Source organism: Oligosphaera ethanolica, assembly GCF_030814695.1.
In the GTDB taxonomy this organism is placed as follows: domain Bacteria; phylum Verrucomicrobiota; class Lentisphaeria; order Oligosphaerales; family Oligosphaeraceae; genus Oligosphaera; species Oligosphaera ethanolica.
Genome location: NZ_JAUSVL010000001.1, coordinates 1,325,549 through 1,383,219 on the forward strand (window position 1 = coordinate 1,325,549; position 57,671 = coordinate 1,383,219).

A 57,671-nucleotide genomic window follows, 5' to 3' on the forward strand; every position below is an offset into this window, starting at 1 on the left:
GTCTCTTCCTGCGCCCGCTGAAATGCGTCATCCAGCATGCCGCCGAGGCCGCCCAGATCATTGCCGGTGTTGCTGTGCAACGCTGCCAGCGAGGTCGGGATCTCAGAACCCTCGGTCGCGTCTTTCATGCTCAGGCCAATGCGACGCTCGTCCGTGTTGATGTTCTTAACCCGCGCCTTGACCGTGTCGCCAACCTGCACCACGTCCTTCACACGGTTCACGCGCTCATCACTGAGCTCGGAAATGTGAATCAAACCATCAATGCCGCCTTCAAGTTCCACAAAGGCGCCAAAGGAGGCCAGTTTGGTGATCTTGCCCTCGACAACATCGCCGACCTGGTACTTGTTCTGAATCGTCTGCCACGGATCGTCCGTCAGCTTCTTCATGCTCAGGGAGATGCGCTGATGATCGGCATCGACATCCAAAATCACCGCTTCGACTTCCATGCCCTTCTGCAGCACTTCGCTCGGATGGTTGATCTTGCGGATCCAGGACATGTCGGACACATGGATCATGCCGTCGATGTCGTCCTGAATCTGCACAAAGGCGCCATAGCCGGTCATGTTCCGCACTTTGCCCTTGATACGGGTGCCCTTGGGATAACGCTCTTTGATCACTTCCCAGGGATTGGACTGGGTTTGACGCAGACCGAGAGAGATCTTGCGATCCTCTTTGTTCACGTCCAACACCACCGCCTCGACTTCATCACCTTCGTGCAGAATGTCGCTCGCGCGGTTGACCTTCTTCGTCCACGACATCTCAGACACATGAATCAGGCCCTCAATGCCCTCTTCCAGCTCCACAAAGGCGCCGTAAGGCATGACATTGACCACCCGGCCCTTGATACGGGAGTCCTTGGGATATTTGACGTCGACAGTGTCCCAGGGATTCCCCTCTTTCTGCTTGAGGCCCAAGGAAACCCGCTGACGCTCGCGGTCGACTTCCAAAATCATCACTTCGATCTCTTCACCGACTTTGACCACTTCGCTCGGATGCGAAACGCGGCCCCAGCTCATGTCAGTGATGTGCAGCAAGCCATCCATCCCGTTGAGGTCCACAAAGGCACCGAACTCGGTGATGTTCTTGACCACGCCACGACGGATCTGCTTGGGAATTAACTCGTCCATCAACTTCGTCCGCTGCTCGGCACGAGCGGCCTCAAGCAATTCGCGACGAGACAACACGATGTTGCGACGCTCGGCATTGATCTTCAAAATCTTGAAATCTTCCTGCTTGCCGACGTAATCGTCCAAATTGCGGGCAGGCCCCAGATCAACCTGCGAACCCGGCAGGAACGCCTCGACGCCAACATCAACAATCAAGCCGCCCTTGACGCGATTGCGGATCGTGCCCTTAATGAGCCCGCCTTCCTCGTAGTTGGCAACAATGCTATCCCAGGCCTTCTGCAGCTCGGCCTTATGAATGCTTACCACCGGAATGTTCTCTTCGTCTTCGATCTGCTCAAGATAGACTTCCAGCTCGTCACCAACCTGGATCGTGTCCCAGTTCTTGATCTCCTGACGGTCCACCAGCGCCTCGGCTTTGTAACCAATGTCTAACAGGACACCTTTGTCAGTCTTTTCGGCAACCCGGCCCTTGACCAGGGTGTTCTCCTGAAAATTCACGTTTGTCTGCCCGCCAAGGAGTTCTTCCATGGACGGCATGTCTTCCAGATTGATGTTGTTCTTGCTCATAATTGCTGTTGTTTGGGGGTTACTACTACGTGTTGCTACCTGCTCTCACTGAACTCGGCTGGACACAAACGGGTGCCCACCGACAGATAAAAAGCCGAACTGTAAAATATATGCAATAGACGTCACGATGCAACCCACAAGATGAAATTTTCCTACCGTGCTGGTAATCCCTCACCCATTGAGAACGAACGCCCAGACATGTCGCGACGTCAACCCCGGGTAAGTAAGTGAGTTCCATTGCCTCTTTGGCCCCAGTCAGCTGCGCCGACTGGGGCCAAAGAGGCCGAGGAATACGGACGTAGTCGCCGTTGTACCCAGGGCGGCGCGCGCTTTCAGCGCTGCTTGCCCTGGGCTGGTATGTTTCGCGCTTTCAGCGCTTCTGCCGCTTCGCGGCCAGGGAAACGGGCGCGTTTGACTCAGCCAGAAGCTCTGTGGCTTAATTCTCAATGGGTGACCGATTACCCGTGCTGGTAATCCCTCACCCATTGATACCTGCCATATTCTTGCGGCCTTTGTTTTCAGCGCCGAAGGCGCGGTCTAAGATAGCCCAGGGCGCGTCGCCCTGGGTAAAAGTCCCACCCGAAAAGAGCCCTGAAGGGCGGCCTAAAAGACCTGCGACGAAGGGTCACAGCGCAAAATTGCCGCAGCAATCAATGAGTTCCATTGCCTCTTTGGCTCCAGTCAGCTGCGCCGACTGGGGCCAAAGAGGCCGAGGAACACGAGCAAAAATGGCGCTCCACCCAGGGCGGCGCTCCGCCTTCGGCGTCGCTTGCCCTAGGCTGGTATGCTTCGCGCTTTCAGCGCTCAAATGCCGCCGGGACGGCGGCGCTCCCAGGAGTCGAATCAGTCCCTAATCAGTCCAAGGCGTCGGGAGTCAATCCCCACGGTCCAATTCGTCCCCACGGTCCAATCCATGGGATCATGCCTCATGAGTCCGTGAGTCCTCGCCCCAGTGCGCCGCGCCAATTAGTCCGCACGGTCCCTGGCGTTCCTTGGAACCGCCAGTATCAATGGGTGAGGCATTGCCCGTGCTGCCTAATCTGCATGCGTGACCGCATAGTATCCGGTCATGGTCAGAAATACTCGCATCAGCTTAATACGCCATGCTGCCCTTTTGGGCTTCGACTCGTATAGTAATAGGCCATCCACAGTATGCGTATCGCCCCCGACCACTTAACCTTGGGAACTCACCATGCACAGCAGCACGCCCTCTGCACAAATCCGCCAAACCCGCCGTATTATGCTCGGTCGGGTGCCCATTGGCGGTGGCGCCCCCGTGAGCATTCAGTCCATGACCAACACCCCCACTGGCGATGCCGACGCCACCCTCGCCCAAATCGGGCGCCTGGGGGCGCTCGGCTGTGACATCGTGCGCTGCGCCGTGCCCAACGCAGCAGTCATGGACGCCTTTGCGCGCATCTGCGCCGAAAGCCCCCTGCCCGTCGTCGCCGACATCCATTTTGACCACGAACTGGCCATCGCCGCCATGGCCGCCGGCGCACACGGCATCAGGGTCAATCCCGGCAATATGAAAAATGCCGACAAGGTCCGTTGTGTCGCGCGCGAGGCGGCCCGCCGCGGCTGTGCCGTGCGCATCGGCGTCAACGGCGGCAGTCTCGCGCCTGAAGTCCGTCGACGTCTGGGGAATGGCCCCGAAGCCTTCGTCGCCAGCGCCAAGCACTACGTCGAACTCTTCGCGAGCGAAGGCTGTGAGGCATTGAAAGTCAGCCTGAAATCCTCCGATGTGCGCACCACGGTGTCGGCCTGTCGCCTTTTCGCGGGACAATCTGACCTGCCCCAGCATCTCGGCGTCACCGAAGCCGGCCCAATGTCCACCGGCCTGGTCAAGTCCGCCATGGGCATCGGCGCCTTGCTGCTCGACGGCATCGGTGACACCATCCGCGTCAGTCTCACTGCCCCGCCCGAAGCCGAGATTACTGCCGCCAAGCGCATCCTGGAAGCGGCTGGCCTGCGCATCGCCGCGCCGGAAATCATCGCCTGCCCCACCTGCGGCCGCACCAGCATCGACCTACTGCCCCTGGTCACGGCCGTCGAAGAGGCCATCATCGCCATCCAGGCCGACGGCTACGACATCAATCTCCGCAAAGTCGCCATCATGGGCTGCGAAGTGAATGGCCCCGGCGAAGCCCGGGACGCCGATATCGGCATCGCCGGCAACATGGGCCAGGGCATCCTCTTCAAAAAGGGTGAGAAAGTGCGAACCCTGCCGGCCGATCAACTGCTGGACGCACTGATCGCTGAGATCAAAGCCGCCGCCGTCCGCAGAACGCCGTAAACCGACCGGCGAACGCGTCGGACGCATAACACGCAGCACTGCGGAGTTTCGCTCCGGAACAGAACGGGAGAGTGCTTGCGGTCACGAAAGCGGCTGCGTTATTTGCCCGCCCCATGCAAGCCGTATTTCCTCAGCAAGTACTCTTTGCCGGGCTGCGCCGCTACGGCCAGGGCGGCATAGCGGCGGCTATCCTCCGCAAAGCCATACCAGTCACAGAGCAGCGCAAGCCGCAGATAGTCGTCAAAGACGTCCACTGCCGCAGCTCGTTCCTGGCGCTTATTGCTCGCCATATCCTGGCGTTTTTCGGCATAGAAAGCAAAGATGTCCCAAAGCTGGGGCCAGGCCAAGTCCTCAAACCCGACCTGCATGGAATTATCCCCGTCCCCGGCGGCGTGGTCACGACGGCGGACGGTCAGTCCCTTCTCGTTGGCGCGAGGAATGGCCCCCAGATATGAACGGCCATTCCGCAGAACAATCCGCCCACTCTCGCCGCGATCATAACCGATATAGCGCATCGTCTGCTGCAAATAGTCCCGCGCCGAGCCGACAATGCGCAGGCGTTCGCGTTCCGTCTCCTGCAGCGCTTCTGGCACAGCATGCAAATAGCGTTTGTTCTCCTCGCGCGTAGTCGTAAAATCAAGGTCCGGCGGTTGGGGACGAGACGCCCACACGGCCGGCGCAATCGTCGCCGCCGTGCCAATCGTCACCGTAACGCCGCTACCCGCAGCCGGGGTCCCGCCTGCAGCTTCCTGCAGTTCTGCCGTGGCAGTAGCCGCCTCCAGCGCCGTCGGCAACGCCGTCGGCAACGTCAATGACGGGGTGTCGGTTATCGGCATGGTATCGCTTCGCCGCTGGCGCAGGCGATACGCCAGAAACAGGGCGCAAAGGGCCACTAATCCACCAAGCAAGAGGACGTTGACTATCGTCGCGCCGCGGCCTGACTTACGTCGCGGCGCGGTCATGGCCGCATGCGCAGCCGCGTCCTCAGGCCGCAACCCGCCCGTAGCCAGGTCGCCACCGCCCCGGAGGACCTTAGCTGGACGCTGCTTCGCCCGGCTCTTCTCTTCCAGCACCTTGAGAACGTCGTTGTAACTGCCTGGGCGATCCTCCGGACGTTTGGAAAGCATGCGGCCCAAACACTCCCCAAAGGCTTGCGAATAGCCCGGGTGAGCCACGTGCAAAGGCTCCGTTTTGCCGGTAGTGGCCCCGACTTCTGCTGGTCGCCGCCCCGTCGCCAACTCATAGAGAACTACCGCGAGGCTGTACATGTCGCTGGCACGGGTGGCGGTGGCGCCGTCGCGCACTTCCGGACTGGCGTAAGGATCAGCGCCAGCGTCTTTGCCCAAGGCGCGCGCCACGCCAAAATCTGTCACCTTGACAAAGCAGTCCTCATCAAAGAGGATGTTGCCCGGGGCGAGCCCACCATGACAGATACCGGCCGCATCGGCTTCCATCAAGGCGCCAATGATGCCGGCCGCACAACGCTGTAGCAGCGCAGGCTCCATCCGTTCCCTGGCCGATGCATAGGACAGGGCGCGGACATATTGCTGCACCGCGTAAGCACCCCCTTCGTCACTGCGACCACAGGCATAAACAGACACCACCTGCGGATGGCCTATCGTCGCCATTCGCCGAGTCACCGCCAGAAAAGCCTCCAGCTGCTCCCCACTAAAACGGCCACCGCCGGTTATCACCTTGACGCAAACCTCACGGTCCAAAGTCGTATCCAAGGCCCGGTACACATGAAGAGCCGCCGCCTCATGTAAAATGTCTTCCAGGAGTATGGACTGAAACCACTTCGGCACCCGAAATTCCACTCCGCAATGCGGACAGGGAAACAAACTCAACGGTGATAGCTCACTGACGTCGAGCTTCCGCTGGCAGCCGGGGCAGCGTATTTTCATGGCAGATTGGCTGGAATGCTCGGTCATTTCCTCAGTCTCGATAGTGCTTCAGTGGAGTGACAATGCCACGACAAAAATGTTCAGCAGCCGCACAACCCCAAGCAGCCACGCGGTGAACTGTACCACCGACCTTGAACACGTATGGTGCAGCGCCCATTATAGCAAAATTGTCCTGCGAGCTCAAGAGCGGCAGCAGCGTTTTCCCACCATGCGTGCGGGCCAGAACCACCTGGACAAGCCGAACTATGGTATGCCGCCGGCAAGCGCCGAGCTGCGGAAAAGCGGCACAAAAAAAAGGCATGGCCGAATAAACAACCATGCCCGCACAAAACCATCAGCTACGCTTAGCGCGCCGCTTTGGCCTGTTCAACCAGCTGCGTGAACGCCGCCGGATCAGTGACCGCCAAATCCGCCAGGACCTTGCGGTTAATCTCAACACCGGCCTTGTTCAGACCATCAATCAGCCAGCTGTACTTGAAGTCGGCAGCGCGGCAGGCAGCGTTGATGCGCTGCGTCCACAAACTGCGATACTGGCGCTTTTTCTGCTTGCGGCCCACAAAGGCGTTTGCCATCGCGTGGTCCACCGCACCGTATGCCATACGGATCAGCTTGCTGCGATTGCCACGAAAACCCTTGGCCTGACGTAATACCCGCTTGCGCCGCTTGCGCGAAGGAACTGCATATGTCGTTCTCATCTTATCTCTCCAATGTGCCTTTGCCTTGCTACATGGCACCAGGATGGCACGTCCTGTTTGATCACATCTCTATCAGCACACTCACCACTAAACTCACAGGCCATAAGGCAAAGAAGCCTTCACGCGAGCCATCTCGCTCGACCGCACCGCCGCGTCACGGCCCAAACGGCGCTTGCGGCTAGAGCTTTTCTTCGTCAAAATGTGACGGCCATTGGCACAATTGTGGAGAAACTTACCCGTCCCCGTTTGCTTGAAGCGCTTGGCGGCGGCCTTCCTGGTCTTCATCTTTGGCATTGCTTGTCCCGTCCTATGAACACTGATCCATTACGCTCAAAAAAAAAACGTACATTCACTTTATAGGATATCCGCCCGCAAAAAACAGGAACAGCGCCGGGGCCGCTGTTCCCTTGCTCTTCGTTTACCGACAGGTCTGGTGCGCAGCCCCGGTCATTTCTGAGGCTTCGGAGCCAACACCATAATCACATTTCGGCCAAACTGTTTCGCAGGTGAATCCACCACAGCAACTTCACCAACCGTCGTTACCAGCCGCGCAAGAACCTGCATGCCCAAGTCGACATGGGCCATTTCACGACCGCGGAAGGCGAGAAGAACTTTTACTTTATCACCCTTCTCCAAAAAAGCAATCGTGTGGCGGGCTTTTGTCTGGAAATCATTGTCATCGATATTCGGATGCATCTTGACTTCCTTGACCTTCTGCTGGATCTGCTTGCGTTTCGCTTCCCGCTGACGCTTGCACTCCTGATACTGGAACTTGCCAAAGTCCATGATGCGGCAGACCGGCGGATCAATCTTGCCGGCGATTTCCACCAGGTCCAGTCCAGCGGCATGCGCGCGCTCCAAGGCGGCCTCGAAGCTTAGCAAGCCGAGCTGCTCATTGTCTTCCGAGATGAGGCGGACAGTCTTGCCCCTGAAAAAACGATCACCGGTTTTTAGCTGACGTGCGATGGGAGGATCCTCCTATACTAGGGTTACTAATCAGACAGCGCCGTCCCCTTTGGACAAGCGCTGCGGCGGCCGGCCCAACCCTGCCGCCATGAAACATCGTCTCAAAAAGCTGTATACACTAACGCTATGCCTGGCATCTAGCAAATTCACCATAGCAGGGTCACGGCGTCACTTACTCTACTGCATGTCGTCATTTTCCTTGCGCGCGCGCTCCAAGAAAGCTGCGAAAGGCATGGCGCCCTCTTCGCCCTGGGCACGACTACGCACGGACACTTCCTGCTGCTCGGCTTCGCGCTCGCCGACAATCAGCAGATACGGCAGGCGCTGATTGCGCCCGCGACGGATCTTGCCGCCAATGGGATCGGCCTCCACATCCACGCTCACGCGCAAATGCGCCGCCTTCAGCTGCGCCGCCAAACCCTGCGCGTAGCCCTCAAACTTCTCGCTAATGGGCAGAATGCGGATCTGTTCCGGCGCCAGCCACAGCGGAAATGCGCCGGCGTAATGCTCGACCAAAATGCCAAAGAAACGCTCTATGGACCCCAGCAGCGCCCGGTGCACCATGTAGGGCCGGTGCTTCTGGCCGTCCTGGCCGACATAGGTCATATCGAAGCGCTCCGGCAGATTGAAGTCGAACTGGATGGTGCTGGTCTGCCATTCGCGCCCCAGCGCGTCCTTGATCTTCAAGTCGATCTTCGGGCCGTAGAAGGCGCCGCCGCCTTCATCCCGCTCGCAACTGACGCCCTCGGCGTGCACGGCTTTCTCCAGCGACACCAGCGCCTGCTCCCACATCGAGTCATCGCCGACGGCTTTGGCCGGCCGGGTCGCCAGGTAGGCCTTGATCTCCTTGAAACCAAATTTCTTCCACATGAACAGACTGAAGCGGAGCACCTCGCGAATTTCGTCCTCAATTTGTTCCGGCGTGCAGATGATGTGGGCGTCGTCCTGGGTAAAGCCGCGCACCCGCAGCAGCCCATGCAGCACCCCGGCCTTCTCGTAGCGGTAGACCGTGCCCAGCTCGGCCCAGCGTAGTGGCAGTTCGCGATAGGAGCGCGGGCGGTCCTTGTACACCTCGATATGGAAGGGGCAGTTCATCGGCTTGACGTAGTAGGGATCGCCATCCACATCCATGGACGAGTACATGCCCTCACGATAAAAATCCAAGTGGCCACTGGTTTCCCACAGCAGCGCCCGGCCCACGTGCGGCGTGTACAGCAGTTCGTAGCCGTGGTCGTAATGAGCCTGCTTCCAGAAGGTCTCAATCACATGCCGCACCCGCGCGCCGTTGGGATGCCAGCAGATCAGCCCTGGGCCAATCTCCTCGTGCGTGCTGTAAAGGTCCATCTCGGTGCCAATGCGGCGATGATCGCGCTTCTTGGCTTCCTCAATGCGGTCGAGATACGCCTGCAGCTCCTCTTTCGTCGCAAAGGCCGTGCCGTACACCCGCTGTAGCATCGGATTCTTCTCGTTGCCACGGAAATACGATCCGGCAATCGATAGCAGCTTCACCGCGCCAATCTCAGTGCTTACCGCGACATGCGGCCCGCGACATAGATCAACGAAGTCTGCGCATTGGTAGAGACTGACCGCCTCGCCCTCGGGAATATCGTCCAGGCGGGACAGCTTGAAGGTCTGATTGCGCTCCGCAAAGTACTGCCGTGCTTCCTCGCGGCTCACTTCCCGGCGCTCAAACTGCAGCTGCCGGCCAAGCATCTTGCGCATCTCTTTCTCAATCGTCTTGAGGTCTTCCGGAACCAGCCGGTGACTCATGTCAAAGTCGTAGTAAAAGCCCTCGTCCGTCGCCGGACCGATGTCAAACTTGACATCCGGATATAACTTCTGCACCACGGCGGCCATGATGTGCGCCGCGCTGTGACGAATCATGTGCAAATCTGAATTCGACATTGGCTCAACTCTCCTCAGCCCGCCGCTCCAGACACTTTCGGGCCTGGACAAACGAGCACTTGCTATGGGGTAAAATCAGCAAAAAAACACGGCGGGCAGCGACCAAATCAAGCCCCCTAGCCGCCATGGCACTTACTCCAGGACGCCCTTGGTGGACGGCACGGCCGTGCTGCCGGCTTGGCGGGCGACAGCCTGCGCCAACGCCCGACCGAAGGCCTTGAAAATCGCCTCCATGCCGTGGTGGGACTCCTCACAGACCAGCAAGTCGACATGCAGCGTCAACCCGGAGCTGTTGACCAGGGCCTGGAAGAACTCGCGGAAAAGACGACCGCTCACGCCGCCGACAATCGTCTCCGGCAAGCTCACTCGCCAAGATAGATGCGGCCGGCCGCTGAGGTCCAGAACCACCCGCGCCAGCGACTCATCCATCGGCACAAAAGACGACCCGAAGCGAGTTATCCCGCGCTTGTCGCCCAACGCATCTTTCAGCGTCTGGCCAAGCGCAAGGCCAATGTCCTCCATGGTATGATGAGCATCGACGTCGAGGTCGCCCTTGACAGCCAGCTGCAGGCCAAAGCCGCCATGGCAGGAAAAAGCGTGCAGCATATGGTCAAAAAATGGCACGCCGCTTTGGATCTCCAGCTCGCCGGCAGCGCCATCAAGCAGCAACTCGATGCGGATATCCGTCTCCCGAGTCGTGCGTTTCACTGTCGCCTGACGTTTGTTCGCCAATGTCTGTCCTCGTTCATTAAGGTGTCGCTACGGCAAATTCCGTAAACAAGTAATATATAACGCCATGGCCAATTGCAAAATCATCCCGCGCACGGCAACAAGGGGAAATGACCCGGAGCGCATAAAAAAATAGCCGGCGGCGGTACTTACACACCGCCACCGGATGCCACCGCGAGGAATCTGCCCAGCGTCACCGACGCGTCTTAGTCCTTAACCAGGTCGCAGACGCCCGGCCCGAAATGCCTGAGCATCACGATGGGGTCAACGGGCGACTCATTGACGATGGTGACGCCGGCCTGCGCGGCCTTTTCGGAGACGAAATACTCGTCGTAGGTCAGCTGGCCGAAGCGGATCATGGTCGGCGTTTCAATGCGCTGGCCGTTGATCGTGCCGTGGCCCTGCATCATGATGAAGCCGTAGGCGCCCTTGTCCTTGATGACGGCCGTGCGGCCGGGCAGCACCGTCAGCGACTTGGCACTGACTGCGGGCGACTTATAGCAGATCCAGCTGTCTTCGTAACCGCCGTCGTGCATCGCGGCCAACTCGCCAGCCAGTTTCGGCCGCATATGCCGATGCTCACCCATCAGCGGGTCGACATTCAGCTCCCAGTCCATCACCTCCAGCAAGTAGTCAATGCTGCCGATCTTGTCCGCCGGACAATTCTTCCACAACAGCTCTTCAGGAATAATCTGGTCATCCACCAGCGACTGGTACATGGCGAAGACGTCAGACGCGGCCTGCGGCTCGTAGGTGCACAGGCTGCCCGGCGCATGCAACAGCCCCGGCGGGACGTCCCAGCCCGTGCCGGGCTCCAAACGATACGCACGGGACAAATTCGTCAGCTTGTTGTCGCCTTTGGTGAAATTTTCCAGGCATTTGCGGACCTGTTCTTTGGTGGTGCCGGGTTCGAGCCCGAAGAAGGTGAAGGGAAAATGGCCGCCGTGGTTGTTGACCTGTGCCGGGAAGTAATAGCACTCGGGCTTGCCGCGTTGGCCGACCAGCGCCGCGTGATCATCGCGATGGTGGATGTGATGCGGCAGCGGACCGAAATTGTCAAAAAATTTCGAGTAGATGGGCCAGGCGTGGAAACGCTCCCACAGGCTCTTACCGATGAGTTCGCCCTGGAGTTCGCTGACCGCGTCCCGCAGGGTTACCTGCGAACCGTCGTTGCAGATGATTTGGCTCAGGCCCTCGTTCTTGCCAGTCAATGGGCCGTTGTCCGCCGGCGTGGTCGATGCAAACCAGCGTTCATCAATGCCGCCGCGCTCGCCACCAAGGGCGTAATAATCGTCGGGATGCAGCTTGATCCGCCGCCCCGGAATGCAGAACGACCGCGGCACCCAGTTGGGCGCCAAACGCAGAATACCACCATTGGCATCAAATGTCTTCTTGAGCTGTCCCATCGTCGCACTCCTTCTGCAGTTAACTTCTTGACACACAGCCATAAGTCACTGAATGACGTAAATCCTGCACGGCTGCAATACGCCACAGACATGCCGAGACGCCGCCAAAATTCGTCAGAAATCCTTCAGCCCCAGCACGTCTTGCATATCGTAGAGACCCGCCTTGGCCGTTGCCAGGAATTTGACCGCGCGCAATGCGCCCTTGGCGAAGGTCTCGCGACTCGACGCCTTGTGCGTCAATTCCACCCGCTCGCCTTCTGCGGCGAAAATCACTGTGTGGTCGCCGACCACATCGCCGCCACGCAGGGCGTGCATGCCGATTTCGCCCTTGCTGCGGGCGCCGACCATGCCAACGCGGCCATGACGCGTGTCGTGACCGTAGTCCAGCCCGCGCGCTTTCGCCAAAATCTCGCCCAAGCGCTCGGCCGTGCCCGATGGCGCGTCCTTCTTCTTGTTGTGGTGCATTTCCACCACTTCGATGTCATAGTCCTCACCCAACAACGGCGCGACTTTTGCGCACAAGGCGAACAGCAAATTCACACCAATGCTCATGTTCGGCGCTTGCACAATCTTCGCGCCGGCCGCCGTCAACGACCGCAGTGCGGCCTTGTCGCCGTCCGTCAGCCCCGTCGTGCCAATGGCGATATTCACCCCAGCGGCCGCCAGGCGTGGCGCCAACTCCATGGTCGATGCCTGCGACGAAAAATCAATCACGGCGTCCGTATTGGCGATAAAGTCTTCAATTTTGTCCGTGATGCGTACGCCCGCGGCACTTTGCCCGGCGACCACGCCAGCGTCCTGCCCCAGCAACGGGCAGCCCGAATACTCCAAAGCACCCGACAGGGCCAACTCTGGATCAAGCATGACGCCCGTTACCAACATCCGGCCCATGCGGCCCGCCGCGCCAACTATCGCTACCCGAATCATAGTCATTATCTCCTTATTATGTCCTTATTATGTCCTTGTTACTTCTTGTTGCCTCAAATGTGGCCCGAACAGACGTAATATAGACGCGACAAGCTGCCCCGTAGACCTTCTTGTCAATTTTCACGCCGGGCTATTCGTCTCCATAACTATCTACTGCGCCAAACCGCCGCCAAAGCGCGGCCATGTACCCCCGCCCAACCAACCACGACGGTGACAGCAACATGTGTATCATTCTCGCCATACTCATCCTCGCCAGCGGCATCCTCCACGCCCAGGACTTCGTCAGCGATGCACTCGCCGCGCGCACCCGCTACCAGCAGCAGAAACCATTGGTCGAAGCTGAGTGGGACGCCGAAAAGGCCAAAATCACCGACCACAAGGCGCGCGGACGCCTGACTGGCAAGTATCAGACAAAATTGATCGCGCCAATCAAGGACCTCTACGCAAAATATCCCGTCGAATGCGACTGGCTCCTGCAAGACCTGCCCGGCACCGACTGGCTCGCGCAAAACAGCGAAACGGAACTCATTCGCCAGGCCATCGCCAAGGCCGCCGCCGAAATAGGCCGCAGCGCCGAAGCCGTTAACGCCGCCGAGCTGCTCGCCGTCGCCGGCAAAGACGGCACCGACCACGCCTGGCTCACGCTCTACTGCGACTACGCCAGGGAGCGCCGCCGACAGCGCCTCGCCGTGCTCGGCGACCACGCGCCGCTCTTCGCCTACATCAAGCGCGCGCCAGTCACGCCGTCTTTCTTCGCCTACACCGAAGGCCAGTCCGATGCTCAGCACGAACGCTTTTTCCGCCCTGGCAGTGAACTGTGTCTCCTCACCATCACGCGCGATGGCAGCTGCAGCGAAGAAACCATCATCCGCGATGAGCAAGGCATGATGCGCGATCCCGATGTCGCCTTTGACGCCAGCCGGATCCTCTTCTCCTGGAAAAAATCGGACCGGGATGACGACTATCACCTGTACGAAATCAACCTGGCGGACCGCCAGGTCCGCCAAATCACCCACGGCCTCGGCGTGGCCGATTTCGAGGGCATTTACGTCCCCGGCGACCACATCGTATTCAGCTCTTCGCGCTGCGTGCAGACCGTCGATTGCTGGTGGACCGAAGTGAGCAATCTCTACACCTGCGATCTCCAGGGGCGCTACCTGCGCCGCCTCGGTTTCGACCAGGTCCACACCGTCTATCCGCAACTCATGGACGACGGCTCGGTCGTCTACACCCGATGGGATTACAATGACCGCGGCCAGATGTTCACTCAGGCGCTCTTCCGTATGAACACCGACGGCAGCGCCCAAACTGAACTCTATGGCAACAACTCGTGGTTCCCCACCACACCCTGCCACGCCAGACAAATCCCCGGCACCAGAAAACTCCTCGCCGTCGCCATGGGCCACCACACCTGGCAGGCCGGGAAACTCATCAGCATCGACCCACTCAAAGGCCGCCAGGAAGCCGAAGGCATCACCATGCTCGCGCCACGCGCAAAGGCCAAAGCCGTCCGCATCGACGCCTACGGCCAGAGCGGCGACCTCTTCCGGCACCCATACCCCGCCAGCGAAAACGATGTCGTCACCGCATTCATTCCAGCGCTACTCAATACCAGTCGTGGCGCCCAGAACTTCGGCATTTACTACGTCCATACCGACGGCCGCCGCGAAGTCCTCGCCTGGAACGCCTGGCGCTCCGGCAACCACCCGGTCGCCGTGCAGCCCCGCGCCGTCCCGCCAACGCGGCCGTCGCTGGTCGACTACCGCAAGCAAGACGGCACGTTCTACCTCCAGGACATCTACTACGGGCCGGGGCTGACCGGCGTGGCGCGCGGCGAAGTCAAAAGCCTCCGTGTCGTCGCCCTGGATTTCCGCGCCGCCGGCATCCGCAGCAACAGCAGCCACGGCCCGGGCGGCAGCGCCCTGGTCTGCACACCGGTGGCCATCAACAACGGCTCCTGGGACGTCAAGCGCGTGCTGGGGACAACGCCCGTCTACGAAGACGGCTCGGCATTCTTCAAAGTCCCGGCGCGCACGCCGGTGTTCTTCCAGGCACTGGACGCCCAGGGCCAGGTTGTTCAGACCATGCGCAGCTGGTCCACCCTCCAGCCCAACGAGGTATTCGCCTGCATCGGCTGCCATGAAAACAAAAACGAGTCCATGCTCCCGACCCGCCCGCGCAGCATCGCCGGTGGCAAAGGCCCGCAGGCACTCACGCCATTCTCCCCGGAACCGCGCGGTTTTTCCTACCTCAAGGACATCCAGCCCATCTGGGACAAGCACTGCGTGTCCTGCCACCAGGCGGTCACAACCCAGCCGCCCCCACGACCCACGCCCTCAGCATCCTACTGCTACCATGGCGACACCGTCAACGCCCTCTGCGACGACATGCTGCCGGATCATTCCTGCGACCATTCCATCCGCCGCATGACCTGGCACCCCCACCGCAACCGCCGCGAATGGGTGCAGTATGACTTCCCTGAATCGCGCAGCATTGACAAAACCCGCGTCTACTGGTTTGACGACGAGCCCATCAAGGGCGCCTGCCGCCCCCCGACGTCATGGCAGCTGCTCTACCTGGACAACGCCGACGGCCAGTGGCGCCCCGTCGTCACCAGCGAGCCCTTCACTGTCCATAAAGACCGCTTCAACGCCGTCACCTTCGCCGCAGTCACCACCCGCGCCCTGCGCATCGACGTGCAACTGCAGGAGCGCTTCTCGTCCGGCGTCCTCGAATGGCAAGTGGCCGCCCCGGGCGAAAAATACCCCGATCACACACGAATCGACCTCAGTGCCACGCCCATCGACGATCCCCAGGCCGGCCGCCGCTGGACGGCGTCCTACGCGTCGCTAACCCGCAAGGGCCGCAGCAGCAAGATCGTGAACTGGATTTCCTCGCAGTCCGCGCCGCCCATGCTGCCGCCCCGCTCCGGCGGCTCCACCCAAAGCAACTTGCTGACGCTGCTCCGCGCCGGCCATCGCGGCGTCACGCTCTCCGCGCGTGAACTCGAAACCATCGCCCTGTGGATTGACCTGGCCGTGCCCTTCTGCGGCGACTACCGCGAAGCCAATCTCTGGAACGATCAGGAAATGGCCAAATACAACCATTACGAACGAAAACGACATCGCCTCGCCGCCCTCGAACGGACCCATCTTGAGGCCTTTATCCGCCGGCAAACCGGCGCCACCTATCGCCTCCCCACCGGCTACAGCAACCTCGCCGTCAATCCCTACGCCAAATCTGACCCCAAAACATTCCCACAGGCCAGCAGCAACAGCTGCTGCCGCAATGACGATGCCTTCCACCCCGCCAACGCCATCGACGGCCGCAGCGAAAACAAAGGCCACGGCCACGCCTTTCCCTCATGGGGCCCCGAGCAAATCGCCGATCCCTGGCTCAAAATCGACTTCGGCGAAGAGGTCGAAATCGACTGCGTCGATATCTGGCTCCGAGCAGATTTTCCCCACGATGACACCTGGTCCGCAGCTGTCATCGAATGCTCCGACGGCTCAACGCTGCCCATCGCATTCAGCAAAACCGCCGACCGCCAGTCCTTCCCTTTCCCTGCGCGACGCCTGACCTGGCTGCGCCTCCGTGACTTTACCCCCAGTGTGCCCAAAGCATGGCGCGCCATCAGCGAAATCGAAGCGTGGGGCCGACGCCTGCAAGACAGCCGCAACACCGCCAACACCAACCCGCCAGCAACATCAGCCCCCGCCGGCGCACACTAATGCGAACAAGAACACTACCCACCTCCGCTCAAGCGCGGTCGCGCGGCCTCGCCGACCCCATGGCCAGACAGTAGGGGCACCCAGCGTCGTCGTAATTGACCCTCGCGTCAATCTCAAAGACCGCCCGCAGATTCTGGACGGTCAGGACGTTCCGCGGAGCGCCGGCGCAATACACCTTGCGCTCTTTCATCATGATCATCTGGTCCGAGCAGGCCGCCGCCAGATTGAGGTCGTGCAGCACCATCAGCACCGTCGTGCCACCGCGCGCATTGAGTTCCTTGATCAGCTCGATGATCTCGAACTGACAGCAGATGTCGAGAAAGCTCGTCGGCTCGTCCAACAACAACAGCCGAGGCGTCTGCGCCAGCGTCATGGCAATCCAGGCGCGCTGGCGCTCGCCGCCGGATAGCGTGCTCAGATGCCGAGAACGCAGCGCCGTCAGGCGAGTCATGGCCAGCACCTCATCAACAATCCGACGATCATCGTCGTTCAGCAACCCAAGCGCATGCCGATGTGGAAACCGGCCGTAGGCAACCAACTCACCAACACTCAGCCCCGCCGGCTCATGGCGGTGCTGCGGCAACATCGCCAGGCAACGCGCACAATCGCCTCCTCGAAAAGCCGACAAGGACCGCCCATCCAACAAAATATCACCGGCGCGCGGACGCAATACCCGGCCTATCAGCTTCAACAAGGTCGATTTGCCGCAGCCGTTGGGACCGACTAGTGACACGATGGCACCGCTTGGAACCGAAAATTCCACGCCGTCAAGAACCAGCTCGGCACCGTAGCCACCCGTCAATTTGTTCACCTCAAGCTTCATAGGACACTTTCCGCAAGAGCCATAGGAAAAAAGGCGGCCCGACCATCGCCATGATGATCCCCACCGGCAATTCCGATGGCGGCATCACCACCCGGCCAACGCTATCACAGGCCATCACCAGCGTTGCACCCAACAAAGCCGCCGCCGGCAGCAAAAAACGATTGTCAGAACCTATCACCATCCGCGCCAGGTGCGGAGCAATCAAGCCAACAAACCCCAGCAACCCCACCGCGCTCACGGCCGCGGCCGCTAGCAACGCCGCCGTCGCCAACAACGCCACCCGCACCCGCTCCACCTGCAAACCCAGCCCCACAGCAACGTCGTCGCCCAGCGCAAGGATATTCAACCGACCACACAGTGCCTGCGCCATCAACAGCCCCAGCGCCATGTACGGCCACACCTGCTCAACATGACGCCAGGAACGGGTGGACAGGGACCCTATGGTGAAATCCAGAACCCCGCCGGCTTTCTCCGCATTGAACAACAGTACCGCACTGGACAACGCCCCGAGCATCGCCGATACCGCCACCCCCGCCAGTATCAGCCGAATGGTGCTCACTCCGCGCTTCCACGACAACACGTATACCAGCAACGCAGCCAGCAGCGACCCCGCAAACGCCGCCGGGACCATCGCGCCGCCGTGTCGCGGCAACAACACCATCACAACAATGCCAGCCAAGCCGCCCCCCGCCGATACGCCGATGATCCCCGGCGACGCTAACGGATTGCGTAATACGCCTTGGAGTATCACGCCCGATACCGCAAAGCTCGCGCCGACCAACGCGCCCAACAGCACGCGTGGCAGACGGATGTACCACAGGATCTGATAGTCCAAACCGCCGTCGCGGCGCCACAGCGTCGTCACAATCTCCGGTAGCCCCAACCGCAGCTCGCCAAAACGAACGCTGAACATGAATGCCAGCACGCACAACGCCAATAACGCCAGGAACGCCATCACCCGCCACGACCTGCTATGGACTGAATAAACCGTTTTCACTGGTCGAAATCCACCCCTGGATAAAGCAATGCCGCCAAGTGTCGCAGCGCCTGCGGGTAATCCGGCCCGGCCTGAAACAAAAACCACTCCGCCGGCAGAAAATGCACGCGGGACGCCTTCGCGGCCGCCAGATTACCCCAGGCGGGCTGCGTCAATAGCTCCTGGCGAAATTTGCTCTGCAAGCCCGCCAGGTCGCCCATCGGCACGATCACAATCACGTCGGGGTTATCCAGCAGGAAACGCTCGTAGGAGAACTGCACTTTACGCTGTTCAGTGTTGGCGACGACATTCGTGGCGCCAAGCATGCGCGCCATGTAGCCCGTGTTGGACACCGGTGTCTCCAGGGCAAAGCCCGAGCTGGTGCAAAGGATGATCGCCACCCGCGGCGATGGCTGCTGCCGCGCCTTGGCGCACAGCGCGGCAATATCATCTGCACCGGCATGGCCCCCGGCCGGCATCGCCTGCCCATTGAGCTTGGCAAAGAGCTCCACGAGCTCAGCGTAATCAGCGTAATTGTCGTACTCACAACACAAGGCGTCCACGCCCATGCCGCGTAGCAGCGTCGCCAGTTCCCGGTGCCGGGGAAAATCGTGGTTGAGCAAGACCAGATCGGGTTTCTGCAACAGCACCTGCTCGGCATTGATCATGTTGATCTTGCCAATCTCCGGCAGTGCGTGTGTCGCCGCCGGTAGCGCCGCCTTGCTTTTCACCGTCGGCACCGCGACCGCCTCGCCACCAGCCGCATACCATACTTTCGTTAACGACGCGTAGGCAATGACCGTTCGCAACGGCCGTTTGCGCAAGGTAACCACCAAGCCGTCGCGTTGGCGATACACCAGCGTCGCCGCGTCCTCACGCACAATCTGCGCGCGCAAGCTGCTCAGGCCAGCCAATAGGCAACAGACTATCACTGTTCTTATCACTGCACTTACCTAACTCCTGGGACGCAAGCGACTCCCCCTCGGCGCATATTAGTCCGCGAGCTAATCGCTTAGCCGCGTCGGGTTATACCAATCTTCATCAGCGGCGCCCACGTAGCCCACGGCGGCTGCGGCGGCCGACGCGTGGGCGCTGTTGATCGTCCCCACTGGCTCTGCTGACACGTGGCCATCGGCCCACGCAGTATTACAACGACGCAGATGGCGAAAATGATTGCTGCCACTCCGGCTCAAATCATACCTGCTGCCGTCAGGCTTGACCTTGCAGTAGAGAAAGGACACCGTCCGCACCACGTCGTATTCCTTGCTGCCAACGCCCGAACGCGCGCCATCAGCAAACAACAGGGTCTTCGCTGGAAAACGCGTGCCGAAGCGTGATACCGCCACCGACAGGCCGTTGATCGCAAAACCACCAAACCACACGCCATTGTAGGCGTAGCCGCCGCCACCCACTACCTCGCCGAAATCACCCGCCGGCTGCGCTGGCGCAAAACTCTTGAGCAGCACGACGGCCGGACACCTCAGCACCGCCGGGTCCTGCCCATAATAAGGCCCGAGTAGCGGGCTGTGCCGCATGTCCCAGACCTTGTTGGCGACTTCGATGCCAAACCAAGTGACCGTGCCCCCGTCCGTCTCGTAGGGACAAAAGAAATCCTCGTTCGCATCAGCATAGAGATGGTTGGCTAACGCCAGCTGCCGGAGATTGCTCGCGCACAACGCCGACCCAGCGCGCCGACGCGCCTTGCTCAACGCCGGCAGCAGCAGCCCCGCCAAAATAACGATCACCGCTATGACCACCAGCAGTTCCAATAGCGTAAAAACACGCCGGCGCGTCACACCCATGGCCAGATGCGTCAACTTAGCGCTTTGGCCTCGGCAATCACCGGCCATCACTCGGCAACACGATATCCTCCACCGAGGCATCAATTCCCCGCCAAAGCCGCTTTGAGTTCCGTCAAACGCCGCAAATGCTGTTCTTCCTGGCCTTTGATGCGCCCAACCATGGCAGCATGACGCTCGCCAGTCATCTTGCCAAAGGTCTCCACAAAAAGAATGGAGTCTTGCTCCAGCCGCATGGCCAGGTCAATCACCGCAGCCGCCGTCTCGCACTGGGCCGCCGCCGATGGATCAAGATGGAATTTGCGCTCAATGATGTCCCGCAGGTAGGCGCTGGAGTCGTCGTCCAACGGCGCCTCGCCAGCGATGTTGTCCCGCAGCTGCTCGTATACCGCCTGGTGCTTCTTCTCCTGCTCCGCCAAATCCTGAAACAGCGCGACCAGCAAGGGCTGCTGCCGGCTGCCGGCCTGGCCGGAATAAAAGGCCGCACCCGTGATTTCTAACTCGATCATGTTGTTGACGAGGTCATTCAGGTCGTAATTGATGCTCATGGGCCTCCTCTTCAGCGCTAAGGCTGCTTGAGATTGATGTCGCGTCGATAGGACGTGCCGCCGAAGTCAATCCACGCGGCCACGCGAGTCTTGGGATGAAGCGTGATCCCGGCCAGCACGGCGTCGCGAAAGGCCGGGTAGCCCACGCGATCCACAATGTAGCCAATGTGCTCCTTGTCCAAACCGCGGTCGATATGCTTCTCCACAAATGGCACGGTGTTCTTGATCACCTGCACCACGGCGTCTTCTTCGGCCCAGTCCAAAAAGGTCTGCGCCAAACGAGGCTGTTTCTTGCCCGTGCGCCCCATGATCACCAGGCGATAAAATCGCGTCGTACTGCGCGTCATCGCGCCCGTCGGGCATTTCAGCACGCACTCACCACAACCAATGCACAAGTCGTCACTGCGGCGAATAGCAAAATTCTCTTCGGACAACGCACCGGTCACCCGCCGCTTGCAGTTCTTAACACAGGCCAGACAGCTGATGCAGCGACTTTCGTCGTACTGCGGTTCGGTCATACCGATAACCCCGAAGTCCTGCAGATGCGCTTTGGCGCAGTCGTTGGGACAACCCGTCACCGCTACCTTGAAATGGAGGTCATTCGGGTAGAGCTCGCGCTCAATGCGCTGCGCCAAGGCCGTGGTGTCATAGTTCGCAAAAGGACAGACACGATTGCCAATGCAAGCCGAGATATTGCGAGCCCCGGCCGCCGGATAACCACCATCCGGATTATCCAGCGGAATGCCGAGCATCTCCAGCAAAGGCCGGATCTTCCGGTTGATCTCCGGCATGGCCGCAAAAGCAATACCGGGCACTTCGAAACCCTGCCGCGCCGTGAGATGTACCGTGCCGTTGCCATAGGTGTCGGCAAGTTCCTGAATCAACGACAGATAAGAACTCGCCAAATGACCACCCGGAACGCGGATCCGCAAGGCCGTGATGCCCCGATGCCGCGTGATCCGAAAGGCGTTCTTCTTCACTTTTTTGGTGTTGATATCCATGATCGCCCTTCCTTAATCAAGCAGCAGCCGCGCCTTGGCGTAGTTGAACACCGGCCCCTCCAGACACACGTAGGTCTCGTCAATCTTGCAATGACCGCATTTGCCCAGGCCACAACTCATCTTCCGCTCAAAGGAGACCGTGATCGCTTCTGCTGACACACCACGCTGGAGTAAACCCAACGTGGAAAATTTCATCATCGGCGGCGGGCCGACGACGATCGCCTCCGTCGGCCCGTCATGGAACGCGTACTGGTCAATGTGCTGGGTGACCAGGCCAGTCTGACCGCGCCACTGCTCATCGCCGCGATCAACGGTCAGAATGACGTCCGCCCCCCTTCGCCACTCCTCTATCTCAGCGGCAAAAAGCACATCCGCCGGCGATTTGAAACCGAGGATGAGCGCAAAGGCCTTGAGGTCATCACGGTGGGCAAGAAAATGGCGAATGAGGCTCTTCACCGGCGCCAGGCCGGTGCCACCAGTAACCATCAGCAGGTTCTTACCACAATACTGCTTCGGGTCAAAACCCCGCCCATAGGGCCCTCGCGCATACACGACATCCCCCGGCCGCAGCACAAAGACACCACGCGTGACCCGGCCAACACTGCGAATGGTCAAATCAAGCCACCCGGGACCAAAATCACTGATGGATATGGGCGCCTCGCCAAGCCCAGGCAAAGACAGCTCCAGAAACTGCCCGAAACCCGGCGCCATATCGGACTCAAGCCGAAATGTCCAGTCAATCGCAGTCTGCTGCGTCACCGATAAAATGCGCTGCGGGCGGGGTAAGTAGGGATTATTCATGCGTCATCTCCCGGCTTATGCGCCCCAGGCGCTCGATGCAGGTTGGAAAGGATATGTACTCCGGACACACGTCGTCACAGCGACCACAGCCCACGCACATGTGAAAGCCGAAGCGACGCTTGAAGTCATTGATCTTGTGCATAGTCTTGAAACGCATGCGGTCGCCGTTCTTTGCCCGAAAGCTGTGGCCGCCGGCCATGTCAGTGAAACCGTCAATATGACAGCCGGCCCATACCCGCCGGCGCTCACCCAACGCCTGGTTGCGGCCGTAACTGACGTCTTGCATGGTGAAACAACTGCAGGTCACACAGGACGTGTTGCATCGACCACAGGCGATGCAGCGGCTGCTGTATTCCTGCCATATCTCATGCTGAAACAAGGCACCGAGATCAACTCTTGACAAATCCGGCACCTGCACACTTGTCTTGTTCGCCGTCACAAATGCCAAAAACGCCGCCGCGTCCTCACCACCCGCAAAAAACGGCGCGAAACTCCCGTCTTTAATCTCCACCCGGACGCCATCGCCCTCAAAACGACAGGCGCAGGCGTAGTCGTCACTGCGATTCGCATCCATTGATACGCAAAAACAACTGTCGAAACCCTCACGACATTCGATCAGGAAAAATTTCACCCGCTCACGCCGCCGGGCGTAATAGGGGTCCGGCTCCGAACCATTGTGCAGAAATATAGTGTCGAGCCGCTTGATGCCGTTGATATCGCAAGGCCGCAGGAAGATTATCGTCGGCCGGTCGTCAAATGCCGCCGGCGTGATGTCCTTGTCGCGGAAATAAAACAGGGTCTCCCGCACGGGAAAGAGACATTCTTTCGGGCTGAAATAGGTCTTGCCCTCCAGATACAGATCGCTGAGGCTGCCAATCTCACCGTAGCCCGTGACGTCTGCACCCGAATGAGCGCCTTTGCCGGGAAAACGCCGCGGGCCCAGCAGCCGGTACTCACGCCCAAGCTCGCAAAGCACGCGATCAAAGGCGTCATTACTAAGATGTTTATTGGTGGACAAGATGGACTCCTTTGCTGGCGACGTTCTTCACTCCTGATCATCCGGCTGTTCCTCCGGCACGAGCTCAAAGATATTGAGCACGTCCGGATCCGGGCAGGAAAACAAAATGCGGCCATCACGCACACGAGGCGCCTCTCCGCCATAGCGAATGATGTCGATATACGGAAAGGCGACATGCATGGCCAGGGGACAGAGTTTGCCGCGCTCACTCGCGTAATCAAAACGATCGCCAACCTGATGCCCACGATGGCAGGCACAGGCACCACGACGCTCACGCAAGATGATGGTGACGTTCTTTTTCTTCATGACTACCCTTGGAAAACAACAAAAGGAAATGGTTCACAACCACTGGCGCCTCATGTGCAAAAAAGTTAACCGCCCCACGCTATTTTACGACGCCACCGGCAAATAAAACGCGCCGACATTGGCAAAACTTGTCGACACCATGAACGCCCCGGGCCGGATGGACCGCCTTTTCAGGCAACTGCCCTTCGGTGCGCGGTCTGCGCCTCTGGCACGACCGCGCAAGCGGCATTATGCTTAATCCCCAGTACGCACACACACGCATCCTCACCACGGAACCCGCAACCGGAGATCATCACATGGACAGCATTCTCTGCATCGGCTTGGACTTCGGCACCGACAGCGTCCGCGCGGTGCTTGCCCGCACCGACAACGGCGACATCATCGCCACCAGCGTTCACGAGTATGCGCGCTGGTCACGTGGCGACTACTGCGATCCCGCCGCCATGCAGTTCCGTCAACACCCGCTGGACTACCTCGAAGGCACCGAGGCGGTCGTCCGCGGCGTCATGGCCGGCATTGACCCGGCGCGCGTCGTCGGCATCGGCATCGATACCACGGGCTCAACGCCCTGCGCCGTAAACCGCGATGGCACGCCGCTGGCCCTCACCCCCGAATTCGCCGATGACCCCGACGCCATGTTCATTCTCTGGAAAGACCACACGGCCATCGCCGAAGCCGAGCGCATCAATGACTACGCCCACTCCTGGGGTGGACCCGACTACACGCTCTACGAAGGCGGCACTTACTCCAGCGAGTGGTTTTGGTCAAAACTCCTCCATGTCCTCCGGCGTAATCCGCAGCTCCGGCGGGCCGCCTGCAGCTTCGTGGAGCACTGCGACTGGCTCTGCGCCGAACTCGCCGGCCAACGCGACCCGCTGACCATCAGCCGCAGTCGCTGCGCCGCCGGCCACAAGGCCATGTGGCATGAATCGTGGGGCGGCCTGCCGGCAGATGAATTCCTCGCCGGCGTCGACCCGCTGCTCGCCGGCTGGCGCTGTCGCATCTCGCCGCAGAGCCAGACAGCCGACCTGCCCGTCGGCACGCTCTGCCCGCAATGGGCCGCCAGACTCGGCCTCGGCAAACACGTGGTCATCGCCGGCGGTATGATCGACTGCCATGCCGGCGCCGTCGGCGCTGGCATCCGCGCCAACGAGCTGGTCAAAGTCTTCGGCACCTCGACCTGCGACATCCTGGTCAGCAAAAACGTACCCACCTGCGTCCGTGGCATCTGCGGCCAAGTGGACGGCTCGGTCGTCCCCGGCATGATCGGCCTGGAAGCAGGCCAGGCGGCCTTCGGCGATGTTTACGCGTGGTTCCGCCGCCTGCTCTCCTACGAAGCGCCGACATCTCTGTCCAAGCTTGACAAAGAGGCTGCCGCGCTGCCCATCAATCCCCAGGGCCCCCTGGCCATGGACTGGTTCAACGGCCGCCGCAGCCCCGACGCCAATCCCCATCTCAGCGGTGCCATCATCGGCCTGAATCTCGGCACCACCCCCGCCATGATCTTCCGCGCGCTGGTGGAAGCCACCTGCTGCGGCGCGCGCGCCATCATTGAACGCTTTATCAGCGAGGGCATCGCTGTCAATGCGCTGTTGGCCACAGGCGGCATTGCGCGCAAATCGCCCTTCGTCATGCAGACCTGCGCCGACATCCTCAACCGGCCCATCCGCGTGGCGGCTTCCGACCAGGTCTGCGCCCTCGGCGGCGCCATGTTCGCCGCCGTCGCCGCCGGCGTCTACCCCGACACCGAAACAGCCATGGCGCACATGAGCCCGGGCTTCGACATCACCTACACGCCCCGGCCAGAATTCGTCGCCCAGTACGACCAGCTCTACCAACGCTACCAACGCTACGCGGAAATCCTGGAAAACGCCGCCATGGCCGACCGCTGAGGGGCCGTCGCTCAGGCAATGCCGTTGAAGATGCCCAGGACTTTGTCGCAAAAGGCGTTCATCGCGCCGACATCCGACCCGCAGTTGAGAAAGTCGTAGCCCATGGCAAAATACTCGGCCATGGTGTCAGGGCCGGTGGTCGTACCAGCGAACTTGCCGTATTTGTGGGCCGTGTCAACAACGAGCTTGCGCACCCGGCACACCTCGGGGTGATTCAGCTCGCCGGGGCAGCCCAGCGCGTGACTGTAGTCACCGGGGCCAAAGAAGATGAGGTCAATGCCGGGCACCTGACAGATTTCGTCCAGCTCGGCCAACGGCTCGGGGTCCTCAATCTGGATCATGACAATGCGGTTGGCATTGGCAAACTCCACGTAGTCCTTGGTGGGCATGCGGCAGTAACGGCCGTCGGCGTTGCCGCCGTCCACCGGCCGACGACCAATGGGATGAAAGCGCGTCCAGTGCGCAATCTCGCGCGCCTCGGCAGCACTCATCACGTGGGGCACCATGATGCCCGTCGCATCGGCCTCCAGGGGCAGGATGTAGTCGCTGTAGCAGCCCTTCGACACCCGCACAATGCAGTCGGCGCCATGGGCCTTCGCCGCCAGTATCTGCTTCTCCATGGTGTGAAAATCCGTGGGGACGTGCTCACGACACAACCAAATACAGTCAAAACCCGCCATGGCGGGCATCTCGGTCGCGCGACTGCAGGCAAAGTTGTTCTTGAAGGACAGGGCTTTCTTGCCGGCGCGCATTTTATCCAACACCACACTTCGACGGGGTTCGCTGCTCATGTGACCGCACTCCTTGCCGCCGACACTTATCCGGCGCCGGCAGACCAAATTGGTTGTTTACAGATCAAGACCCATCACATAGTCGTCCATGTAGAAGCTGTTACCAATGGCGTTCTTGACGTCGGCCTGCACCGCGAAGCCATTGCGCTTGTACGCCTTGATCGCCCGGCTATTCTGCTTGTTGACATTGAGAACCAGCCGTTTGGCGCCTTTTGCCCGCGCCGCCGCAATGGCATGCTGCAGCATCTGCGAACCAACGCCTCGTCCATGATAGCTCGGTAGCAGGTACAGCTTGTGCAACTTCATCACGCCATCGCCATGCGGCCCAAAAGACACAATGCCAATCCGCTTCTCACCATCAAGAGCAAACTCGTAAACGATGCCCTCGCGAATCTCCCGGGCAATCACCGCCGGGGCGTACATCATGGGCAACATATAGTCGATCTGCTCCTGCGAGATAATGCCCTTATAGGCGTCCTGCCAGATTTCCGTCGCCAACGCATAGGCCTGCTGATATTCCTCTTCACTCGCCATGGGCGCGTACTTCAGCTCGTTCATTGTCGCCATCCTTCCATTATTCGGCTTTCGGCAGCGTCACTGCCGACCGCGATATTTCTGCCGCCATGACGAGTCGTATAACATACGCAGAAAGACCCCGCCGACAACCGACCGGGCCTGGAAACCGACTTTGCGTGCATTGGTCGTCTCATACCAGTCGGTGAGAGGCACACGGTCCGGCGTGTCACGCATAAAGGCCATGACTGGTGCCAGCAACGCCGCAAAATCGCCGTCGTCACCCGTGAGAGTCGCACTCCACAAAATCCAGTCGAGCTTGGTGTAGCTGCGGCGATTGTCCAGTGGCAGGCCGTACTGGCCTTGTATGCGCCGGTAATGCGCCAGCTCACGTTGGGCGACTGCTGCCGGGAAAAGCTCCAGCCCCAATAGTTTGTCCCACACTAAATTGTACTTCTGACTCCACGTGCCGGGCTGATCAAAAGCCAGGCGGTAGCAGCCGCTGTCATCAAGCGCATCGACCTGCCAGCGTTGCGCCGCCGCCTCGGCGGCCCGGCGGAAACGCTTGGCGCCGGCATCGTCGCCCATGGCCGCAGCCATTTGACTGAAAGCGCCCAACGCCATGATCGCCTTCAGGGACAGGTTGGTATTGTGGGCCAAATGGCCGGCAAAATCGTCCGTGCACAGCTGATTATCGGGATCATAGCCCTTCTCCAGCAGATAATCCGCCCAGGTACTCAACGTCGACCAGTACTTGCGCACAAAATCAAGCTCGCCTTCAAAACGCAACAGCGCCCCGGCCAGAATGAGCATGTTGCCACATTCCTCAACCGGCATCTGATTCTCCACGCCGTGCTCGCCGCCGCCATAGACCTGGCCATTGGCCAACGGATACGTGCCGAGGTCGTGCGGCGCAAAGGGAAAACGCCAGCGCGGCAACCCGGCGTACTCCAAAATCGGGATGAGCATGCCTTTCAACAACGCCGGCTGCAACAACAGATACATCGGCGCTGACGGATAGGTCACGTCAACCGTGCAAATACAGCCGTTGGAAAAATTCTCCTTCGAAAAGAAATAAGGCGTGCCATCCACTGCGGCGACCAGCTTGTGCGCCGCCAACGACTGCCGGTAGCTGATCGCACAAAGCGCGGCAAAATCGGCGCCGCCGACAGCCGCGGCATCCGCCAGCAACTCCTCGTCAAAGGCCCGGCAATCTGCGGCCAGCACCGAGAAGTCCCGCTCGGCCTCCTGGAGCATCGTCGCGAAGCTCTTGCCATCCTTCCGCCAATACGCCGGCAGGCGCTGACGCAAAAATTCCACGGCATAGATGTCGTCATAAGCCACCAGGACATGCGTCCGAGCCGCCGGCTTGACTGCCGTCACCGTCATGGGTAGCAGCACTGCTGCCGCCATGCAGGGGTGGCGCAGCTGCGAGCTGTCCTCAAGACTGTCCCCAGCAGGCAACGCGCCGTCTTTCATGAATACCTGGCGACTAACCCTACTGCGCGCCAAGATACTCGTTGCGCCAGCGGCGACGGCCGTTTCCGGCACGGCGAGGTAAAAGTGCCCCCATTCTATGCGCAGGTCGTCCCCAACCCGCGCCAGCATCTTCTGATTGGCGGCGCTGAGTTTGAGCAGCTCCAGGCCCGGTATCCGGTAACGCGCCCACGTTACTGGCTCGGAACTGTCATTCACCGCAATCTCGCCACCGAAATCAAGATACAATGCGACGTCATGCGCCGCGCCATCCTCACTAGTCACGGTAAAATCCAAGTAGGTCACCGGTCTGGACAGTATCTCCAGCCGCTGCGGCAGCGCCGGCGTCATAAAGCACAAGTCAATAACCACGCCAGCGCTAACAAAACGGTACTCGGTACGGGTCGGCGTCACCTTCACGCCCTGCTGTGCCATCTTGGCCACGCCACGGACATCGCCCATCAGGCAATAGGACGCGCCGTCAATGCGCGCCAACAAGGCCACGCCATAATTGCGCCCCGTCCAATGCCGCGGCCAGCTGCCATGGAGCTCGTCACTGCCGGACCACAATGAAAAGTAGGGATCGTGCGTAATCAATGGATAGGCTGGAGCACGAAAGGTTTGATCGGGTGTCGTCATGGCAAGCCTTATTTTGTCACTGCAGTTTTTTGGGCTCTCAGTAGTCCAGAGACTATACTATGGAGTCGCTCAAGATACCCCGCGAACGACAATTTCCAAGAGGCGCCCCCGCGCGAATGCACTTCCGGGGCGCTCCTATCGCCAGCCAGGCACGCCGCCACCTACGGCAAGCCCGAACTGACCGCCGTCACAACATTGTTTCAGAGGCCATCTTTCCATGAGCCCCACCCCACACGTCATTATCTCCCCCGGCCGCCTTTGCGGCAAAGTCGCCATACCGCCCAGTAAAAGCGCCGCGCACCGCGCCATCATCGCCGCAGCCCTCAGCAACGGCCCCTGCCGCATCACCCCCATCGCCGCCTCCGACGATATCATCGCCACCAGCAACGCCATGGCCGCACTCGGCGCCAATATCCGCACCGACGGCGACGCCCTGGTCGTTCGCGGGCTGCACGACAACGCCACTGCCACCGCCGCAGCCGCAGCGACTACACTCGTCGACTGCGCCGAAAGCGGCAGCACCCTGCGTTTTCTCATCCCCATCGCCGCCGCCCTCGGCCGCAATGCCACTTTCACTGGCCGTGGCCGCTTGGCCGAGCGCCCCATGGCCGAATACCTCCATTGCCTCGCCCAGCACGGAGTGGCCTTCAGCAGCGACCGCGGCCTTCCCCTCAGCATCAGCGGCCAACTCCAGCCCGGCACCTACGTCCTCCCTGGCAACATCTCCAGTCAATTCATCACCGGCCTGCTCTTCGCCTTGCCCATGCTGAACGGCGACAGCGTCATCGTCCTCAGCTCAGATCTGCAGAGCGCCGGCTACGTTGACCTCACCATCGCCGTCCTCGCCGATGCCGGCATCCGCATCGACGCCACCGCCAATGGCTGGGCTATTCCCGGCAAACAGCGCTACCAGGCGCGAAATTACAGCGTCGAAGGCGACTGGAGCCAGGCCGCATTCTTCCTCGCCGCCGCCACTATCGGCAGCGACATCAGCATCACCGGCCTGAAACGCGACTCCAAACAGGGCGACCGCGCCGCCGAAGACCTCTTCCGCCAATTCGGCGCCACGATCACCTGGGACGCCGCCGGCGCCCTCCACGCCCGCTGCAATCAGGCACGCGGCATCGCCATCGACGCGGCACAAATACCCGATCTCGTCCCAGCCCTCGCCGCCGCCGCCGCCCTCTGCCCAGGCCAGACCCGCATCTTCAACGCCGAACGACTCCGCGCCAAGGAAAGCGACCGCCTCGCCGCCATGCAGAAAGCCCTCGGCGCTCTCGGCGCCACGATCAGCGAAAGCGCCGACGGCCTCATCATCGACGGTGTCGAGCGCCTGCACGGCGGCAACGTCGACGGCGCCAACGACCACCGCATCGTCATGGCCAGCGCGATCGCCGCACTCCGCGCCGACAGCCCCGTCGCCATCAGCCACCCACAAAGCATCAACAAGAGCTACCCGGATTTCTTTGCGCATTTCCGGAGCATCGGAGGATCTGCCAATGTCAACCTGGGGTGACGCCATCAATGTGTCCATCTTCGGCGAAAGCCATGGCCAGGCTATCGGCGTGGTCATCGCCGGCCTGCCCGCCGGCGAAGTCATTAGCTGGCCCGCAGTCCTTAGCCAAATGGCCCGCCGCGCTCCCGGCCAAGACCCTACCGCCACGCCGCGCCGCGAGGCCGATACGCCGCAACTGCTCGCCGGCAGCATTCCACAAGGCGACGATGCCTTTGTCACCACTGGCGCGCCACTGGCCATGGCCATCCACAACACCAACACCCGCTCGCAAGACTACGGCGAGAAAATGACCGTGCCCCGCCCCGGCCACGCCGACTATCCGGCTTTCGTCAAACACCACGGCGCCAGCGACCATCGCGGCGGCGGGCATTTCTCCGGCCGCCTCACGGCTCCGGTGGTCTTCGCCGGCGCCGTCTGCCGACAGATTCTCGCCCGCAAGGACATCGCCATCGCGGCCCACGCGCTGCAAATCGGCCAGGCCAAAGACCAGCCCTTCCCGCGCTGCGCCATCGACGCCGCGCTCATGCAGGACCTCAGTAGCCGCTATTTCGCCACCATCGACCCGCAGGCGCAGAACGCCATGCGACAGGAAATCGCCGTCGCCCACGAACAGCTCGACAGCATTGGCGGCATCATCGAATGCGCCTGCACCGGCCTGCCCCCAGGCATCGCGGGCGAGGGCATCTTCGGCGGCATCGAATCCGCCCTGGCGCCCATGATCTTCGCCATCCCCGCCTGCAAGGGCCTGGATTTTGGCGCCGGCTTCGACGTCGCCACCCTCCGCGGCAGCCAGAACAACGACGCGTACTTCTACGACGGCGACCAGGTCAAATCCCGCACGAATCACGCCGGCGGCAGCCTCGGCGGTATCAGCACCGGCATGCCCCTGCTCTTCCGCGCCGCCTTCAAGCCGACGCCGTCCATCGCCCGCGAACAACACAGCGTCGATCTCCAGCAGCATGTCGATACCACCCTCAATCTGCGCGGACGGCACGACCCATGCATCATCCCTCGCGCTATTCCCGTGGTCGAGGCGATGACCGCCATCGCCATCCTCAATCTCCTGCACGTCAGCAATGCCTGAGTGCGCACAGCGCCAAGGCTACAACCGGCACACTATTCTCTGCACCGGCCATTACGGCAGCCACCTGCTAAGTCCCCCAACCACAATCGCAAAGGACCAGCCATGCCCAGCCAACGCCGCTTCCTCTTCTTTGGCGCGCATCCCGACGACTCCGACCTGCTCTTCGGTGGAACCGCCATCAAACTCGCCCGCGCCGGCCACGCCGTCAAATTCGTCTCGGCCTGCAACGGCGATTGCGGCCACCAGTCAATGTCCTCGCCCGACCTGGCCAAACGGCGCTTCCTGGAAGCCCAGGCATCGGCAAAAATCGCCGGCCTCGTCGAGTACGAAGTCCTGCCTATTCCCGATTGCCGTCTGGAATGCAACCTGTCCAATCGCGAGACCTTCATCCGCATCATCCGCCGCTTCCAGCCCGACGTGGTCATCTCACATCGCTCCTGCGATTACCACGCCGACCACCGCAACACCGGCCAGCTCGTCATGGACGCAGCATACCTCGTGAAAGTGCCACTCTATTGCGCCGACACGCCCATCGTCGCCAAAAACCCCGTCTTCGCCTACAGCTACGACCGCTTCGTTGACCCACGGCCTCTCCGCCCCGACGCCGCCGTCGAAATCGATTCGGTCATGGATACCAAACTGGCCATGCTCCAATGCCACCAATCGCAATTCTTCGAATGGCTGCCTTGGGACAAGGGCTTCAAAGACTTCAACCAAAATAACATGTCCACCGCCGAACAACGCCAGTGGATTATCGACCAGTGGGGAATCCGCTTCAAAGCCGCCGCCGATCTCGCCCGCCAAACCCTCGTTGAAACCTACGGCGCCGCCGGCAATAACGTCAAAAACGCCGAGGTCTTCGAATTGTCACCCTATGGCGCCGCCGTCAGTATCGACGAATTCCGCCAACTCTTCAAACCCTGATCAGACCGATCAGACCGATCAGACCGATCAGACCGATCAGACCGATCAGACCGATCAGACCGATCAGAAATCGGATCCGTCCGATCCGTCGGATCCGTCCGATCTGTCCGCGATAACCAGAAAGAAGATCAGTCCGCGTAGGGGCGGACCTATGTGTCCGCCCTAGTCGGATCCGTCCGCGATAAATTACAGTCGATCACCCGGCCCACCAGATTCGGCCCGGAGGGCCGCACCATGCATAACCCTGGGTGAGGTGCCCGAAGGGCGCCGCAACCCAGGGTATGGCAACAAAATAGAATTGCGCCCGGAGGGCGCCACATTCCATAGAACATCCGCGTGCCCCACAACGGCCAGCGGTAAGCTCAGTCCGATCAGACCGCGTAGGGGCGGACCTATGTGTCCGCCCTTGTCCGCCCCATCCCGATCCGTCCGCGTTAAACGACAGCCGCAAGGCACTGAGCCAAAAATGCATAGGTGGGGGAGCGCGAGGGGGAGGGAAGGAGCAATGCTCCTTCCCTCCCCCTCGCAAAACCTACCTATGCATTTCGGACGGCTTTTAGATCGACGGCGTCACCGGCGCGCCATCATTGTCCATCGACTTGTTGATAGCAAAGACCAGCGCCAGCGTCTTCATGGCGTCGGCGTAGGGCGAAAGCACCTCGTCGGCCGGCAACGCGCCGCGGACCACGTCAATGAAGGTCTCGGTACATTCCTGGCCATAGTCATTGCTGGCCTTGCCCTCGATGGTCCGATTCGGCTCGGTGATCTTGTAGTTGCCGAAGATCGTGTAGAGCAGACGGCTGTCGGCCGCATAGGCGTTCATGTCGTGCGCACCGGGACCGAAACAGCCCGTGCTGAACGTGCCGATCGCACCGCTCTTGAAGGTCAACACCGTTGACGACGCGTCGTCAACATTGTAGTTCTCGACGTCGGTCATCAGCCCGCGCCGACGCACCGAGCGGACGCTCGTCACTTCGCCGAAGATATAGCGCAGCAGATCGAAATCATGAATGGTCTGCTCCACGGCCTGGCCGCCGGACTGCTCCATGACCCGCCACCACCACACTTTCGGCATGCCGCCCAGACGATGACCGCTGATCACGCCGATGTCATGCGTGTCCGCCCAGCGCTTAGCTACCAGCAGACTATCGCAATACCGGCACTGCAGCCCCACCGCACTCGGCAGCTTCTTCTTCTTCAGCCCCGCCAGCACCTTCTTAGCATAGGCCATGTCCAGCGTCATCGGCTTCTGCACAAACATGGGAATGCTCTTCTCAATCGCCAGCATCTCCATGCCGTCATGAGCACCCGGCTGAACACAGACAAACAAGGCGTCGAGCTTCTCCTTCGACAACATCTGCTTGTAGTCCAAATAAGCCTTGGCCTGAAAACGATCGGCCGTCGCCTTCGCCCGCTCTTCCTGTAAATCGCAGGCGGCAACAATCTGCGCCTTGTCACGCATCTTCTCAAAATGACCAAAATGATACTGCGCAATGCCACCACAGCCAATAAATCCGACTTTGACCTTATCCATTCGGACATCTCCATGCTGAGTTGTCGACCTGGCACCCAAACGCACCACGTCGGTACGCCCGCGCCATAATAAAGCACACACTGTAATCACTCCCGCACTGTTAACAACCACCCAAAGACAAAAATCCCCGCCACCGCCGCCGGCACCACACCACACGCCCATATCGCGGTGTGGTGCGGGCTTTTAGCCGGCGCCGGCGCATGAGGTCAGCAAGCGTCCACGCGCGCGCCCGGCATCCCAGGCCGCAGAGCGGCAGCAGCGCTGTAATCGCGATCTATGATGGCCCGGGGCAAGCGACGCCGAATGCTGTGCGTCGCCCTGGGCTTTCTTAGGCCGCGCCTTGGGCGCTGAAAACAAAAGGCCCAGGACTGGCTGGTATCAATGGCTGACCGATTACTCATTTTTTCCACTTTTTCCCACCTCGCAACTTGCAACCCGGCTGGGCGCATGTAATGTATTTCCCGCCTTTCCCAATCTATCTTCGGGACGTAGCGCAGCCTGGTTTAGCGCGTTTGACTGGGGGTCAAAAGGTCGAGAGTTCGAATCTCTCCGTCCCGACCATCTTAAAAGCCTCAACTTTAACGAGTTGTGGCTTTTTTATTTCCTGGAATCTGGGGAAAGAGTGTTTGAAACATTTCCCCCGTTTCCACCGTGGGTCACTCCGGGCCACCCCGTCCATGTCCTTGACTTGGGGTCCGCTTCAAACCAGCTGCCTGCTGCGGGAACCGCTAGTGTCAGTGAGTGAGGCGTTACTCCAAAGCGCTGTCTTGTGTCAGCGCCCGCTTCTTATTGTCCCGCGGAAGCGCTAAATTACGCCAATGGCTCGCTCCCCCATCTCCACTTGCCTAGCAGTGCGCCCCGCAATACATGGGCAGGTTCGGCCTGAGCAGTTTCTGCCAAACGAAGAAAGGTATGACTATGCAGACGGGACATTGTTCAGTATGTGAAAAGCGCAAAGGCAAGCGTGCTTGCCCTGCCTTAGGCGGGAAAAGCATATGCCCCGAATGCTGCGTCAGCCGGCGCGGTGCTCCCTGCGGCGACTGCGAGCACTACGTCGCCGCCATGCGCCTGGCCGTAGATCGCTACCGCACGACCGACAAACACCCTTTCATCATCAACACCACCCACGAGGATGACATTGCCGATGTCCTTGAGGAGCTCGCTGATACGGGCGACACGGAGAAAGCGCTGGAAGCCCTGGAACAGTACGCCGATGACACGTCTCCCTACTATCTCTACGCACTGGGAGTTATCTGTTCCACTAATGACGAAAACGAGGAGGCATCGGAATATTATCTGAGCGCCATCATGATGTTTCCGTTTTTTGCCCATGCTTGGTACAACCTCTCCTGCTCATTGCTGGCGGATGGATATTCAAGCTTTGCTTACGATGCCTGCCACATCGCGATGAATCTGATGCCACCAACGCATCACCTCCACATCAAAGCCAAAGAACAGCTGCGTGACATGGCGGACATATACGCCCGTAGCGGCCCGCTTTTTTCGCTTGCGGCTACCATGATCCGCAGGCGGACATTAATCGGCTACGAGAATATGATCATCAGTGATCCGCGACGGGCTGCCAATGGCTTCCAAAAAATGTTGGCAGAAGAACCCCATACAGTGCAACTCCACAACAATCTCGGCGTCTGCTATATCCATATGAGGCGCAAGGACGACGCCATACGGGAATTCCAAACAGCCTTGGACCTGGACCCGAACGACGACATCGCCCGCGCTAACCTCAGGTACATAAAAAACACCCCCGCCGACTCTCCACAAACGGAGAATCCCGGTATGATCATAGACAGCTATGGCGACTTTCGGCAAACGCTAATCCACAAGGCCGCCGTCAATTCCCAGCATAGCGAAGCAATCAGAATGCTTTTCGCGCTCTACTGCCCCGCCCCGCCTGCCGACTAGCGACAGCAGGCACCGACACTGCAGCGAGGCCAAAAAAGCAGCGGCCAGAAAAGCATTACGCGATCAGCGGCTGGCAGTCGCTGCAACTTTGGGTCCGCTGCCGACCAAGCCTCTGCAGCCGGTGACAATCTCCAAGCGCTACGCGCGCGGCTGTGTGCGTAACGCGCTAGGCGGGCGGCAGCCGCGAGCGTCGATTTTACTTTTGCAGGGCGACCAGACGGTTGTAGATATCGGCATTTGCGCTACTGAAGCAGCAGAAGATGACCTTCTTGACGGATCGCGCGGGAAATGTCTTCACGGTGGCCAGGGCAATCTCGGCGGCGGCCTCCTTGGGATAGCCATAGACGCCGGTAGAAATGCAGGGAAAAGCGATGGCCTGGCACTGCTTCTCTTCGGCCCGCTGCAGGCTGTTGGCATAGCTGTTTGCGAGCAAGGCCGCTTCGCCGTGTTCGCCGTCCTGATAGACTGGTCCTGGGGTGTGAATCACTTATTTGCAGGGCAGATTTCCGGCGCCAGTCAGATAGGCCTGGCCCGTTTCGCCCCGGTGGTCTGGCAAGCCTGCCACCATGGCCCGGCACTCTGCCAGCAGCGCCCCGCCGGCAGCGCGATGGATAGCGCCGTCCACGCCGCCACCGCCAAGCAGGCCGCAATTAGCGGCATTAACAATGGCGTCAACCTGTAGGGTCGTGATGTCGCCGGTGATAATCTCGATATTCATAACACGTTGTTCCCCAGTAAATGCAGCCACTTTTCCACATCGTCCCTGGTTGGGGCTGGGCCTCGCTTAACCGTGCAGACGCTTGTTGACTGCGTCCATATCGAAGTGTTCCGGGTCGAACTTGCCATTGTGCCATTCGCGGAACACCAGTTGCGCCTCAGTGGGGGTCTTTGTGGTCTGCGCTTCAAGAAAATCCAAATAGCCGTAAGGGCCGCCGCAGTCCTCAGGCGGACAGGCCCGCGCACCACCGACGCAGACGGGGTACTTGTTGGAAGGAAGCAACGGCAGAAATTTTTCCGCGACGATTTTGTGTTCCCAGTCATCGCCAAAGTCGTAGGTGTACAAGAACTTTTGTTTTTCGCTTGTGATGACCTCGGCCAGGGTCACGTCGCTCTCATCTTCGGCCTCACTGTAGCCGAATCCCTTTTCTTCGTAGCGCGTATCGTCAATAAGAAAGCTATGCGGGTGTTCAAATTGCCAGCCCATGGCGACTTGGATGACCCAATGCAATCTGCCAAGAGACATATCATCAAGAAGAACCACCCGGCGCCAGATGGTCGGCTTGATCCGGCACAGCTGCACCTTGAATAGGATTGCCTTCGTTGGCACTTGAACAGACTTCTTTTTTTGCCTAGTCGCCATGTGATTACGCCTCGCTTTGCTTGTTCGTGGCATGGAATTAAGGGCCCTGCAAACACACCTTCATCACGCACGTCGCTGCCTCAGGTCGGTTCGGGCAGATCGCAGGTGTCAGCAATAACCACGGTGGCGTCTTCGACGGCGCGGCTCCGCCGCCAGGCCGGGTGCTGGTCGCGCCAAGCGATGCGGACATGGTCAAGCGTGACCGCGTCGGCGTGGCTGACGCGCAGAAAGGTATCCGGGTAGGCTGCGGGGGCGGGGTCCAGCACACAGGGCCCGACCGTCAAATCGACGCTGCTGATGTTGATGCGGCGCGGGCGAGTGAGGGCGCTGCCACTGATCTCACAGTTGCCATAGCAGCTGCCGTACAAGCCATTCACGCGGATATTCTCAATCAGCGCCGTCGCCGACGGCGCGCCAGAGACAATCTTCAGGGGAAAGGCCACGCTGTGCAGCTGGATATTGCTGATTGCCAGGTCGGAAATCGCCACGCCCGTCGAGGGCGGCAGATACGCCGACTGCAGCAGAAACGCGGTTGACGCCCGGCGCACGACGATGTTGGCGATGGCGGTATGGCGGATGACGCCCGTGCCGACACCGATGCGGAAGGCGCAGATCGAGGTATCCAGCACGCAGTTGCTGATGGCCACGTCTTCGCAGGTGCGCGTCTTGTCCTTGAGTCGTTGCGGGTTGGCGCGCAGGGTGATGGCGTCGTCGCCGGTACGGATCAGGCAGTCGCTGACCACGACCTGCCGGCAGCAGTCGATATCGATGCCATCGGTATTGGCGGCGTCCGGCGGGTTGTCGATGCGCAGGCCCGTGGCCACGACGTCTTCGCAACCATAGAACAGGCAGGTCCAGCAGCAGGCATTGCGCAGGGTCAGGCCGCTAACGCGGACATCGCTGCACTCGCAAAAAAGAAGCATTTGGCCGGGGCGCAGGCGCTCTTTGTCCCGCGCGTGGCGAATGCCCTGGCTCCAGCCAAAGCGCGGTGGATAGGGCGGTGCTTCGGTCTCGAAGAAGACGGGGCCATTGCCGTCGATGCAGCCGCTGCCGGTCAGGGCGACATCCGTCACCTCGACGGCCAGGATAAGATGCGCGCCATTCCACTGTTCCCGCTCAGAGCGCATGTTCTGCACAAAGGCGTCATCGGCATTGTAGTCGTCCAGATTGGGGCTGCCGAGAAGAATCGCGCCCTTTTCCAGATGCAATTCCACGTGATCGCGCAGCCAGATCGTGCCGGTGACGAAGGTCCCCGGCGGCACCATTACCGTTCCTCCGCCTGCGGCGGTGCAAGCGTCGACTGCCGCCTGGATGGCTGCCGTGTTAACCGTCCGCCCATCTGCCAACGCGCCGAAATCCGTGATCAGGTACATGCCGTGCTCCTGGTTGCGCCGCTGTTCAGTCTCACCGCGGACAACACATCCGCCGGCCGCACTCCAAAGTGTACCCGCTTTGGCAATTGTCAACCCGCGCTGCCCATAGAAAGCGGCGCGGGCGACAAGGTGATGGCACGCTGGCGCAATAGACTTCAGCGGCGAGGCGGGCGTACGCCCATGCAAAGCTCAAGATGGCTCTCGTCTAGCTTTTTCGTGAATAGCGACACCACGACGGTCACCACAATCGCCAGTGGCAGACCGATGATGAGCGGATCGACATAGGCCCAAACGAAGGGCCCGAAGCTCAGCGGGCCGCCCTCACCCACCGCCAGCGACGTCCGCCCGAACACCGCCTTACAGAACAGCAGGGCCTTCGCCGTGGTATCGTGAATCAGCAGCATCCACAGGAAGCTGGCCAAAGCGCCGCTGAGCATGCCGGCAATGGCCGCCGCCTTGGTGATGCTACGCGTCCACAGCCCACCGACATACATGGGCAGAAAAGCACAGGCGCACAGCCCGAAGAAAATGGACGTGCCCCGGGCGACAATCTCCACGCCGGCCTTGCCCATGGTTTTTTCCAGGTAGTAGCCCAAATAGACGCTGACGAGGACGCCGACCACCACGCCAACGCGCGAGGCCATGGCGCCGCCGCGACCGCCCTTCTTGGCTCCGTGCCCTAGCGCCTGCTCATAAAAATCCCGCCCGGCAGAGGTGCCCATGGCATGAATTTGACTGCTGATGGTGCTCATGGCAGCCGATAGCAAGGTCAGCATGAATAAAACGGAAAACCACTCCGGCATACGCCCCTTGACGTACATGGGAATAATCGCCTCCACATCGCCACCGGCGGCCGCAATGGCGATCTTGCCCATGGTTTCCTGAAAATAGACGTTGGTCAGCGCGCCGACCACAAAGGCCACGCCCGTCATCATCAGAATGAACACGCCGCCAACCGCGACTGCCCGGTTTAGTTCACGCTGACCTTTGACGGTCATGTAGCGCACGGCCAACTGCGGTTGGGCCAGCACGCCAATGCCGACACCCATGACGATCGTACTCACCAGCGTCCACCATAACGGCGACCCGAAGGCCGGCATAGCCGTCCACCCCCGATGCCCGCCCTGCTGCAACTTCACCGGCACCATGTCAGCCATGGCCGTCAATTTGGCGTGGGCCTCCGACACCCCGCCCATGTGCCAGTAGGTCAGAACTATCAACACGGTCATCCCTATCAGCATGATCGTGCCCTGCAAAGCATCGCTGTACATCACGCCCTTCATACCGCCCATGACCACATAAAGCGTGATCAGAGCCGAAAAAATAAACAGCGCCACCTCATACGGGATGTGCAATTGCTGCGACAAATACTTCGCCGCGCCAATCAACACCGCCGACGCGTACAACGGCATGAACACAAAAATCAATACCGCCGCGCCACCCTGAATAAAACGCGACTGGAAACGCCGCCCCAAAAGCTCAGGAAATGTATGCGCGTCCAAACGCAAACCCATGCGACGCGTCCGCCCACCAAAAAACACAAACGCTAAAAAAATTCCACAGAAAATATTCAGCACCGTCAGCCACAACAGCCCCATCCCAAAAACACCAGCCGCTCCCCCAAAACCGACAATGGCCGACGTGCTGATAAAGGTCGCCCCGTACGACATCGCCATGACATACGGATGCGTTCGTCGACCAGCTAACAAAAAGTCCGTCGCCCCAGCCGTCGACTTGTACCCGCAATAGCCCAAATAACCAATTGCCAAAAGATAGACAACAACCGATAACGTCATCCAAATCGAAAACATGCTGGTTCCCTCCACCTATTTACAGCTCGTCCTTGACCAAATTCTCTTCGCGGCGCCACTGCTGAAGCTCCTCCGGCGGCTCCTCAACCGGATCCACCTCGTTCCAACGCATCACTCCCCACGCAACACATAACACCGAACTGCCTAACGACAACACAAACGCCAGCAAAACCCACACGTCAGGTATCCCAAACATCTTACACGCCTCCATACGTTGGTTATTTGTTTCTATATAGCGAAATAACGATGTTTCGCTACAGCGAAATCGGGTAAAGATAGCACACGCGCGGCGTTTTGCGTGACGCTTTTGAAAAATGTGTCAGGATCCCAGGTGGACCTGGTGGACCTGGTGGACCTGGTGGACTTGGTGGACTTGGTGGACCTGGTGGACCTGGTGGACCTGGTGGACCTGGTGGACCTGGTGGACCTGGTGGACCTGGTGGACCTGGTGGACCTGGTGGACCTGGTGGACCTGGTGGACCTGGTGGACCTGGTGGACCTGGTGGACCTGGTGGACCTGGTGGACCTGGTGGACCTGGTGGACCTGGTGGACCTGGTGGACCTGGTGGACCTGGTGGACCTGGTGGACCTGGTGGACCTGGTGGACCTGGTGGACCTGGTGGACCTGGTGGACCTGGTGGACCTGGTGGACCTGGTGGACCTGGTGGACCTGGTGAACCTGGTGGACCTGGTGGACCTGGTGGACCTGGTGGACCTGGTGGACCTTTATGTCCATCGGGTCCATTGTGTTCTGGGGCGGAGTCTGACGCATCACGGGCGTGTATAGTAGCGACCATTCCGAGTGTTAACACCGTCCCCCCCATCAGCATAGAATAGCGAGGTCAAAATGGCATTACATCAGCACCCTGAGATGACTCACGCCCCAACACCACTTTATTCTGCCCCGTTGCCCCGCGCCACTGCGGCCACCGACCATGTCCGGCCGCTGTTTGGTCGGCCCTTGTTGAGCTTGTGTTGCCTGCTTGGCGGCAGCATGTTGGCACAGCCGGTGGCTCCTGACCACGACCGTCTGCAAGCCATGGCAAAGGATCACTGGCAGCACGCGGTAGCGACCTACTGGTCGGAGCGCACGGGGCTCTTTTATACTCGCCCGCCAGCGGAGCTGCCGCCGGCCAGCGTGTATATCAGCGAAGCGCAGTATCGCCGCGGCGAGTACCGGACGACGCCGTACAAAAAGGGCGACGAAAACAGCGTCGGCTACAATCTCCATGGTGGTGGCACGGGCACGGAGGACTGCAGCCTCTTCACGGGGCCCCTGCTGGCGGCCATGTGCGATCAGTACGCCGTGACTAGCGACCGCAGCGTCCGCGCCGAGGCGTTGCGCGCCTTCCAAGGCCTAAAGAGCGCCGCCACGGCGCATGGCTGCCCAGGCTTCATCGCCCGGGGCGTCTGCCACGAAGACGGCAAGTCGATTTTTGCCGGCACGTCGCGCGACCAGTACACCAACGCCATCTACGGCCTCTGGCGCTTCTACCGCAGCGGCCTGGCCGAGGAAAGCGAACGACAGGACATCCGCGATATTCTCTGCGCCGTAGCCGACAAAATGACCCGCGAGGTCACCCCCGAAAACAACTGGTCCTTCGATTTTGCCTACGGCGTGAAAGACGACCGCGGCGTCGGCAAGATGTACGAAAAAGATAAGCTGCTCACGCTGCGCCTGGCGATGTTCTACGCGGCAGCTTGGGACGTGAGCGGCAAGCAAGACTACCACGATCGCTACCGCGCGGCATTGCCGGACAGTCTCGCCGGCGCCAGGGCCTACGCGGAGCTGCCACCCGATAAGATCAAGTGGAGTTCACCGCCCTACACCGTCCTGCAGACCAACGCGGCCTTCAGGCTGGTGTACGACGTCGAAAAAGATCCGGCGCAAAAAGCGGCGATTCTCGACGCCATGGCGCTTTACTCTGCCTACGTGGCCGCGTCGCCGCACTTTGCGCTTGCGAAGTACAAGAGTCCGCGCGACCACGGCGAAATCATTGGCGGGCTGCTCTTGTGTCCGTCCTACGCAATGCCGGCAGAAACGGCCGCAGTCCTGCGGGAGGACATCAGCAAAATGTGGCCAAAGGGCTGGGCCGGCAGTATCTTCACTATCATCCCGGCGTATTGGCAGGCGCGTGTGCGGGGGTACTTCGCCACCACCGCTACGCCACCGACCGACGGCGGCCAGCAATAAATCAACCAAAGCGCATTTTGCAGAAAGGCCTTGCCATGTCACTCCATCGTTATTCCGTCGTGTTAATCGCCTTGTTTCCGCTGCTGGTCCTGGCGCAAGCGACGTCGCCGCTGGTGTTGGATGATTTCGAGTCGCTGACGGGCTGGATAGCGGACGGCAAGCCAGCGGCTTTTGCCGCGGCGTCCGATGCCGCCGTCGGCCAGGGCGCCATCACGGTGACGCTGCCCGGCAGCGTCAGCAAGAAAGTTCAACGCGGGGATGACATCCGTGAGCTCTGGGACAAAAGCCAGGGGCTGTCCTTTCATGTCAAGGGCGACGGCTCCGACGCCTGGGGCGTCATTGGCGTCAACGCGGGCTACGGCGCCTTCTCCTACGTGTATTTCTTCCCGCTGAAAAATAGCAACTGGGTCAAGTACACGGTCGCCTGGTCGGACTTCATTCCCGAGGGCGCCGTAGACCTAATCGGCACGCCAGAAGGGCTGCCCCCCAGCGGCATACTGACCCTGCGTTTCGGCTGCCGTTGGAAAATCTGGTTCGACAACGATGCCATTCCCACGCACAGTTTCGCCGTTGACCACATTCAGATTGAAACGCTGGTCCCCCCCACGCCGGCTCCGGCCCCGACCACTCCCGCGCCCTTCGCCAAGGTGCTGGCGAAACTGCGTGCGCGCGAGCCCGTGACCATCCAATTCCAGGGCGATTCCATCACCGCCGGCACAGCCTTGGCCGACAAACTCAACGAGCGTTACTCAGCGCGCCTTGAAGTCATCCTGCGGCAATGGCTCGGCTACGACGGCATCACCAGCCGCAATCGCGCCGTCGGCGGCGCCAAAGTCAACGACGCCCGGGCCTGGCTGCAACGCGATTTCGCCGGCGGCGCGCCCGACTTGGTCTGCATCTGGTATGGCTACAACGACAAAACCGGCGGCATCAGCAAAGACTATTTCCGGCAAAGCATGAGCGACTACATCGACCGCATTGCCGCCGCCACCGGCGGCAAGAGCGCCGTGCTGCTCTTCGCCACCGCGCCCGGCACTCAGGGGCGCTTCGTCATGCTGGACGGCTATGCCCAAGCCATGCGCGACCTTGCCACCGAACGCGGCCTGCCCTGCTTCGACGTCCACGCGCTCCTCAAAGACCTGGGACGGCAGAACCTGCAAAGCGTCATGGCCGACATGGCCCACCCCAATGCCCGCGGCCAACAGCTCATCGCCGACCATCTCGCCGATTACCTCGTCGCCCAGGCCGGCATCACCACGCCCAGGCCTCCGGCTGCTACGGACTTGGCGGCCAACAATAAAATCGTCTGGGACTTCGAAAGCGCCCCGGCAGGCTGGATGCTCGAACAGCAGGCCACCATCAGCGGCGACCTGGCCAGCGATGGCCGACGCTCTCTCAAACTCTCCGCCACAGACAACAACCCCGACCACATCCGCGCCTGGAGCGAGGTCATTCAGGTTGAACCAGGCAAGCGCTACCTCGTGTCGGCCATGGTCACCAATCGCCTGGTCAGCGGCGCCTTCGGTCTCTTCATTGCCACGCAGGAAGACGGCGCCGGCGGCGGCGGCGCCAGCATCAGCTTCGAACCACAGGCCATCTTCCGCGACCGCGGCGCTAAGGACAAGTGGTCCCGCGAAGAAGGCGAATTCGTCGCCCCAAAAAATGTCACCAAGGTGCGCCTGCTCTTCTGGATCGACAAGAATTCCCGCGGCGACATCTACTTTGACAGCCCGCTGATCGAACGCGCTGAATAGACCCGCGTGCGAAAAACCCCGCCGAGCAGGTGCCTCCGGCGGGGCTGGGGGCTACGTGTCGGGTATCAGCTCTTGACCTTCTCGGGGTTCATCATGGCCAGTTCGTGGGCCGGCTCGTGGATATTGTCCACATGCACGGCGAAGGGGTTCTTGTTGGCGATATCCTCGTCAGTGATAATATGCACGTCGAGGAGGCCATCGCAGGTGTAGCCGGTTTTGAGGAAGTTGAGTTCGGCAAGGCATTCACTCCAGCCTTGGAACCACTTGCGCAGGTCCTCCTTCTGCTGTTCATTGCCTTGAAAATGAACGAGCAGATCGACATCGCTGGCGGGCCCAGCGCTGCCGTTGCTGGTGCTGCCGATGAGATAGAGCTTCTTGACGCCGTACTTCTGCGGGTCCAAGCGCGCGGCAAGTTGTTCGGCCATGAAAAAGCGCCAGCGCCAGGCGCTGCTGTCGCCACTCTGGCTGTCAAAACCCGTATTTTTGCCATCCTGGGGAATCTGGACAACATTGGCAGTCAGATAGCCCATAGCCTCGCCGAGATCGGCATTCATGGCGATGGACATGGTCATGCCCCCCGATGAATCCGGCACGCTGATGACTTTCACCACGTCCTGCAAATAGCCAAACTCGGGAAATATCTCCTCAAGAAAATTGCGTGCGCGCCGGAAGAAATGGCGATTGAAGATCGCGTCGTCGTCATCCGGATACAGCGGTATGAAGCGGATGTCGGCTTCGACCAGGTCCTGGAAGAAATGCGTGCCGAAGGACAGCTCGGGAACATAATTGGCTTTTTTCACCGCGACTTCCAGCAGCGCGGCAGTGTTGTTGATGTCCGAGTAAGTCACGGGCACGCCAAGCTTGATATCGCCGCGGCTGCCCCAGCGGCCCGGACCGATTAGAATGAACTGTCGTTTGGGCAGGATGGCATTGAGACGGCCGACGACTTTGCCCACCATGCGCATGTCGTCCAGCTGCGTCAGCGACGAATAACCATCGGCGCTGACATAGACGATGTGGGAGATGTTCTGCAGCAGCCCGTTGGCGATGAAGCGCTTCGCGCTGAAGATGATGTCATTCTCGTAAATGTCCTTGGGGATGGGCGCCGGCTTACTTTCGTCATTGGAGCTCTGCGGACGGCATTGCAGCAGGTACAGCGACTCGCCGTCGTGGGCAAATTCCAGATCGACGGGCATGCCGGTCTTGTCCTTCAACTTGTCCATGATGGCCTTGATGGTCTTCACGAAAGGCGTGCTGGCGACCATGCCGTCCATGGTCACCACGAGCGTGTCGCTCTTGAAGTCGATATCGAAGCGGTTGGGGGTAAGCAGGTGGTTGTCACGCAGGATCGATACAATCTTGTGCACCTGGTCGATCTGCTGACCACATTCACGCAGAATGTCGGTGACCGCAACCGTTTCAAAGGTACCTTCCTCCAGATTGATCACGTCCATCTTCCGCGGTGAGTATTTCCAGATTTCCTCGGGCACGGAATTGACGCGGATATTCGGCTGACCGGGTGAGATAAGCACGGGAAAATCGTCGCTCAGACGATCGACGGCGCGGGTGCCCAGGCCCGGCACGATGCGCAGCAGGCCGTCTTCGCGGTTGACCCGCGGCGACCAGCGGTACTGGTTGTTGCTGAAGGCCACGCCGGAAAATAGCGGGAAGTAGTACTTGCCAGCACGTTTGCCGACGACTTCCTGGATGAGGATGCCCATCTCTTCGTGGTAGTCCAGCAGGTTCCTCTCGGCCCGGTACTGGATCGGGTCGGGGCTGAACACCGACGCGTACACTTCAAGGATGGCATTCATCAGCGCATCCAAGCGGGCTTTCTTGCCGCCCTGGTTCGCCAGAAACAGGCTCTTGTACTTGCCGGAAAACGCCGCGCCAGCCTGGTCTTCCAACGAACTCGAACTGCGGACAATCAGCGGGCTGTCGCCGAAGTCGTCCAGCGCGACCGACAAGCTGCGTACGATCTCGGGCGGCAACGACGCGTTTTTGATCAAGCGGACTACCTGCGGGTACTCGATGCGGACTTCCTGGATATCCTTGTACTTCTGCTCATTGAGCTCTTCGAGATTGTTGTAGTGGAGGAATTCGGTGATGGTGTCCGTCGTGACGTACCAGGTCTTGGGATATTTCAGGTCGCGGAAGGCCGGTGTGTTGTCGCTGTCATTGGCAAGAATCCTCTGTGCCAGAAAGAGCCCGACGCCCTTGCCACCGAGTTTGCCCTGGCTGCGCGCCGGGCAGATGATGCGGTTGATGATATCAAAAAAATCTTTGAAACTGATGTGCTGCTTGGCCACATCGATATAGTCGTGGCGGTCGGACAGCAGGTGGCTGATGAGCCCCACATTCAGCCAGCGCTCTTTCGGCGAAAACTGCAGTTCGTCCCCGCGAAGCACATTTTGGAATTTGCGGATTTGCTCAATGATGTCGTGCAGCGACGGCGAGATGTTGCCGATGGCCTTCACCAGCGCAAATGAATTCGCCTCCTGTATCCACTTCTTGACCAAGACGAGAATTTCCTCGCTGCCCAAGTGGCGTTCGGCCAGCTTGAAGGCCCGTTCGCTGACGTTGATGATGTCGGCGATGGGCTCTTTCAGCGCGGGAGTGTTGGTGTAGAATTCGTCGTCCTGCCCTCTGGTCGTGGTCATACTGAGGATTTCGGACGCCTCTTCGACGCCTTTGATGAGCAGGTAGTTGGTCAGCTTGCGGCAGATGGTAGCCAGCAGTTCGTGGTCGCCCTGGCGGAAAAAATCAAGCATGATCTTCCAGGCGTCGTTGCTGCCGCCGCCGCTGCCCTCCTTGGGCTGCTTGTTGGCCTGCGACCAGTCGGACAGCACCGACTTCATCTGCCGGTAGAGCACCCGCTGGCCAATACGATCGGCAATGGTGTTGATCAGCGTACGTTCATTCTCAAGAAAATAGCCTTCGTCCGTCTTGGGAACGTCCTCGCTGTATACCACTTCGAGAAGACCGATAGGCCGGCCATCGGCCTTGATCTCGCTTTTGACGGAGATCGACGAGGTAAGAAAGCCCGGCGTGTGAAAGCTGTAGCCATTGCACACGATCCGGGCGTGACAGTATTCCGGGAAACGCCAGGCCGGCGGCATGACTTCGATGACCTTGCGGAACAGCTCCGGTAAAGTGAGCTGCTGCTGGGCGAGAATCTCATCGACCATATAGAGGCAGTTGAGCTCTTTCTCCCGTTCCTTGAGAACGCCGAGAAAATCATTTACCGTTGTCTTGCTGTCCATGCTGTCATCTCCCGAGTCATGCTCTATCCGGTACTGGCGCGGGACACTGAAGGGCGTTCAGCCTGAGGCTCAGACCCAGCCGCGGGCCTTGACGGCCTGAGCGACGCGGCTGATGGCGATCACGTAGGCGGCGTCGCGCATGGTGATATTCTTGCTCTTGGCCATGTCATATACGGCCAGGAAGGCGCTGGTCATCTTGCTGTTCAAGCGGTCGAGCACTTCGCCCTTTTCCCAGTAGTAGTTCATATTGCACTGCACCTGCTCAAAATAGCTGCAGGTGACGCCGCCGGCGTTGGAAAGGAAGTCCGGCAGCAGGAAAATACCGCGCTCGTTGATGACTTTGTCCGCATCCCGCGTGGTCGGGCCATTGGCGGCCTCGGCAATCACCTTCACCTGTTTGCTGATACTATTGACCGTCTCGGCAGTGATTTGGTTCTCCAATGCAGCCGGAATCAGGATGTCCACATCCTGTGAAATCCAAGCGTCGCCGGGGAGAATTTCGTATCCCATGGCCTGCGCCTTGGCCTTGTCGATGCTGCCGTAGGCGTCGGTAATGCCGGTCAGCGCGTCGATATCCATGCCGCTGGCCTTGCGGAAGGTGTAGGCCTTCTTGTCGCCGTTATCCCAGCAGGAGATGGCAACGACCTTGCCGCCGAGTTCGCTGTACTTGCGCACGGCATACTGCGCCACATTGCCGAAGCCCTGGAAGCTCGCGGTGGTCTTGTCGATGGCAATGCCGAGTTTATTGAGTGCTTCGCGCAGCACGAAGATGACGCCAAAGCCCGTCGCTTCCGTGCGGCCCAGCGAGCCGCCCATGCCGACGGCCTTGCCGGTGATGAAGCCGGGGTAACGCCCACCGTGAATGGTCTCGTACTCGTCAAGCATCCACTGCATGTGCTTGGCGTTGGTCATGACGTCGGGCGCCGGCACGTCGCTGACGGGGCCGATGTTGCGGGCCAGCTGCCGCACCCACGCGCGGCACAGGCGTTCCTGTTCACGCTCGGACAGATTGTGCGGGTCACAGATGATGCCGCCCTTGGCGCCGCCGAGAGGAATGTCCACCACCGAGCACTTCCAGGTCATCCACATGGACAGCGCACGGACAGTGTCAACCGTCTCCATGGGATGAAAACGGATGCCGCCCTTGGCCGGGCCGCGGGCGTCATTGTGCTGAATGCGGTAGCCCTTGAAGACCTTGACGCTGCCGTCATCCATGCGCACAGGCAGGGTCAGGTGATACTCGCGCATCGGCTGCCGCAAGAACTCACAGGTGGCCTCGTCGAGGTCAAGCATGGCTGCGACGCCGTCAAACTGGGCCTGGGCGGTTTCGTAGGGATTGTAGGCTGAGTTGCTCATGATGCATGTCCTTTTCTTGTTAGTTACGTTTGGTCCTTTGGATAACACGAAAAATGCAAAGACAAAAAACGGCTGCCGGTGAACTGACCCTCACCGACGAAACATTGGCCCTACTTGCCAACCAACTGGTTGCCAGGCAGTTCCACTATGTTCGAACGGGGGATTGGCCCTCGTTGGTCGTCTGCGGTTTCTGACGGCAGAACGACATTCCCTCTTTCACCCAACCTGCTGCTGGTCAGAGACAAAATGAGCCACGATACGCAAATGGCGCTGCGACCCGGGCCGCAGGGGGCAAAAATGCAGAGACAAAGATTTGCCGGGCAATGCGCCGAAGCGCTCGCCGTACCCTTGGAGCCTTTGCGCAGACCACCGGGGTACGCGTAAAAGTCCACTATGTCACATGCGGGATTTATCCCTCAAAGCGACGCCACCCACAGGCGATCGTACTACATGCTCCCTATCGTTTTGGGCTCGTTTTTTGACACGAAAAAAGGAAAAAACAGCGCTTGAAGTTATCATCACGCGCAGTTCTTACAAGTGGCCAGCGTCAGAAAATTCACTGTGCGGTAATCGGTCAGTGTACACCCCGGCGCTTCGCTGGGACAATTTGCAGGAAACCCACGGCCCGCCGCCGCCCAGCCATCCGACCTTGATTTCCGCCGACCTTTGCGGCAGCGTGTTTCATAGGAGCCATTGATAATGGATACACGACATTCCTCTCGCTGGCGCAGTGGGACGCGACGTGCCTGGCCAATGTGGCGCCCTCCGGGCGCAATTCTAACTTGCTATCATACCCCGGGTTGCGGCGCCCTCCGGGCGCCTCGCCCGGGGCTATGCATGGTGCGGCCCTCCGGGCCGAACTTGGCCAATCAGACGAAGTGATCCGTCCGATCCGGGCCAAAAACCATCATCATTCACTAGCAATGACTTTGCGCCGTAGGCGCTTAACCATGCTTACCCCCAGGCTTTAGCCTGGGGACGCAGCCTGCCAACAGACAGTGCCTCGTAGAGGCACAACAGTTTAGGTTAGCAATGACTGAGCGATTACCTGCGCGCTGGGGCAAGAAGCGACAGGGGCGTGAGGGCGAGGGGGCGGAAAGGGCCATTGACGCTTACTGTCCCCCGCAAAACCAACTACCCTTTGCGGCGGGTCCAGCCGGCGATTTTGGCGGTGACGGCGTCGGCCTCAGCGATGGTCGCCACGCCCGTGACAGCGCTGATCCAGACGCCTTCGGGCGCCAGCTGCGTGAAGAGCTCGTCGAGGTCCTGCGCCGGCACGGGCTCAACGTAGAAGGCCTTGCCTTTGTTCTGGATGCGCTGATACACCGGGACAGACCCGCGCCAGCCGCCATGGCCGGCCCCCGGCACCCACTGGATCGCCTGAATCTCCGGTATTTCCAGCAGCCGGTCCAAATAGCGCAGCGCCTGTGGACCGTCGAGGTGGTAAATGCAGTGGTCCATGTGCTGGCATTCGCGGATGATGCCCGGAATGAACAGCTCTTCGAACATTTGATCGGAAATCATGCAGGAAAAATCGTTGGAGGGAATGTGGAAACGGCCTTTGCCGATGGCCGGCAGCCACGACGCACTGGGCATGCCCGCCCCACTGAGCAGGTCGTAGAAATAGTCGTAAAAACGTATGAAGTCGTCCGTCACCCGGGCAACGAGTTTTTTGATGCCAGCGGGATTGTCAATGGTGTCCAGCAGTAACTCCTGCGGATCGCGGAAGGCCGCGATGGCATCGCCGCCGGGATGGACGTCGGTATATCCGACAATGAAATTTCCCTTGCCGACCGCAAGCAACGCCCTGCTCATCTCGTCGAGTTTGCGGAAGGCGAAGCTATTCATGTCGAAGGCGATGCCGGCCAGCGACTCGTCCGTCAAGTCCTTCAGAATCGGGTGGCTCCAGGTGGTATTTTCGCCGTATTCGAGCTCACAGCCGTAGCAGGCCGAAAAGACCTCCGGCCCGAGATTGGGAATGACGATGGGCAGGCTGTCAGCCAGATAAAGCTGATTGCCCATGGCGGCGGCCGTGCGTTCCACCAGATAGCCCGTGTCCAACCAACGCTCGCGGTGGCTGGCAAACGTCTTGACCGGAACTGCCTGCCGCTTTTCCGGCGCTTGCTGCAGACGCAGGCCGAACAAGGCGCGATCAACGATATCCGCGTGCCACCAGGCCTCGAAACGGTTCAGAACAGCATCATAATCAGGCTTGAGTGTAAACATGCATGGCCTCGCGCAGCATAGGGGTGGGGGGAACCGGACGGTTAGCACTATACTTGCTCAACAGCCCCTTCTCCAACCACCACGAGGACGACTGGGACCAGCGGGACTCCTTGGCGGCAGCGCAGGGATGAGGACTCACGACTCATGAGGCACGGTCCCATGGTTTGGACCGTGGGGACTTTTGGACTACGGGGAATGACTCCCGACGCAGGGGACTGATTGGCCGACTCCTGGCACCGTGGTTACTCCTATGAAACCGATGCTCTGCATTTAACGGTATCCATGGCACTTGTTGTTTCAACCAAGCAGCCTTTTCTCGTCGTGCATTTCCGCCGCGAAGCGGCAGAAGCGCTGAAAGCGCGGCCTAAGATAGCCCAGGGCAAGCGGCGCCGAAGGCGCGCGCCGCCCTGGGTAGCGCGCCATATTGGTCCGTGTTCCTCAGCCTCTTTGGCTTCAGTCGGCGAAGCTGACTGGAGCCAAAGAGGCAATGGAACTCATTAATTGCTGCGGCAATTTTGCGCTGTGACCCTTCGTCGCAGGTCTTTTAGGCCGCCCCTTGTATAGTGGCGTCATTGACACCTGTGTGTCGATAGCCACTGCGATTTTCCCCGTAATTCTCTTGGGAGAACCAAGTAACAAGGAGCGGCAAATGGCTACGTATAAGTATCAAAGAGGTTATCCACGAGGCGCCCTATGCATAGTCTCTATGCGTCCTGAAGGTTGTGGTACCTCTTTCTTTTTTCCGGTGTATGTTGTCTTCTCTTCTCTTCTCTTCTCTTCTGTTCCGCCTTTGGAGTCGTGTTATCAGGCGCTTTTTTGTGTTTCGCACACAAAAAAGCACGGCCGTGCCTGCCTGTGGCCCATGAGTAACTATTCAGTTCCTCAGCCTGAAGATTAGGCGGCACGACCGTTACCGTGCAGTGCAATAATGGCCGTATTCACCATCTTTGGGGAAACTCCCCGCATAGACAAGGTTGGCCTTGCACGCACACTTCCAACACTATAGCAGCAAGCGGAGAAGTAAGCCATGCTTAGCGAACATATAATCTGGGTCGGTCTTGATGTCGGCAAAAAAGATACCGTCTGCGCCATAGACTGGCTTGACGATAACCAGGAATTGAACAGGAACAAGGGGTTGACCTCCCTGGCGGTCAAGCACATCACCAACACGCGTGAAGGCGTGAAAGATTTCTTCACCTGGTTGAAGGCGAATCGAAAGCATATTGAGGAACGGTTGCATCCGCAGCGCAAGGTTGTGAACCGGCTGGTGATGGAATCGACGGGATGTTATTCATACCGTCTGATCAAACAGTTAAAGGCGGCGAAGCCCGATAGTTATATTGCGCTCATCAATCCAGCCAAAGTGCCTGCCTTCAAGAAGTTCAACGATATCGAAAGCAAGACGGACAAGCTGGACGCCCAATGCCTGGCGAGGTTGGGTACCACGCAAAAGCCGGACGCCATGTATGAAATGCCGGCAGACTACGCGGGGCTCAAGCGTTTAACCAGAATGAATGCCAGTTTGACCAAAATAAGCACGATACTCAAGAATCAGCTGACGAACCTGGATGATCCGGGCGAACGTCAGATCTTTCAAAATCTTTTGAAGAGCGTGGAAGAACAACTGGACTGTCTCGTGGTGAAAATAAGGGAATACCTGCGGAGCCACGCCGCCCTGCAGGAACGCGTCACCAAGCTGGATTCGATTCCCGGGATAGGAATGATCATAGCGGCTACTCTCATCGCCGAATACGGGCCGGAAGACCGTTTCCAAAACATCCGGCAGGTCGTGAGCTTTGCCGGCATGAACCCGAAGAACAAGTGTTCCGGCACGTCTGTGAAATCCACCCGCTTGTCCAAGCAAGGAGCGCCGGTCATTAGGCAGATGCTCTACATGGCCACCCTCACCGCCCAGGCGAGAATACCCATCTTGGATGCATTGTCCAAGCGTTTGACGAATCTTACCCCCATGCAGAAGCGCTGCGCCGTCATGCGCAAGTTGCTGATGATCTGCTGGTCGGTGCTATGCGGCACGGAAAATTACATGGAGTATCAGCCTTCAAGCAAGAAGTTGGTTCCCTATGAAGCACCGGCAGCAACCAAACGTCGGATTAAGCGGGAAAGAAAAAAAAGGAGTTTTTCACCCGAAAATGACGCTGATTGAGTTGACAAAAGCATACCATCTTCAGGGCTCTCTTGGGATGGGGCACCTTACCCAGATCGGATGGGGCAACGGGGATTGCGCCCCGCGCCCTTCCACACCACCGGACATGCGGTTTTCCGCATCCGGCGGTTGAACAGCACCGGTTCTGTTATGACCGGTTAAACGCTCCAAGGCACAATGAGACCGTATTTGTCCATGGTTTTGTTGCTCAGCGCCGTTTGCATCAGCTGTGATTTCGCCATGCACCAGGCTCCTCGTGATGTTTTTGCCCATTGTAGCATCCTTCCCGTTATTCCGAGTGCAACCAACGCCTTTCTTCGACCGGCGTCTGAGTGCCAGCGTATCCAGAAGCACTTTCTGATGTGCCTCCTTATCCAGCCCGCCGTATTGGCGACGTTGCGTCTTTGCGTGGCGATTTGGAAATAGTTCCACCAGCCCGTGGCGTATTTCCGCCATTGGCCTCGCAGCTGTTCGCTCGTCAGGTTCTGCCTGGCGTCCCACAGCCTGCGGACCTCGGCCTTCATGCGCTCAAGCCGTTTGGTCTCCACTTCCATCTTGCCATCGGAATGTATGGTAATTCCCAGGTAGGCCGTGTCATCACTTTTCCCGCTTCTGCTCTTGTCCCGATTGACAGGTATTTTCAGCTTCGTCTCGATCCACTCGACAATATCTGACAGAATGCGTTCGGCCGCGCGGCGGCTTCCGGCATAGATGGCCACGTCGTCCGCATACCGGGTAAACGGCAGCTGCCGCTTCTCCAGTTCTTGGTCCAGCGGGGTCAGATAGATGTTCGCCAGCAGTGGCGACAGAGGGCCGCCTTGCGGCGTGCCTTTCGTTCGTTTGGTCCGAGTGCCGTCTTTTTCAACCATCGGGGCGGTCAGGTATCGGCCGATCAGTTTCAGTATTCGTTTGTCGGTAACCTCTTTACGCAGCTCTCGCATCAGGATGTCGTGGTTGACTTCGTCGAAGAAGCTCTTCAAGTCGATGTCCACCACCCAAATCCGTCCTGACATGATGATCTCCTGGGCCCGGCGAATCGCGTCATGCGCGCTCCGATTGGGCCGGAAGCCGTAGCTGCTGTTGCTGAAAAGAGGTTCCCACCGTAAGCTCAGCACTTGGTGAAGTGCCTGTTGGATCAGTCGATCCTGTACGTTGGGAATGCCTAGTTTGCGCGTACCGCCGTTCGCCTTTGGTATTTCCACAGCCAGGATGGCTCCCGGAATGTATGTCCCTTGTCGGACCTTTTCCCATATCTCCTGACCATGTTTCCGCAGGTGTTCGGCAGTCTTCTGCACATCCATCCCATCGACTCCGGGCGCGCCGTCGTTGGCTTTGACCGCCTTCCACGCCGCCCATACGTTCTCGTTGTTCAACACCTCCTCCAGGCTCGGGCCTGGTGCTGTTGCTTGGATTGGTTCGTTACGCACGTCTGACATGTTCATTCTCCGCCTCGAAAACTACGGTTGATACCCGTCTTGGTTCCACACATCCATTGCTTCGCCGCCACCGGCCCGCCGTCCCAGCCAGTCGTCCCAGCCGTTTCAGTGGTTGCATCTTCCTTATTCGCTTCCTTGGCGAGTTTGTCCATCGTTGCGTTTCCTGTTCTTCGGCCCTTCGCTCCACTGCCTTTCAACAGCTTCTACGCTACTATGGCCTCTGCTGACTTCTCCAGCGCTCTCACGCTGGAGATCTCCCCGGGTAAGGTGCGAGAACGTAATTGGCCCGTGCCGCCGGACTCTACACTGCGTGTCTTTCGGTGACTGTTGGATTTCGCGTTTAGCCGCACGCTCATCGCCCACGCCATGCCTCACTGTCCGTTCGTATCCCTGCGGTCGTGCCGTTGCCAGGGCTTCTTTCGCCTGACGCCCTCGCGGGCGCCTACTTGCCTTTCGCTACTCTTGTTGTCACTCAATGAGTCCCCAAGCCTCCTCTAATCCGCAGATTTTATGGGAGTGGGGGATCGTTCTCGCCCATGCCGGGCACACGGCGACGCGCCCTGCGGGCGCCGCTTGCCCTGGGCTATCTTAGGGCGCACCTTCGGTGCTCAAAACCTCGGCGAATGATCTTGTGCATGGTTACCAATCAACTCATGGCCGGCGATTGCCGCATGCTATGTGAAGAGCATTGCTCCTATGAAATCCGCTGCCTGGTTAGCCACCTATGTGTAATGGCTGGGTGGCGACTGGCCGTGGGTTTCCTGCAAATTGTCCCAGCGAAGCGCCGGGGTGTACACTTACCAATTACGTCTCGAGGCCGTGGCGTGGGCGTCTCACCCACTCCGACAAGACGGCTCATTAAACCGTCCTCGTCATCCACGCCGACCGTACCCGGTCCGTCTCCCCCGCCGCAGGAGTGGTTACTTACCGATTACACAGGCCATGCTCCGCAATTGACTCTGCGTGAATCTGCGGAATCTGCGGAGAAAAAGATCGATCTATGCGCAATGATCGCGTTTGCCCGGGCGCGGTTTGGCCTGCAGGGCGTCGGCGTAGAGCAGGTAATGTTCGCAACACAGGCGCCCGTGGAAGGGCAACGGCGGCAACCACGCGCGGCGGCGCTCCCACAAGTCGATTTCCCTGGCGGCTAGGGGCGATTCGGCCCGGCCGTCCTCGCCTTCGCGGCGGAAGCGCAATTTCATATCGTGAATGGGCCGCCCGCCGACGTCCACAATGGTATTCGTGCCAATGACCTCCAGGCCGTACTTTTCCGGGTGCCGGCCATAGTCGGTTTCAGCAAAGAGGACGAAGGCGCTGGCGGTCATGCCGTCCACATAAGGCCAGGACCGGTCGAGGAAGGAAAACGTGTCATCCAGGGCGCGGTCGTCAGAGCCTGGCGCGCCAAAGATCATCATCAGCAGATTGGATATACCCACCGCAGACGCGTTTTTCAGCACCGCAAAAGACGCTTCCGCCTCCGTGCCTTTGTTCATTAGCGTGAGGAGCCGTTGTGAGCCGCTTTCCATGCCCCAGCTGATCCAGCAGCAGCCGGCACGGGCCGCCTTGGCCAGCAGTGCCGGCGTGTAGTCCGCAATCGTCCGTGCCATGATCTGGAAACGGCAATCGAGCTTCATGGCCAAAATGGCGTCGCTAAGCGCATCAAGATAGATCGGATCGACATATTGGTCGACAAAATAAAAATGCCGGCAGCCGTAGCTGTTTTGTCGCGCCAGCATTTCAAGAGCGACGGTCAACGGCGGACGCTGGCGATGCCGCCCGAAAGACTGATTGTGCGAGCAAAAACGGCAACGGCGCCATTTGCAGCCACGGCAGCCATAGATGGACAGCACCGGCACGGGATTGAAGTAACCGCCATCGGCGAGCACGCTGAAGTCCGGCATCGCCAGCGTGCTGAGATCATCCAGAGTTTCCGGATTGCCGGTACTGACCACGCCGGCGCCATCGCGATAATAACAACCGGGAATCTGCCCCAGCGTCTGGCCGGCCAGCAGCGCCGCAAAAGGCACTTCGCCTTCACCGACGATGACGCCGCCGATCCACGGCGCGGCCTGAAGCAACTCGACCGGATCCAGCGCGCTCATGGCGGCACCGCCAAGCACGATGCGACACGGCGCGGAAAGCTCTTCGTGAAGGTATTTGGCCTGGGCCAGCACAAAGAGCAGCTGATCGAGATACATGACCGAAAAGCCCACGATCTCCGGATCGTCCCGCAGAATCCGCTGGCCATGGCGGGCCAAAAGCGCCGACAGCTCCGTGCCCAGGCCGTTGCCCGCGAGATACTGCCGCCCCAGCTGCTCCAGCTCGTCGATGCGCCGAACGCCCTCGCCCATGTAGCTCATATTCGCCGCGTAGGCACCCGGATCAAGAAAGCCATCTAGGGGGCCACGAGCAAAGGTGCGCATCGCCCCTAGAAAGGCGTTGTCGTCACATAGACTGTTCCACAACTCAAGATTCGCGTCAAACTGATCAATGGCAATCTTCTGGCTACTGGCCACGGCGGCCAGGCAGGCTACCCCCAAAGGCATGTACGTCGGCCCAGTTCGCGGAGGAAACACCAGAGTTATGCGCATAGGTCGAAAGCGACTCTTTCTTCTTATGGAAAATCAGCGACGAATAGTGACAAAAAGGGCCTTTCACTGCCAAAATAGCGCATAAATATAATGCGCAACGCGCCAGCGACCAGCAGAAAAACCGGTAATGCCGAAAAGAAAAATCCGTCGGATCAGACCGATCAGACTGATCAGAAATCGGATCCGTCCGATCCGTCGGATCCGTCCGATCCGTCCGCGACAAAAAAAAGAAGATCAGACCGATCCGGCCTCTTCAGCTGATGAAGGTGACAAGCAGGACGGCCGACGTCGCATCGGATTTGACGCGCAGGGTATTGCCGTCCTGC

At 59.8% G+C, this 57,671-nt stretch carries 44 protein-coding genes, 1 tRNA gene and 1 pseudogene (2 of these 46 running past the window's edge); 12 read left to right on the top strand and 34 right to left on the bottom strand.

Annotation, left to right across the window (positions count from 1 at the left end; genetic code table 11):
• Positions 1-1,697, bottom strand: the 5' portion of a protein-coding gene (rpsA, locus tag J3R75_RS04545) for a 30S ribosomal protein S1 (protein ID WP_307265492.1). 85 nt of this gene lie to the left of the window's left edge; only the first 1,697 of its 1,782 coding nucleotides appear in the window; the start codon lies at positions 1,695-1,697; its stop codon lies off the left edge, out of view.
• A 1,189-nt stretch (positions 1,698-2,886) separates the two neighbouring features.
• Here rpsA and ispG point away from each other — a divergent pair.
• The gene (gene ispG, locus J3R75_RS04550; RefSeq protein ID WP_307260169.1) at positions 2,887-3,990 is read left to right on the top strand and encodes a flavodoxin-dependent (E)-4-hydroxy-3-methylbut-2-enyl-diphosphate synthase; all 1,104 of its coding nucleotides are present in this window, start codon (positions 2,887-2,889) and stop codon (positions 3,988-3,990) included.
• 98 nt (positions 3,991-4,088) lie between these two features.
• On the opposite strand, the gene J3R75_RS04555 is transcribed toward ispG, so the two are convergent.
• The 8 genes from J3R75_RS04555 to dapB all read right to left on the bottom strand — a co-directional run bounded on the left by J3R75_RS04555 (position 4,089) and on the right by dapB (position 12,522).
• Entirely contained in the window at positions 4,089-5,921 is a 1,833-nt protein-coding gene (locus J3R75_RS04555) for a serine/threonine protein kinase (RefSeq protein ID WP_307260170.1), read from the bottom strand.
• 317 nt (positions 5,922-6,238) lie between these two features.
• Positions 6,239-6,589, bottom strand: a complete 351-nt coding sequence (gene rplT / locus J3R75_RS04560) for a 50S ribosomal protein L20 (RefSeq protein ID WP_307260171.1) — start codon at positions 6,587-6,589, stop codon at positions 6,239-6,241.
• A 93-nt stretch (positions 6,590-6,682) separates the two neighbouring features.
• Positions 6,683-6,883 (bottom strand): 50S ribosomal protein L35, encoded by a 201-nt coding sequence (gene rpmI, locus J3R75_RS04565; protein ID WP_307260172.1) that lies wholly within the window; start codon positions 6,881-6,883, stop codon positions 6,683-6,685.
• Between the two features lie 153 nt (positions 6,884-7,036).
• A complete protein-coding gene (infC, locus tag J3R75_RS04570; RefSeq protein WP_307265495.1) occupies positions 7,037-7,555 on the bottom strand; it encodes a translation initiation factor IF-3 in 519 nt (172 codons plus the stop codon).
• Positions 7,556-7,732: 177 nt separating this feature from the next.
• Positions 7,733-9,460, bottom strand: a complete 1,728-nt coding sequence (gene thrS, locus J3R75_RS04575; RefSeq protein ID WP_307260173.1) for a threonine--tRNA ligase — start codon at positions 9,458-9,460, stop codon at positions 7,733-7,735.
• Positions 9,461-9,592: 132 nt separating this feature from the next.
• Positions 9,593-10,192, bottom strand: coding sequence for an imidazoleglycerol-phosphate dehydratase HisB (gene hisB, locus J3R75_RS04580; RefSeq protein WP_307260174.1), 600 nt, complete (start codon positions 10,190-10,192; stop codon positions 9,593-9,595).
• 203 nt (positions 10,193-10,395) lie between these two features.
• Entirely contained in the window at positions 10,396-11,595 is a 1,200-nt protein-coding gene (locus J3R75_RS04585) for a cupin domain-containing protein (protein WP_307260175.1), read from the bottom strand.
• A 114-nt stretch (positions 11,596-11,709) separates the two neighbouring features.
• Positions 11,710-12,522 carry a 4-hydroxy-tetrahydrodipicolinate reductase gene (dapB, locus tag J3R75_RS04590; RefSeq protein ID WP_307260176.1) on the bottom strand — a complete coding sequence of 271 codons (813 nt, stop codon included), beginning with the start codon at positions 12,520-12,522 and terminating at the stop codon, positions 11,710-11,712.
• A 182-nt stretch (positions 12,523-12,704) separates the two neighbouring features.
• Here dapB and J3R75_RS04595 point away from each other — a divergent pair, with 182 nt between their 5' ends.
• Entirely contained in the window at positions 12,705-16,253 is a 3,549-nt protein-coding gene (locus J3R75_RS04595) for an HzsA-related protein (protein ID WP_307260177.1), read from the top strand.
• Between the two features lie 28 nt (positions 16,254-16,281).
• On the opposite strand, the gene J3R75_RS04600 is transcribed toward J3R75_RS04595, so the two are convergent.
• From J3R75_RS04600 to J3R75_RS04640, 9 genes are all read right to left on the bottom strand, one after another.
• Positions 16,282-17,076 carry an ABC transporter ATP-binding protein gene (locus J3R75_RS04600; protein WP_307260178.1) on the bottom strand — a complete coding sequence of 265 codons (795 nt, stop codon included), beginning with the start codon at positions 17,074-17,076 and terminating at the stop codon, positions 16,282-16,284.
• Positions 17,066-18,031 carry a FecCD family ABC transporter permease gene (locus J3R75_RS04605; protein WP_307260179.1) on the bottom strand — a complete coding sequence of 322 codons (966 nt, stop codon included), beginning with the start codon at positions 18,029-18,031 and terminating at the stop codon, positions 17,066-17,068. The genes J3R75_RS04600 and J3R75_RS04605 overlap by 11 nt, the downstream gene beginning before the upstream one ends.
• 38 nt (positions 18,032-18,069) lie before the next feature.
• Complete coding sequence (locus J3R75_RS04610; RefSeq protein WP_307260180.1) at positions 18,070-18,996, bottom strand: ABC transporter substrate-binding protein; 927 nt, start codon at positions 18,994-18,996, stop codon at positions 18,070-18,072.
• 60 nt (positions 18,997-19,056) lie between these two features.
• Positions 19,057-19,869 (bottom strand): type II secretion system protein, encoded by an 813-nt coding sequence (locus J3R75_RS04615; protein WP_307260181.1) that lies wholly within the window; start codon positions 19,867-19,869, stop codon positions 19,057-19,059.
• Between the two features lie 65 nt (positions 19,870-19,934).
• Positions 19,935-20,399, bottom strand: coding sequence for a ferritin-like domain-containing protein (locus J3R75_RS04620; protein WP_307260182.1), 465 nt, complete (start codon positions 20,397-20,399; stop codon positions 19,935-19,937).
• 17 nt (positions 20,400-20,416) lie between these two features.
• A complete protein-coding gene (gene asrC / locus J3R75_RS04625; protein WP_307260183.1) occupies positions 20,417-21,400 on the bottom strand; it encodes a sulfite reductase subunit C in 984 nt (327 codons plus the stop codon).
• Positions 21,401-21,412: 12 nt separating this feature from the next.
• Positions 21,413-22,201 (bottom strand): anaerobic sulfite reductase subunit AsrB, encoded by a 789-nt coding sequence (gene asrB / locus J3R75_RS04630; protein WP_307260184.1) that lies wholly within the window; start codon positions 22,199-22,201, stop codon positions 21,413-21,415.
• Positions 22,194-23,219, bottom strand: a complete 1,026-nt coding sequence (gene asrA / locus J3R75_RS04635; protein WP_307260185.1) for an anaerobic sulfite reductase subunit AsrA — start codon at positions 23,217-23,219, stop codon at positions 22,194-22,196. Before asrA ends, asrB begins: the two co-directional genes overlap by 8 nt.
• Positions 23,220-23,246: 27 nt before the next feature.
• On the bottom strand, positions 23,247-23,525 hold the full coding sequence (locus J3R75_RS04640; protein WP_307260186.1) for a TIGR04076 family protein: 279 nt from the start codon (positions 23,523-23,525) through the stop codon (positions 23,247-23,249).
• A 296-nt stretch (positions 23,526-23,821) separates the two neighbouring features.
• On the opposite strand from J3R75_RS04640, the gene J3R75_RS04645 reads away from it, so the two are divergent.
• Positions 23,822-25,417: a ribulokinase gene (locus tag J3R75_RS04645; protein ID WP_307260187.1), complete on the top strand. Its 1,596-nt coding sequence runs from the start codon at positions 23,822-23,824 to the stop codon at positions 25,415-25,417.
• An 11-nt stretch (positions 25,418-25,428) separates the two neighbouring features.
• Here the strand turns inward: J3R75_RS04645 and J3R75_RS04650 are convergent, their stop codons facing one another.
• Genes J3R75_RS04650 through J3R75_RS04660 form a run of 3 tightly spaced genes read right to left on the bottom strand, consistent with a single transcriptional unit; the run spans position 25,429 to position 28,836 of the window.
• Positions 25,429-26,208: an HpcH/HpaI aldolase family protein gene (locus J3R75_RS04650; protein ID WP_307260188.1), complete on the bottom strand. Its 780-nt coding sequence runs from the start codon at positions 26,206-26,208 to the stop codon at positions 25,429-25,431.
• A 57-nt stretch (positions 26,209-26,265) separates the two neighbouring features.
• Positions 26,266-26,766: a GNAT family N-acetyltransferase gene (locus J3R75_RS04655; protein ID WP_307260190.1), complete on the bottom strand. Its 501-nt coding sequence runs from the start codon at positions 26,764-26,766 to the stop codon at positions 26,266-26,268.
• Positions 26,767-26,802: 36 nt separating this feature from the next.
• Positions 26,803-28,836 (bottom strand): glutaminase family protein, encoded by a 2,034-nt coding sequence (locus J3R75_RS04660; RefSeq protein ID WP_307260191.1) that lies wholly within the window; start codon positions 28,834-28,836, stop codon positions 26,803-26,805.
• Between the two features lie 217 nt (positions 28,837-29,053).
• On the opposite strand from J3R75_RS04660, the gene aroA reads away from it, so the two are divergent.
• The 3 genes from aroA to J3R75_RS04675 all read left to right on the top strand — a co-directional run bounded on the left by aroA (position 29,054) and on the right by J3R75_RS04675 (position 32,360).
• Positions 29,054-30,352 carry a 3-phosphoshikimate 1-carboxyvinyltransferase gene (aroA, locus tag J3R75_RS04665; protein WP_307260192.1) on the top strand — a complete coding sequence of 433 codons (1,299 nt, stop codon included), beginning with the start codon at positions 29,054-29,056 and terminating at the stop codon, positions 30,350-30,352.
• Complete coding sequence (gene aroC, locus J3R75_RS04670) at positions 30,336-31,436, top strand: chorismate synthase (RefSeq protein WP_307260193.1); 1,101 nt, start codon at positions 30,336-30,338, stop codon at positions 31,434-31,436. The genes aroA and aroC overlap by 17 nt, the downstream gene beginning before the upstream one ends.
• A 102-nt stretch (positions 31,437-31,538) precedes the next feature.
• Positions 31,539-32,360: a PIG-L deacetylase family protein gene (locus J3R75_RS04675; protein ID WP_307260194.1), complete on the top strand. Its 822-nt coding sequence runs from the start codon at positions 31,539-31,541 to the stop codon at positions 32,358-32,360.
• Between the two features lie 556 nt (positions 32,361-32,916).
• Here the strand turns inward: J3R75_RS04675 and J3R75_RS04680 are convergent.
• A complete protein-coding gene (locus J3R75_RS04680; RefSeq protein ID WP_307260195.1) occupies positions 32,917-33,894 on the bottom strand; it encodes a Gfo/Idh/MocA family protein in 978 nt (325 codons plus the stop codon).
• 482 nt (positions 33,895-34,376) lie between these two features.
• Between J3R75_RS04680 and J3R75_RS04685 the strand changes: the two genes are divergently transcribed.
• Together J3R75_RS04685 and J3R75_RS04690 are read left to right on the top strand one after the other, a co-directional pair.
• A tRNA-Pro gene (locus tag J3R75_RS04685) sits at positions 34,377-34,455 on the top strand.
• Positions 34,456-34,806: 351 nt separating this feature from the next.
• Positions 34,807-35,817: a tetratricopeptide repeat protein gene (locus J3R75_RS04690; protein ID WP_307260196.1), complete on the top strand. Its 1,011-nt coding sequence runs from the start codon at positions 34,807-34,809 to the stop codon at positions 35,815-35,817.
• Positions 35,818-36,013: 196 nt separating this feature from the next.
• On the opposite strand, the pseudogene J3R75_RS04695 reads toward J3R75_RS04690, so the two are convergent.
• The 5 genes and pseudogenes from J3R75_RS04695 to J3R75_RS04715 form a co-directional block, all read right to left on the bottom strand.
• A pseudogene (locus J3R75_RS04695) lies at positions 36,014-36,535 on the bottom strand (O-acetyl-ADP-ribose deacetylase).
• A 66-nt stretch (positions 36,536-36,601) separates the two neighbouring features.
• Entirely contained in the window at positions 36,602-37,177 is a 576-nt protein-coding gene (locus tag J3R75_RS04700) for a plasmid pRiA4b ORF-3 family protein (RefSeq protein WP_307260197.1), read from the bottom strand.
• Between the two features lie 80 nt (positions 37,178-37,257).
• Positions 37,258-38,550, bottom strand: a complete 1,293-nt coding sequence (locus J3R75_RS04705; protein ID WP_307260198.1) for a glycoside hydrolase family 28 protein — start codon at positions 38,548-38,550, stop codon at positions 37,258-37,260.
• 155 nt (positions 38,551-38,705) lie between these two features.
• The gene (locus J3R75_RS04710; RefSeq protein ID WP_307260200.1) at positions 38,706-40,361 is read right to left on the bottom strand and encodes a sodium:solute symporter family protein; all 1,656 of its coding nucleotides are present in this window, start codon (positions 40,359-40,361) and stop codon (positions 38,706-38,708) included.
• A 19-nt stretch (positions 40,362-40,380) separates the two neighbouring features.
• Positions 40,381-40,557: a symporter small accessory protein gene (locus J3R75_RS04715; RefSeq protein ID WP_307260201.1), complete on the bottom strand. Its 177-nt coding sequence runs from the start codon at positions 40,555-40,557 to the stop codon at positions 40,381-40,383.
• 102 nt (positions 40,558-40,659) lie between these two features.
• Between J3R75_RS04715 and J3R75_RS04720 the strand changes: the two genes are divergently transcribed.
• The 3 genes from J3R75_RS04720 (at position 40,660) to J3R75_RS04730 (ending at position 44,309) form a co-directional block, all read left to right on the top strand.
• Entirely contained in the window at positions 40,660-41,148 is a 489-nt protein-coding gene (locus J3R75_RS04720) for a hypothetical protein (protein WP_307260202.1), read from the top strand.
• A gap of 207 nt (positions 41,149-41,355) precedes the next feature.
• Positions 41,356-42,555 (top strand): hypothetical protein, encoded by a 1,200-nt coding sequence (locus tag J3R75_RS04725; RefSeq protein ID WP_307260203.1) that lies wholly within the window; start codon positions 41,356-41,358, stop codon positions 42,553-42,555.
• A 35-nt stretch (positions 42,556-42,590) separates the two neighbouring features.
• A complete protein-coding gene (locus tag J3R75_RS04730; protein ID WP_307260204.1) occupies positions 42,591-44,309 on the top strand; it encodes a GDSL-type esterase/lipase family protein in 1,719 nt (572 codons plus the stop codon).
• Between the two features lie 65 nt (positions 44,310-44,374).
• On the opposite strand, the gene J3R75_RS04735 is transcribed toward J3R75_RS04730, so the two are convergent.
• From J3R75_RS04735 to J3R75_RS04745, 3 genes are all read right to left on the bottom strand, one after another.
• Positions 44,375-47,572 (bottom strand): PEP/pyruvate-binding domain-containing protein, encoded by a 3,198-nt coding sequence (locus tag J3R75_RS04735; RefSeq protein WP_307260205.1) that lies wholly within the window; start codon positions 47,570-47,572, stop codon positions 44,375-44,377.
• Positions 47,573-47,641: 69 nt separating this feature from the next.
• The gene (locus J3R75_RS04740; protein ID WP_307260206.1) at positions 47,642-48,928 is read right to left on the bottom strand and encodes a Glu/Leu/Phe/Val family dehydrogenase; all 1,287 of its coding nucleotides are present in this window, start codon (positions 48,926-48,928) and stop codon (positions 47,642-47,644) included.
• A 1,134-nt stretch (positions 48,929-50,062) separates the two neighbouring features.
• On the bottom strand, positions 50,063-51,154 hold the full coding sequence (locus tag J3R75_RS04745; RefSeq protein ID WP_307260207.1) for a hypothetical protein: 1,092 nt from the start codon (positions 51,152-51,154) through the stop codon (positions 50,063-50,065).
• Positions 51,155-52,181: 1,027 nt separating this feature from the next.
• Between J3R75_RS04745 and J3R75_RS04750 the strand changes: the two genes are divergently transcribed.
• Positions 52,182-53,318, top strand: coding sequence for an IS110 family RNA-guided transposase (locus tag J3R75_RS04750; RefSeq protein WP_307260208.1), 1,137 nt, complete (start codon positions 52,182-52,184; stop codon positions 53,316-53,318).
• 158 nt (positions 53,319-53,476) lie between these two features.
• On the opposite strand, the gene ltrA is transcribed toward J3R75_RS04750, so the two are convergent.
• The 4 genes from ltrA to J3R75_RS04770 all read right to left on the bottom strand — a co-directional run.
• Positions 53,477-54,754 (bottom strand): group II intron reverse transcriptase/maturase, encoded by a 1,278-nt coding sequence (gene ltrA / locus J3R75_RS04755; RefSeq protein ID WP_307260209.1) that lies wholly within the window; start codon positions 54,752-54,754, stop codon positions 53,477-53,479.
• Between the two features lie 2 nt (positions 54,755-54,756).
• Positions 54,757-54,906 (bottom strand): hypothetical protein, encoded by a 150-nt coding sequence (locus J3R75_RS04760; protein ID WP_307260211.1) that lies wholly within the window; start codon positions 54,904-54,906, stop codon positions 54,757-54,759.
• Positions 54,907-55,752: 846 nt separating this feature from the next.
• Complete coding sequence (locus J3R75_RS04765) at positions 55,753-57,300, bottom strand: B12-binding domain-containing radical SAM protein (protein ID WP_307260212.1); 1,548 nt, start codon at positions 57,298-57,300, stop codon at positions 55,753-55,755.
• 298 nt (positions 57,301-57,598) lie between these two features.
• Positions 57,599-57,671, bottom strand: partial view of a GH39 family glycosyl hydrolase gene (locus J3R75_RS04770; protein WP_307260214.1) — the 3' portion only. The gene runs 1,265 nt beyond the window's last position; 73 of the gene's 1,338 nt are visible here — the last part of the coding sequence; its start codon lies off the right edge, out of view; the stop codon is at positions 57,599-57,601.

What these genes read in the sequence shown, in the direction of transcription:
- asrC (WP_307260183.1), bottom strand. Translation starts at nt 21,400, where the DNA reads ATGGATATCAACACCAAAAAAGTGAAGAAGAACGCCTTTCGGATCACG.
- aroA (WP_307260192.1), top strand. Translation starts at nt 29,054, where the DNA reads ATGAGCCCCACCCCACACGTCATTATCTCCCCCGGCCGCCTTTGCGGC.
- rpmI (WP_307260172.1), bottom strand. Translation starts at nt 6,883, where the DNA reads ATGCCAAAGATGAAGACCAGGAAGGCCGCCGCCAAGCGCTTCAAGCAA.
- thrS (WP_307260173.1), bottom strand. Translation starts at nt 9,460, where the DNA reads ATGTCGAATTCAGATTTGCACATGATTCGTCACAGCGCGGCGCACATC.
- rplT (WP_307260171.1), bottom strand. Translation starts at nt 6,589, where the DNA reads ATGAGAACGACATATGCAGTTCCTTCGCGCAAGCGGCGCAAGCGGGTA.
- J3R75_RS04750 (WP_307260208.1), top strand. Translation starts at nt 52,182, where the DNA reads ATGCTTAGCGAACATATAATCTGGGTCGGTCTTGATGTCGGCAAAAAA.
- J3R75_RS04705 (WP_307260198.1), bottom strand. Translation starts at nt 38,550, where the DNA reads ATGTACCTGATCACGGATTTCGGCGCGTTGGCAGATGGGCGGACGGTT.
- J3R75_RS04735 (WP_307260205.1), bottom strand. Translation starts at nt 47,572, where the DNA reads ATGGACAGCAAGACAACGGTAAATGATTTTCTCGGCGTTCTCAAGGAA.
- J3R75_RS04645 (WP_307260187.1), top strand. Translation starts at nt 23,822, where the DNA reads ATGGACAGCATTCTCTGCATCGGCTTGGACTTCGGCACCGACAGCGTC.
- J3R75_RS04640 (WP_307260186.1), bottom strand. Translation starts at nt 23,525, where the DNA reads ATGAAGAAAAAGAACGTCACCATCATCTTGCGTGAGCGTCGTGGTGCC.
- J3R75_RS04585 (WP_307260175.1), bottom strand. Translation starts at nt 11,595, where the DNA reads ATGGGACAGCTCAAGAAGACATTTGATGCCAATGGTGGTATTCTGCGT.
- J3R75_RS04605 (WP_307260179.1), bottom strand. Translation starts at nt 18,031, where the DNA reads ATGGCGTTCCTGGCGTTATTGGCGTTGTGCGTGCTGGCATTCATGTTC.
- J3R75_RS04760 (WP_307260211.1), bottom strand. Translation starts at nt 54,906, where the DNA reads ATGGACAAACTCGCCAAGGAAGCGAATAAGGAAGATGCAACCACTGAA.
- J3R75_RS04710 (WP_307260200.1), bottom strand. Translation starts at nt 40,361, where the DNA reads ATGTTTTCGATTTGGATGACGTTATCGGTTGTTGTCTATCTTTTGGCA.
- dapB (WP_307260176.1), bottom strand. Translation starts at nt 12,522, where the DNA reads ATGATTCGGGTAGCGATAGTTGGCGCGGCGGGCCGCATGGGCCGGATG.
- J3R75_RS04660 (WP_307260191.1), bottom strand. Translation starts at nt 28,836, where the DNA reads ATGACGACACCCGATCAAACCTTTCGTGCTCCAGCCTATCCATTGATT.
- J3R75_RS04715 (WP_307260201.1), bottom strand. Translation starts at nt 40,557, where the DNA reads ATGTTTGGGATACCTGACGTGTGGGTTTTGCTGGCGTTTGTGTTGTCG.
- J3R75_RS04740 (WP_307260206.1), bottom strand. Translation starts at nt 48,928, where the DNA reads ATGAGCAACTCAGCCTACAATCCCTACGAAACCGCCCAGGCCCAGTTT.
- J3R75_RS04700 (WP_307260197.1), bottom strand. Translation starts at nt 37,177, where the DNA reads ATGGCGACTAGGCAAAAAAAGAAGTCTGTTCAAGTGCCAACGAAGGCA.
- J3R75_RS04690 (WP_307260196.1), top strand. Translation starts at nt 34,807, where the DNA reads ATGACTATGCAGACGGGACATTGTTCAGTATGTGAAAAGCGCAAAGGC.
- J3R75_RS04555 (WP_307260170.1), bottom strand. Translation starts at nt 5,921, where the DNA reads ATGACCGAGCATTCCAGCCAATCTGCCATGAAAATACGCTGCCCCGGC.
- J3R75_RS04650 (WP_307260188.1), bottom strand. Translation starts at nt 26,208, where the DNA reads ATGAGCAGCGAACCCCGTCGAAGTGTGGTGTTGGATAAAATGCGCGCC.
- aroC (WP_307260193.1), top strand. Translation starts at nt 30,336, where the DNA reads ATGTCAACCTGGGGTGACGCCATCAATGTGTCCATCTTCGGCGAAAGC.
- asrB (WP_307260184.1), bottom strand. Translation starts at nt 22,201, where the DNA reads ATGAATAATCCCTACTTACCCCGCCCGCAGCGCATTTTATCGGTGACG.
- J3R75_RS04655 (WP_307260190.1), bottom strand. Translation starts at nt 26,766, where the DNA reads ATGAACGAGCTGAAGTACGCGCCCATGGCGAGTGAAGAGGAATATCAG.
- ispG (WP_307260169.1), top strand. Translation starts at nt 2,887, where the DNA reads ATGCACAGCAGCACGCCCTCTGCACAAATCCGCCAAACCCGCCGTATT.
- J3R75_RS04675 (WP_307260194.1), top strand. Translation starts at nt 31,539, where the DNA reads ATGCCCAGCCAACGCCGCTTCCTCTTCTTTGGCGCGCATCCCGACGAC.
- J3R75_RS04595 (WP_307260177.1), top strand. Translation starts at nt 12,705, where the DNA reads ATGTACCCCCGCCCAACCAACCACGACGGTGACAGCAACATGTGTATC.
- J3R75_RS04620 (WP_307260182.1), bottom strand. Translation starts at nt 20,399, where the DNA reads ATGAGCATCAATTACGACCTGAATGACCTCGTCAACAACATGATCGAG.
- J3R75_RS04725 (WP_307260203.1), top strand. Translation starts at nt 41,356, where the DNA reads ATGTTGGCACAGCCGGTGGCTCCTGACCACGACCGTCTGCAAGCCATG.
- J3R75_RS04745 (WP_307260207.1), bottom strand. Translation starts at nt 51,154, where the DNA reads ATGTTTACACTCAAGCCTGATTATGATGCTGTTCTGAACCGTTTCGAG.
- J3R75_RS04600 (WP_307260178.1), bottom strand. Translation starts at nt 17,076, where the DNA reads ATGAAGCTTGAGGTGAACAAATTGACGGGTGGCTACGGTGCCGAGCTG.
- ltrA (WP_307260209.1), bottom strand. Translation starts at nt 54,754, where the DNA reads ATGTCAGACGTGCGTAACGAACCAATCCAAGCAACAGCACCAGGCCCG.
- J3R75_RS04730 (WP_307260204.1), top strand. Translation starts at nt 42,591, where the DNA reads ATGTCACTCCATCGTTATTCCGTCGTGTTAATCGCCTTGTTTCCGCTG.
- J3R75_RS04765 (WP_307260212.1), bottom strand. Translation starts at nt 57,300, where the DNA reads ATGCCTTTGGGGGTAGCCTGCCTGGCCGCCGTGGCCAGTAGCCAGAAG.
- J3R75_RS04680 (WP_307260195.1), bottom strand. Translation starts at nt 33,894, where the DNA reads ATGGATAAGGTCAAAGTCGGATTTATTGGCTGTGGTGGCATTGCGCAG.